Here is a 57,671-nt window from a genome sequence, read left to right on the forward strand (position 1 = left end):
AGTGATGCATCATCTGTTCCTAAATACCCTTCTTGCTGTGCCCGATCATGCACAGCAAGTAGATCCGCTCCGTAAAAGGCTTGAGGTGTTTGGATTTGCCATAATGTTTCACGTGGAACGGTTTCTTGGACGATTCCATCAACTACACGCTTGATCGTATCTTTAACTGGAACACCTAAAATAGCAGCTCTCGTTTCTTGTACTTTACGATGCAATAATTTCAGTTGTGTCAAGCTGACAAAAGGTCTTGCGCCATCATGGACCATCACAATATTTTCTAGATTAAAGACAGCCTGCAAACCACTATATACACTATATTGTCGCTCACAACCACCAGAAACAATCGTTACTGGGCATCTGTTGTTCTTGGCTTCTTTTTTAACCATCGCACGCAATAAATCTTGTTCACCTTCTTGTGTGACCAAGACAATATGTTTGCACGCCGGATCATTTAAGAAAGTATTCAGTGAATAAGAAATAACTGGCTTACCAATTAAATGTAGTAAAATCTTATTTCGTGTGGTACCCATCCTCTTACCATGGCCAGCCGCTAACAATATAACCTCATAATCCAGTGCTTCATTTCTTTTTTCAGTTTTTCTCATTAGCTTTAGTGTCTTCTTTACGGTCGTCAATCCCACGGCCTGAGTGAGCAGGTTTAGCAAAAATCATTCGACCGGCTGCTGTCTGTAAAGCACTCGTAACAACGACTTGAATATGTTCGTTCATGTAATGTTGTCCATCTTCGACTACGATCATCGTGCCATCATCTAAATACGCAACACCTTGCTGACGTTCTGTTCCAGCTTTTACAACCATTACGTTCATTGTTTCACCTGGAATTACAACAGGTTTTACGGCATTTGCTAAAGCATTGATGTTCAAAACGGGGACATTTTGGAATTCAGAAACTTTGTTTAAATTATAATCATTGGTTACAACTACACCATCCAACAATTTTGCCAACTTGATCAATTTACTGTCAACTTCTGAAATATCTTCAAAATCACCTTCATACATTTCAACTGAAATACCTTCTTCTTTTTGCAATGCATTTAAGATATCCAATCCACGGCGACCTCGAACACGTTTTAAGCTATCGCCCGAATCCGCAATATATTGCAGCTCATACAATACAAAATTCGGAATCAAAATAACGCCTTCCAAAAATCCAGTTTTGGCAATATCATAGATTCTGCCGTCAATGATCACACTTGTATCTAAAATTTTATACTTATGAAAATGATCTTCTACTCGACGCTCTAGAACTTCTCCTTCATTTTCAGTTGGTACTTTCTTTTGCCTAGGAGTAAAAATTTTGCGCCATTCATCAATTCGAGTTGTCCCCATACGAAATCCTAAGTAACCGAAAATGATCATGACAAGAATCGGCAAGACACTATTAACAAATGGGATATTCAAATTGTACATTGGAATCGAAATGATCACTCCAATGACCAAACCCAGAATAGCACCGATGCTGCCAAATAATAAATAAGTTAAGCTCATTTCGTTTAATGTTGCTTCTAATTTTTTTACACCTGAAACAATATACTTTGCTAACCCTAACGATAAAATAAAGAAAATAAGTGCACCAATCAAACTATTCGTAAAGTTATTGTTCAGCCATGTGTTATCTGCCTGATTCGCCATGTCCCAAGCCATCGGTAACAATGAGATACCTAAGCTTACGCCAACGACGACCATCAGCAATGTGACGACGCGTTTTTGCATAGATTTATCCTCCAATATGATCATACTTATTTAAAGATTAAAAGAAGAGATCGACCCTACTTTTTTGATGATCTCTTACTTCCATCTTATTTGAATACTTTTCTTAGTGTTTCTCCGATTGTGGCTACTCCAATAATCTCGATTCCCTCCGGCGGAGTCCAACCACCTAAATTATTTTTCGGTAAATAAATCTTTGTAAAACCTAGTTTCTGTGCTTCACGTACCCGTTGCTCGATACTGTTCACGCGACGAATCTCACCTGTTAAACCAATTTCTCCGATAAAACATTCCGTTGGTTTGGTCCCATTTTCTTTATAGCTTGAAGCAATACTGACAGCTACCGCTAAGTCAATGGCCGGTTCGTTGATTTTCACACCGCCAGCTGCTTTTAAATAAGCATCTTGATTTTGCAATAGTAGTCCGGCACGCTTTTCCAAGACTGCCATAATCAATGAAACACGGTTAAAATCTAATCCCGTTGTTGTGCGCTTTGCATTCCCAAACATTGTTGGCGTTATCAATGCTTGGACCTCAACTAAAATCGGACGTGTCCCCTCCATCGCCACAACGATCGCGGACCCTGTAGCATCCGCCAGTCGCTCTTCCAAAAATACTTGAGAAGGATTTGCGACTTCTTCTAATCCATGCTCCCGCATTTCAAAGATGCCAATCTCATTGGTCGAGCCGAAACGATTTTTCACTGCTCTTAATATTCTGAAGGTATGGTGCTTATCTCCTTCAAAATACAAGACAGTATCCACCATATGTTCGAGCATACGAGGACCTGCAATAGAACCTTCTTTTGTCACATGACCGACGATAAAGATCGCAATACCATTGGTTTTAGCGATTTTCAATAGTTCAGCCGTTGTCTCTCGTACTTGACTGACACTTCCGGCCACACTGGTTACGTCTGGTTGTGTCATCGTTTGAATAGAGTCAATGATTACATAATCAGGTTCTAATTTCTCGATTGCACGACTTATCTCATTCATATCCGTCTCAGCGTATAAATAGAATTCAGTATCGATCGAACTTAAACGCTCGGCACGCATTTTGATTTGTTCCGCACTTTCTTCACCTGAAACGTATAAAACTTTACCACCGATTTCAGCAAGTTGTTGTGATACTTGTAAAAGCAGTGTTGATTTACCAATTCCAGGATCGCCACCGATCAAAACTAATGATCCAGGAACGACACCGCCACCTAACACACGGTTTAGCTCCACTAATTTGGTTTTTACTCTTGGTTCTTTCTTAGGAACGACTTCGGCTAAACGCTGCGGCTGGGTCTTTTTACCAGTTAAACTAACTCTGGCACGTCGATCCTTCGTATCTTGAATAATTTCTTCTGTCATTGTGTTCCACTGCCCACAATTTGGACAACGACCTAAATATTTAGGGGAGATATATCCGCACGTTTGACACTCAAATTGAACTTTTGCTTTTTTTGCCATATGCTATCCCCTCGTTTTGATGTATTCTTTATTTTACCATAGTATAGGTCTCTTAGACTAAGACTTCCCTCTATAAAATACGCACTTCTTCACTACTATTTTTTTATTTTTTGCCTGAAGAGCCAAAACCACCTGTACGTTCATTTTCTACGTCATCAATATCCGCCAAAAGAAATGGTTTAAAAATTCCCTGACCGATTCTTTCACCCTTTTCGATGATCATCTCTTCATAGCCGAAATTCAAAAATTGAAACATTATATGGCCTTCATTACCTTCGTTATTATAATAATCGCGATCAATCACACCAACGCCATTTGCTAACATTAAAAAACGTTTTAATGGGTTTGATGAACGACTCACTAATTCTAAATATTCATTTTCAGCCATGTAAGCTTTGATTCCTGTTTTTACTAAAACAGGTTTTGGTGCTACACCTTGTGCTTGTAATTGCCAAATACTTGGAACCACTACTGTTTCTGCTGCTTCAAAATCGTAACCTGCAGCGCCAGTTGTAGCACGCTCAGGAAGCGAAATCCCTTGGTCTGTATACTTAGTGATAATTTCAAATCCTCGTTGTTTCATCAAAAATCTCCTCTACTTGTAAACTATTTCTATTTTAACATACTACACTGATTTCTATCCTATTTTTACAGTATCTTTACTATTATCTTCTGTTTTTTTAATGTTTACATATCATTTGAACTCATTTTATTTCCCTTTAAAACTTCATAAATGATAAATGAAAAAAATAACATCAATCCAACAATACTGATTATATGAACATGTTCTACTAACTGTAAAGCCATCGGGTTATGCGTCTTATGAGCTGTGATTTGTAGTACTGTTTTGGCTGGTAGTTGTGCTTGTTTAGTCAACAACCACAGAATACTCATCAATAATAACTGATGGCTCACGCTCCCTTTGGTTTGGGTGCTATACTTGGCAATGATTCGCTGATCTTGCGGTAAAATCTTCTCTTGATAGTACTGTTGATTCAAAAAAGTACCAGTGGCACTGATTAGACAACTTAGCAGAAAGATTCCAATTGGGAAAAGCGGTCGAAAAAATAGTAAAAATAACGCCAAGATAAATCCACCCAGATGAACAATTTTAGGATCAACTTTAGGGAATAGGCGATACAAACAATTAATCACAACTGCTGCACCAACAATTCCTAAAACATAAGGAACATATAAATTGGCTGTAAGACGATCGATTCCTAACCGTAATGATACATAAAACGTGCCAAAAAGCAGTAAAAAATTCATACACATTCCATTAGCAAATGTCATTAGATTTAACCATAATGGCAATCTCCATATTTTTCTTTGTTGATTCAAATACCACGCCGCAATCAAAAAAAGAGCAGAAAATCCGATAATACCTATATCCAAAAGCTGAGGCGCTAATAATAGACGCGCAGAGCGTATAAATAACAATAATACAAAGAAAAACAGAAATAAAAAGAACTCTTTGATCGATATCACTTGTTGGTCGACTTCATTAAAGTCGATTTCATAGTCAGGATAATGCGTAACCGTATGATAAGCTGCGATATACAACAAAGCATACTCGGCTAAAACTAAAGGGATCCGTAATTCTTTTGTCAGCATCAACGAAGCAATTAATCCACCTAATATCACTAGGATAAATAAGTATTTTCTACCAGTCAAAGCAGAATATCCCTGCTGTTTTTCATGATAATTAACGGTAGTATTTGCAGCTGGCAGCCAAGAGGCGCTCAGTCCTAGCAAGACTGCTGAAAAAAGATAAGTTGGAAAATAAAATTGCCCAAGCATACCGATCAAACAACCAGCACCTCCTATCAAAATTGAAATGATCAGAATATTAAAACTTGTTAATGCTAATTTGAAACTTTTTAACAGGAATATTCCTGTCATTCTAAATGTATAAAACAAGACAAACGGCAAAACCTTTTCCATCGTTTCACCATCACTTAAACTCAGAAATAAAAAGTACGGGATAAAAATAATGGTATTAGATAAAATAAACGGTGCCACTTGTAGACTGTTTCGAGCTAATTCTTTTAGTTTAGACATTGATTGATCTCCTTTGAAACGGTTTGATATGTATGTATTTTATCACGTTCGTTGGGAAAGAGGAATCGTTGGTTAGATATCCACTTTTGTTCTACAACCTAATTATTTCTCTGGATAACTTTGGCATACTTTTAAACATATTTTTTGTAGATACACAAATGAAAGCCTATAACCTTTTTCCTAATAAATTCTACTTTTCATTACATATTATTTTATCTGGCCTATTGGATGCGTCAAAAATTATCTTTTATGTACGCCTCATATCGAAAATGCTATTTCTCTTTATCTGTTATAGATGATTTTGTCCCTCATTTAAGCTAGTCGTATATATTTTTCAAATACAACTATTTTTGTATATAAAGAGGCTAGGACTTAACTCTACGAGCAATATCCTAGCCTTAATAAATTCGAATAAACGGTAGGCGCAGAAGCAAATTCTTCGGAAATGAGTTGAGATTCACAAAAATTTGAAGAATAATTTTCATGAATCCCCTCTTATTTCTCAGCGTTAGACGCTTTCGTCCCAACTTTTTAACTCTTTATAATAATATTAATTACAAAATTTATATAAGGTGAGTACCTAATTCTTTTATTTATATTAATTATACTACGAAAACATGATTACTTAATTGAATATCATTGTATGTGATTTCAGTCAATGTTTTATCCATGACTTTAGATGTAATAGCCAATCCTTCACCAGATTGGACGTAAACCGTTCGGTTAGTAACATCATAACCAGACCAGTAACGTGTGTAATCTGTGATTTGTTCTTCTTTCTTCGCATGTTCTAATCCACGTGGGATAATCAATGGCCTAAAAATTGCATATAAAGTATTTATACCTTTGTCTGTATCAAAAGTATCAATCATATTTTTATAAATGAAGCTACGTATAAAACGTGATGGAGAGGTATAATCTCCTGGAATACCTAATAATCCATAGCCTGTTCCATTTTCGATAGGTTGTAATGCTAATGTTTTATTGAATACTTTTTCAGATACCCCTACGTTTTCAAGTCCAATATAATTTCTGATGTTTACTGTGTGATAATTGTATTCTGGACTGTTTGTCATCACATCAATATAGTCATATAATTTAAACCCACCAGCGAGTACAGGTTCAAGAACGACACCATCACCTGTTTCATCAATAAACACATAATGCAGTGGAAATTGTAACTTAGTTCCTTGATATTCAAAAGGCTGGTCAATCAACATTAATTCTGTATATATTTCTCTAATTTCTTTTACACTTTTAAAATTTGTTAAAATATACATAAGAAATTCTTCCCCTATAACTGGAGTTTTTCTTTGTACTTTAATTTCGGCCATATTACTTCTCGTCGCTTCAACTAATACTTGACAATCTCCTGTCAAACCATGTTCATTGATACCATCGTATAGTATTGTAGTGTCTTTGGTAGATACTCCTAACACGGCGTATCTACTCTCCCATGGTTGTAATTGACTATCCAAAGTCACACCTTTTGGTATAGAAACTAATTTTACGTTAAGATCTATTCCTTGATCTTCACCAAACATAGACATATTCAAGTCCATAGTACGCCCAAAAAAGATATCTTTATTTTTTGCTGTTAATTTAATATTTGTACACATTCTAAACATCCTTTCTTATTTTAGCATAACATGATATAAATTTTTTTAGAGATTTATTATATATTAAATAAAATTGAAACTGTATTCTATTAAAAATTATAGTATTATTTACATAAGGATACAACCTTTCTAAACCATAAACTCATATGGCACTCTATAAATAACAATTATTTTTGCACAAAAGAAAGACTATTTATGCAAAATAGTCTTTCCAAAATCCGAAGAACATATGAACAGTTTGTCCTGACTTCATCTATTTTTAATTGAGAAAGTTGTCAATTTTGATTTCTATTAAAAAATCTCCGATAAGTTAATTAGCAAAACTATCTAATTTTCTTCTCTTACTTATCAAAAACTCTTTTTACTGATTTTCCAAATCAAATATTGAGTGATCCTTCTATTATATCGTACATATCACGAAGTATTTTTGTATATTAACTCAAAGCTACACCTTCCTGAACATTCCAAGCAGTCCGTGTTAGCAAATTTGAAACACTATATTCTATCATCATTTTTTTGTCAGGCACTGATGGTTTAACACAAATCTGAATATATTTCTAACCAATCAAGGTGTAAAACATCAATAAAAAAATGTTCAATTTAGCCTTAAAAATAACAGATTTACTCAGATTTTACCAATCCCTCTTAAAGAATCCGAATGATTTTCGAGAAAAGGATCAAATGATTCGCAAATAAGATGGAATTCACAAAATTTTTAAGAACAATTTTTGTGAATCCCATCTTATTTCTCGGAGTTAAACACTTCTGCCTCAACCTTATTTAAGCTTATTTTACTTTCATTTTTTATTGTATTTTTACTCTATTCCAACTATTACGCTTTAGACTGATACTTTTTCACTAATCTCTTGTTTCTTTAATTAGCGGCAGCTGTGTTATATAGCTGATACTGAATGGTACCTTTCAATGTAGTTCCAGCGTTCAATTGATGGTTCACATCAACAAATTGAATCGAGGCACTGGTAACAGGAGTTTGAATAGAACCAATATTGGATTCAAGTGTTTTCGCGTTAGGTGCTTGTGCTAAAATAACACCTGGAGCTCCAGTTCCTGCTAACTCTGTTTGATTCACTTTGAAACTAGAAACCGAAAAAACCTTTGGAGTTGCTTCAGTAGTCGTTAATTGATTATTAAGTAGCTTTGCTCGCACAGACCATTCTCGGTCTAATCGATCATTTTTTACCACTATATCTTGCCCAGTTGGTAAAATTTGAGATAATGTGTAGTTTTCCCGTTGAATACTCGTCGTGAACGAAAAAGCGGAAGGAACCGTACTTAATACTAGCTCAGTTTGAGTGGTATCTTTCGGATTCAATGTATCTACTGTTGTTTCCCAGATATATGTTCCTGGATTTGAACCATCGTATCCAGCCATAAATTGCGTAGTAGTCCCTACTGTGTTTCCATCTTTTTTTCGCCAATTTCCGTTGTAGGTTGCATTAGGCGTGATAGCTGGCAAAGAAACTGTATTCATTGGGTCTTTAAATGTTTCTGGTAACGTTAATTCCCTCAAGCTCGTCGTATTACTTAACATATTATTTTTTGTTGTTGCTTTCGAAAAATCAAAACTGCTTAAATTCAATGTTGTAAGGTCTTTATGTCCCCAAAACATCTCTGTAAAATTAGTTACTTTACTTGTCGAAAATTTACTGACATCAATACTTGATAGATGGTAAATTGCTGTAAACATCATCTGCATATTTGTAACTTTAGATGTATCAAACGATGATACATCTAAAGTAGTTAAAGGAGTTTTTGCGTAAAACCCTGCATAAGCAAACATATAGGCCATATTTATGGTATTTTCTGTATTTAAATGCGTCAATCCTTCAATTGCTTCTAAATACCATAGATTACTGTTTTCATTTGTTGGAACACTGTTTCCACAACTCCAACCAGGCGCTCCAAATAAATTCCTAGAATCTACTGGCGCAATTACTGTCTGTGTAAAAATAATTTTCTTGATTGAAGAACTTGCTATTTTAAATTTATCCGTTCGATTCCAAGGGGAGGTCGTATAATCGCCTAGCGTCCCACCGCCAGTAAATGTTAACGTTCCTGTAACACCATCAAAATCCCACGGAACATCTCCCCACACTTTTGTCGATTGCCATATATACGTACCCGGTTTCGTCCCATTATAAGTTTTCATATAATTCGACGAAGAACCTACATTTTCGCCAGTTACTTTATTTGCCCAATTACCCGAATAGGCAGAAGAAGCTGTTATATTTGGTAATTCAGAAGTATACCCTGTATCTCTAAAAGAAATCGGTAATGTAAGCTCATATACAGAAGTTAGTTCACTAAAAATACCAACAATATTTATCGCTTTCGAAAAATCAAAACTACTTAAATCAAGCGATGAAACCTTATTCATGGCCCAAAACATATTTTGAAAGTTAGTGACTTGACCTGTGTTGAAAGAAGAAACATTTATCATCTTTAGATTTTTCATTCCTCCAAGCATCATCTGCATATTCGTTACTTTACTAGTATTAAAAGAGGATACATCTAATGATGTCAATGGCCTATTCGAATAGTAACCCGCATAGGCAAACATATAAGCCATATTCGTAGCATTAGACGTATCCAAAAAATCTAAATGTTCAAAAGACTCCAAATAGAGTAACTTATTTTCAGGATTCGCTGGACCACTACCACTCCAGCCTAGACCACCAAACAAATATCCAGAATTGTTTGGTGCTAATGTCTTCTGGGTAAAAACGATTTTTTTAATTGCTGAACTTGAAATTTTCATACTATCCGTTCGATTCCACGGTGATGTTTTGTACTCGCCTAACGTTCCTCCAGAAGTAAAACTTAATACCCCTGTCCCATCATCAAACGCCCAATTAACATTTCCCCATGTAGCTGACTTTATCGCTCTTGATTGTGTTCGCTCTATACTTTGCTCTTTTACTGGTTCATCACTACTCGTTGATTCTTCTGTCTCCGTATTACTTTCCTCTGAGGATACGCTTATGATAGACTCTTGTTCTACTGTAGAATCCGTTGAATATTCTTTTGATAACTCAGTCGTATTTTCTTCTATTTCTTGTTCTGATGAAGTAATAGGTTCCGCAAATACAGAAAAAATATCAGTAGAAAAAATGATCTCAATACTTAGTAGTGTTATGATAATAACTCCCAAACATCGCAGTACTCTTTTTTTTGACATTGGCGACCCTCTCTTTAATTATTTATTCTTTTTCTGTGTCTTTAGATTGTTTTTCAGTGCTGTTTTTCTTCTTTTTCCAATAATAAAACCTAAGAAGAACGAATATCACAATAATTCCACCAACTATAAATATCCAAGGAAATGGTGCTTCTTTTCCTTGATCAATCGTCACCTGATTGATAGCGTTCGCTTCTTTTGTAGTGATTTCAAAATCTTTGTCAAAGATCCAGCGATTCTCTTTGGCATCTGATACTGTTAAGTGCAAAGTATAGTTTCCAGCTTCTAATCGCTGTTTCCCATATTCGATTGCAAATGGATAAATTGAATTAGGCGCTAACTCCATACCAGCATCGTATTTTTTCTTAAATACTTCTTTTGTCGTCTCCTTCTCAACTATTTTCGCCTCATAAACCAAATGACCAATAGCATCCATAGTTGGGTTTTTAACTGTTGCAACAATAGATGGTTGTCCAAATTTTGCTTCTGGCTGAACATCGATTAACTCTACCTTTCGCGAGACAGACACATCGGTTTCTGTCAGTTTTAAACCTAATATGTAACCATAACTATTGGTTATCTGTTGAGTAGTTTTGTCTGATTCTTGATGCTTATTCACTTGAATACCTGCCAACATTTGCCCGTCAAATTTCTTTTCTGGCATATGTATCATAATCGGCACATCTACAGAAGCATGCGCATCTACACTCACACTTTTTTCGTATGTTAGTAAGTCACTGATTGCAACGGGATAAGTGTTTTTTTCGACTTCTTTTGCATCTTGATAGTCAATAAATCCTTGCTCATTGGTATACGCTTGATTCACTTGCATATCAAACGTGCTCTTTTCATTTGAAGTATTATTGATTCGTACATTGATTGTTTGTTCTTGTCCCGGAAGCATTCGTAAATCAAAATAACTTCGATCAGTAGTTACCTGATTCTCTACTGGGATCATTTGAATGTTAAATCCAACTTCTCCTGATTCTGCAGCATTTACAGGATTTGCTATAAGCAGGGTAATAAATCCTAAAATCAAAAAACTTATATTTCGGTAGTAATTTATCATCGTTTTCTCTCCAATAAAAAACTACAGGAAAAAGAAAGTTTCCTGTTCCTGTAGTTCCATATTTTTTTAATTAATTAGCAGTGACTGTATTATATAATTGATAAGAGATTGTCCCAGTTAGAACATCACCTGCTTTTAATACATTGTTTTGATCTGTAAACCCAATAGAAGTCGTTGTAACCGGTGTATCGATTTGTCCTGTATTGTTTGCAGCAGTTGGTGTCGCATTAGATTTTGCAACGATTCCGGTCGCACCTGTCCCTACTAATACCGCATTATTTACTTTAAAATCTGTTACTGCAAACGTATCAGTCCCACGAACGATGTGATTATCTTTTACTGTAGCTTTAACAGACCACTTACGCGTTGAACGATCATTAAACACACTCACATTTTGATCAGTCAATGTACCATTGACTGCATATGCCTTATTTTGGACTACTGTTTCAAAGTTATATGCCGCTGGTACGGCTTCTAATGTCAATAATTTTTGATCTGGATCAGTCGGATCTAATGGATCTGTTTCTTCTGTATCATCACTGTCTTGAATCGTTACAGTTGCTGGCGTTTCTTTTGTTTGACCAACTACTGTTTCTGCTGATGCTGATGTTGCCGCGATTCCTCCAAAAACGATTGTTGTAAGTGCTGCAATTCCTAATAATTGTACGTATTTCATTTGTATCTTCCCCCGATAATATTTTTTTTATATAGTAAATATAGTTTCCTATACAAACTCACATTTTCCCCTTACGGTATTTCCGGTAAGGCAGTTAATTGAACCTGTTGAATCGCTTTATACGTCCCTGCTGTCGCTGTTTTTGGTATAACCAGCGACACTTTTTCCTTCGGTATGCGGTATTCATATGTTGTATGTGTCGTGTCTTCCACATGAACGACTGTTTGACTCGTCGTTTGAAGGACTGCTTTTTTAGCATTATATCCAGAAGAATCCAAAGTGGTTTTTTCTGATTGTAACTGTCCTTTATCAAGCGTTATTCGTTGGTCGGGTAATGCTGCTTTCTCACTTGTCAAGAGACTCAGCTGGACCCGTAATTCCCAAGGAGAACGCGCATTACTCCGTTGGTCTTTCACGCCAATGACCCAATCGTTTGTAGGGTGGATCACTTGCTCACTTTCTGTCACTTCTCTAGTTGAAAAAGTAGGAATAGTGACATTAGTTAACGCCAATGTTTTTTCTGCAATCGTAATTTGAATCGGGGTGCTTTTTTCTGCAGGTGATACTTCCTCTGCCTGCACACCAGTTGCTGCAAGTAAACTCAAACCTATGACAAATCCTACTCCAATGAAAGAGGACCATTTTTTGTTCATTAGTGTTCCTCCCTTTGTTTTTTCTTACGTAAAGCGACTAGACAAAGACTCCCTAACAGGAGAGCTCCTATCCCAACCAGTCCTATACTCGCTTGTTCATTGGTTGATGGAAAACGTCCTTTTGGTTTCGTACTTCCTGTAGAAGATCCTGTGGCTTCTTTGCTTAGGGTACTTTTCGTTTCTCCTGTAGATGTTTGCGTTCCTTTTTTAGGTATCAAGGTCAACGTTACTTCTTGTTCATTTATATCTCTGACTGTAGCTTCTTCTGCTTCACCAGTCATTCTTCCAACAGTGAACAAGCTTCCACAAAGAATCAATCCAACAATCCCTTGAATCCAACGCTTTTTCATTTAATCAACTCCTTTCTTTTTTATTCAGCAATTGCTGTATTGTATAATTGATATCGAATTACGCCACTTAACTGTGTATCTGCTTTTAATGTATGATCCTCATCTGAGAATAAAATTGAAGCAACTGAAACATCTTTTTGGATCGTTCCTACATTATTTTCCGTTGTTTTATCTGAAACTGATTGTGCCACAATACCCGTTGCTCCTGTTCCTAATAAAGGACTGTCATCTATCATAAATTGTATCAACGAATAGGTTGTTCGTTGTTTGTTAGTTGCAGTGAACTGATTATCTACAACATTGGCCTTAACAGACCACTCACGTTCCATTCGATCATTTTTCACATTAATTTGTTGGCCATTAGGTAAGTTATCTTTCAATATATACGTTCCTTGTTTTAGTTTACTTTTAAATGTAAAAGCACTTGGTACACTTTCTAACACTAACGCAGTCTGTGTTGGATCATTGGGATCTAGTGTATCTCCTGCCGACTCCCAAGTATAAGTTCCAGGATCAGAACCGTCGTAATTTTTTAAGAAATCATCACTTGAGCCGACAATTTCCCCGTTTTCTTTTTGCCAATTACCTGTATACACATCTGTCGGAACGATTGTTGGTAGTCCCGAAGTATTTGTTGGATCTTTAAATGTTTCACTCAGTGTTAAGCGACTGAGCAATGCATCTTGTGTAAATATATCTGTTATATCCTTTACTTGACGCATATCAAACGACGATAAATCTAAGGAGGTCAAACTGGTCATCATCATAAACATTTGTCCCATATCCATGACGTTACCGGTATCAAAGTGAGACACATCTATGGAAGATAGATTCGAATTCATTAAAAACATACTATTCATGTTGGTCACTTGACTGGTCTCAAATCCTGTAATATCCAATGTCTTTAATCCATCTGCTCCAGCAAACATTGCCTGCATATTTGTCACATTACTTGTATCAAATGACGACAAATCAAGTACCGTTAATGAGTGATTGATCAATGATAGATCGTTTCCGAATATTGGTATAAGCATAAACATAAATGACATATCTGTTACTTGACTTGTGTTAAACGAAGAAACATCTAGCAGACGCAATTCGGTCTGTCCAGCGAACATTCCAGACATATCTGTTACTTGACTTGTATCAAATGAGGATAACTCCAAAGTCTCAATTTTCCCCGAAACAACAGCAGATTGAAACATTCCAGACATATTCGTGACTTGACTTGTATCAAAATGAGACAAATTTAGTTCTTTTAAGCTATCTAAATGTGAAAACATACTATTCATATTTGTGACTTGACTCGTATTTAATAACGATAATCCTTCGATCGAAGTAACAGCACTTAAATTGCCAGGTTTATCCATATCATATACGTCAATAGAAAATAAATATGACGAATCAGCAGGGGCATTTACTGCCTGTGTAAAAATAATTTTCTTGATTGAAGAGCTCGAAATTTTCAACTTATCTTCTCGATTCCACGGAGAGGTTGTGTAGTCGCCTAGCGTTCCTCCACCAGTAAACGCCAAAATACCACTTGTGCTATCAAAGCTGTAAGGAACATCTCCCCATACTTGTTGATTATCTGTTTCCCAGACATAAGTTCCAGGGTTTGATCCATCATAGTTTTTTAAAAACTCACTAGTAGGGCCTACACTGATGCCATCTTTTTTCTTCCAGTTACCAATATATCCATTTGTAGTTGGTACATTGGGTAATACTGACTGATTATTGGGATCAGAGAATGTTGCGCTTAATGTCAATGAACTTAAACTCGTATCCCCATCAAACATTGCCGCAGTATCAAAGCTACTAACAAAAGAAAAAGAAGATAAATCTAAGGAAGTCAACTTACTCATCCCTTGAAACATCTGAGAAAATGAGGTTACTTGACTCGTATCAAATGATGATACATCTAAACTTGTCAGATTATTCAAGCCAGTAAATAGGCCTGCCATTGTAGTTACACCACTTGTATCAAATGATGATACATTCAAATAGGTCATCACATGATCTTTTCTTGTATCATTGCTTTGAAACATGTAATCCATATTCCACACTTGACTCGTATTGAAACTTTTTAAATCTAATGATTTTAATTTGTTTAAACCAAAAAACATAAAGTCCATCTCAAATACTAGGCTCGTATCAAATGATGATACATCCAATGTTTCCAATTGACTATCAGCAGTACCTACCGTAAACATATGACTCATCGAATAGACTTGACTTGTATCAAAATTAGACAAGTCTAAGGATTTCAATGCAGGCATCTCTGCAAACATTTCTCTCATACTATTGGATTGACTCGTATCAAATGACGATACATCCAGCTCTGTGATGCTAGAAACACCACTAAACATACTTCCCATATTGGTAACACGACTCGTATCTAAATGACTGACATCTAAACTAGTTAATTTGCCTAATAACCAAAACATTTGACCCATGTTTGTCACTTGACTCGTATCTAAATAGGAAAGATTCTCAAAACTCGTCAAGTTATTTAAATAACGACCTTGATACCCAAACAAACTAAAAGAATTTACAGGCGCAGTTATTTTTTCGGTAAAAACAATTTTAACAATGGCGTCGTTATTAAGTTCACCATTCACCCGCCAAGGTGACGTCGTAGATTCTCCTAACGTTCCTCCACCAGTAAACGTCAACGTTCCCGTCTCAGATTCAAAAAACCAGGGAACCGTTCCCCATGTGCCTGTAGTTGTTGCACGAGTAAGAGATTGTTGTTCTTTTTTCGTAGTCTTCGTGCCACTTTTTTCTGATTTTTCTATCGATGTATTAGTTTCTGATGAATAAAAATTAGAAAATTCAGACAATTCTTCCTTCTCTAACACAGCTGGTATTTTTTCTTCTTTTTGTGAAGAGTTTACCGTTTTTTCTGTCGAAGAGGTTCGTGTTTCTGCAACAGCAAATGATACTCCTGTAGTCAAAAACGAACTTCCTCCTATGATTAAAACCGCCAGAATACTAGCCATTTTGTATCTCCATCGTTTCATACTCCCCGCCTACTTCCTTTCATTTTTCTCCTTTAGACCCTTGGACTCTTCTTTTTTTACTGGTTGGCGCTTCTTTAACTCACGTCCTCTCTTTTTCCGAACTCGTTTTCGATAGATTCCCCAACCCACACCGCCACTAACTAAGACTACTAATAAGGAGAGAACAGCCCACAAACCATATGAAGGACCGCTTTCCATATTTGCTAAGTCATTCCATTGATCAATATCTTCTTGATTCAGAACAAATACCTTTGTAAAAGACCAAGATTCCTCTCCTGCTTTGGCTTTCATCGATAGTGAATACTCACCAGGTGAAAAACGGTACTCTTGTAAGGGAATAGCATAATCAAAACTAGATAATGGCGCCATACTTAAATGTTCCTGTTTATCTTTCAATAACACTTTAGAGGAAGAAGCTTTGGTGATCGTTGATTCAATCGATAATTCCTTTACAATCGTTGGCGTTGTATTTTGAACTTTTGCTAAAAATGCTCCTTCATAATTACGTTGTCCCGTACGCACATCTTTTAATTGTAATACAGGGGCTGGTTCTTCTTTCGTTTCTCTTAATCGTACTCCTACGATATAAAAAAATTCATTAGAAATTTGAATTTTTCCTGTTCGTTTTTGATCTACTTCTTTTTCCTGAGAAAATTTCAATCCCCCTAAAAGCGATCCTTCAAAAGGTTCTTCCGGGATCATAACGGGGATACGAACTAATTTTTGTTCTTTTTCTTTCAATGTAATTGTTGGCTGTCTCTTTACTAATGAGGGAAAAGGATTCTTGAGTGTATGATCCAGCACAGGAGAAGCTTGACTGTAATCAATCACGCCATTTTCATTGGTCGTTGCAACTGTTGGTTCTATAACTATACGCTTCGTTTCCTTTGTTTGATTACTTATTACAACCTCAAGAACTTGCTCCACTCCAGGTTCAACATGCAGATCAAAATAACTAACTGTATGGTCTAGTTGATTTTCAGGTAATTGTACATCTACTGTAAATCCTACGCCTTGAGCTGTAGCCGATAGACTCCCTCCAAGTAAAAATCCTAAAAGAAACCCGCTAATCAAGATACATCTCTTTTTTTGATAACGAAGAGAAAAAAGAAATTTCTTCCATTGGATTTTGTTCTTCATCGCTTTTTCTCGATCCTTCCTTACTATGTATCAAAAAGAAAAGTAATCGATAAACAGACTACTTTTCTTTTTTCTTAAGGGGCATCCACTAGGTACCACCCAATGGTCCCTTCATAAGTTCCTATTTCTTTTGCTTGTGCATCTAAATCAAATATCTTCACTGATAAGCTGGAGGTATTTTTATCACTGACAGAAACTTTTTTCACTGGTGTTTTTTCACTCATTTGTGTTTCTGTCAAGAGCGTTGATACTGTATCACCAAGAATAACTGGTGTACCGTTTTCTTGTGTAAATAGAAGTTTACCGTACATATTCAAGCCATCAGATTGCCGCTGCATATTTTTTTCCATTTTTGCTTGTAGCTGCCATTCTTTTGTTCGATTCGTATTCAGGATCTCAACTGGTACCACTGTTGCATTTGGCCAAAAGGTATTTTGACTAAAGAGTAAATTAGCCACATTTATACTGCCAAATGGAACATATGCCGGAACATCAACTAAGCTTGTTTGAGGAGTGTATTTATAGATTAGCGTAAAATCGTTCGCTGGCACGGTTGTATCTGTACTTCCATCTGAACGACTATACTCTCCTAGTCCTATTTCATCATATCCTGGATAAACTAACGTAATCGTTTGATTGTCGATAGCTTTCTGTATATTTGATTGAATATTACTACCCACAGTCATTTCTATTACATCTGCTGCTTTTAACGTACCATCTGTTGTCGCCTGGGAAAAAATTGCTTTTCCATCTTCCTTGTCTAAGTATTGAATTGTTGCTTTGACAAATGAACGTTCATACGTAATCGTCACTGAAACAGCTGTCTTACTGGCTATTAATGGAAAAGTTGCCGTTTCATTTGTTCCTGTAAGTACTGCTTTAGGATTCTTATAGCCTGTAATAGATGGAAGTGATGCGAGCAATTGGGTCCCTATCGTATAATTTGTTGTGCCAAAAGTTGTCGGTGCTTGGATTTGTGCGCCATCTTGATCTATATAGGCTACTTGAATCGGTTGCGGGATATCCTGAGTTGTGACCGAATCTCTTGTAGAACTATGCAAAAGTATCGTGATCTGTCCAGACTGATCCACTGGATCTGTGATAATAAAATTCAAGCCTTGTAAAAACGTTTGAATCGTTGAAATAGACTTCTCATTGTTCGAAGCAAAAATGTAAGAACGATAGGTATCCGTTTCTGCTCCGGTTTTAGAGGCTCCCCATCCGCTTGGAACGGCTAACGAAGCAAAATTTTGAATCGTTACATTTTTAGGTGTTCTGACTTCAATGGTTGTCGCAAAGCTTGCGACACCCGAAAGAAAATTCATAGTTGATAACTTTGCAGTATTTTGATTTCGGGTTACTTGGTACGTAAAAGTCGCTGGATCAATTGTGTATGTTACAGTGATATCTTGTGGTACATTTTTCACTTGTAATGGAAAGGCTACTTTCGTAGAGGTTCCAGTGACCGTAGCAACTGGATTAACGTAGCCAGGAATCATTTTCCCACTTTGATCCAATACATTCCCAATACGGTAAGGTGTTGTTCCAGTCGTTACATCATCCGCTAAAGTCTTGCCTTGGCTATCTTGATAATGAATCGTCAATGGTTGAGGAATAAAAGCATTTGAACTGATTTCCTTTAAATCGACCGCTGTATCATTTGAAGTAGAAACCGCAAACTTTACAAAATAACCATCCATTTCTGACCCATCTAACAAATTGGATCCAGTAACCGTCCGCGCTTCCCATATTGTTCCATTTAACGCAAGATATCCTGGACTTCCCGTTAAACCATTAAGGAAGTAGTAGGGTTGAGAATTTGAAAATCCGTTATATAATCCCGTTCCGGCTCCAACCTGAGCAGATGCAGAAGTATAGAAAATTCTGCCTGTATTTCCCCAGTACCAGTTGTTTGCTTGTGTACTTGATAATGAGTAGAAGGATGTATCCGTTAAAATTCGAGTCGGAACGCCACCTAGAGTAGAGATTTGTCTCGTTTTACTATTCTGGTTGTAAAGCCGGGTACCAGCTGTCCAACCAACTTGATTCGTTCCATTAGTATATTGTCGAGCAACAGAAGCCAATGTAGTCGTTTCTACTGCGCTCTGAATATCCGGCAGGCCACCCATTGTATTTTTATATACCTCTGATGCAGCTGTCGTTGAAGCATTTACAAAACTGATCCCTGCACTAGGAACAAATTTGTAGTAATTCGTAAAGCCAGCCGAAGTACTCCCCTTAATATAGGAACCATTGCCTATTTTAAGACCAATTACATTGGCTGTCTTAACCGTCCCAACATTAAATTCCATTGATTGTAATAAAGTAATCAAGGTCGGTAGATCAATACTGCCGTTTACTCGCATATTTAATGTATAGACTCGTTTTCCATTAGAATCAATAGTTGGTCCAGCTAGACTCCAACCAGAAGGCATCGTTAACGCTGTTCGGTTTGTTAAAGTTACGGACGTTGGCATAGAAATCTCAACCGTTTTAATATTACTGGTCAGTGATTTATCGATAGATAAATCAACGATTTTAGCCGTGTCGTTGGTACGCTCTAATTGAAATTGAATCGCATTGCCGTTTAACCTTTGACGTACATAAACACCATTCATTGAGCTAGTATACTTTCCAATCAAATCATTCGAATTAAATGCATTATTACCTAGAGGGTTTGTGACCGTTCCCTGCCCTACATCTACCCAGTTTCCTGAATAGGTTGTATTACTTGAAATACCTGGTAACGCCATTGTATTGAGACCTGTCCCTATCTGAAAACCTTTCCCAAGACTTAAAACATTGAATGCCGTAGTGGCAAACATATTATTGACGGTTGTAGACGAACTGATTGTAAAAGAAGAAAGATCTAAGATGGTTGTTTTTGAACTTCTAAACATATTTTCCATCGTCGTAACTTTAGAAGTATTGAAACTTTGTAAGTTCAAATAATCAATCCTACTGTAACTAAACATATTGTTCATAGCTGTAACATTCGACGTATTCCAATTTGATAGATTCAACGAGTTTATAGATGTAGAAGTAAACGTACTATTCATATTCGTTACTTTACTCGTATCCCACTTGGATAAGTTTAAAGTTCTTGTCGGTAAATTAACAGCGTTAAACAAACTAATCATACTAGTTACTTTTGACACATCCCAATCTTCTACGTTATAGGCATCTTCTGTAAAATTGGTCAGTCCTAACATACCACTCATATCCGTCATTCGAGAGGTATCTAATGTAGCTAAATCAACTCCCGTTACTCTTGTAGAAGAAGAAGATCCCAGTCTATAAAACATAAATTGTCCATCTGTTGTGCGACTTGTATCAAGATATTGCCATCCTTCAATTGCACTAAGGTTAGGTAAATCCTGATATGTTGTTCCTTGTCCGAACAATCGCCCAGGGTTTTCCGGAACATAAGTTTTTGCTGTAAAAATAATTTTTTTCACCGCATCTCCTGTAAAAGATTTTATTCCAGAGGATCCCCACGGTCGAGTATCCATACCATTATTCGAAGCTAAAGTCCCTCCACCAGTAAATGTTAATGTACCTGTCGTCGTATCAAACGACCAAGGAACAGTTCCCCAACGACCTGTATAAATAGCACGCGGGCTCGCCTTTTCTATTTCTTCTTTGTCACTCTCATTTGATTTAATCTCTATTGGTTCAGTAGCTTTTTCTTGTACTACCGTTTCTTCTGGCGTTGTTATTATCGGAGCTAATTCAAGTACATCTTTAGACTCTTCTGTACGTTCTATAGCAGCTGATGATTTTTCTGCTTTTATGGTGTGTTGTTGACTATTAACATAGCCTGCAACAAAGATACTTATTAGTGCAATAACACCAAATACACCAAGTAATTTCCCTCTATTCTTCATTAATAGTCACTCCAATTTTCATTTCTTTTAATAATCTTTTCATTCATAAACTGTTTTATATAGATTGTTACAATAACTTTCTCCAACTTTTTTATACGTTTAAACTATTTTGACTCTCTTTTATGGGGCAACAGTATCCGCTAAACTCCAGTGAACAGTACTTGTGAATTTTTTATTGTTTGCATTTGTTGTATCTTTAACTTTCAAACGGACAGATGATACTTCACGAGCTGCTGCTAATGTTGTTGCTTTGTGTGTATTAGCACCAGTTGCAAGATCTTCAGCTTTTACTGCTCCTGTAGAAGTATAATTCGCTACTGAAATTGCTCCTGTAGAAGCTCCTGCTGTTAAGGTTACAAATGAACCAGCAGCGGGACCAGCGTATGCTGGAGAAAGTTTATCATTTAATGCATATAATGAATTTGCATCCGTAATATTTGGTGTTACAACTTTTGTTGCATCTGAATTCACTACATCAATATCAAAACCTTGATACTCACCTAATTTGAACGATAATTCTGCATTTGCTAATTTATCCGCATCTGCAATTGTTCCGCCAGCAGCAGCTGCTGCTGTGGAAACAAAATCATCTAAAGTAGCTGATAATTGCCATTGTGTACCTGAATCCAAGTTTTCTTTGCGGTCATCAGAAACTGCAACATATTGTTTTTTACCAGCTGCAAGCACTTGATTATATGTAACAGCGTTCGTTACGCCAGTTACATCATTACTACCAAAATCAAAGTTGCTTGGTACATAAGCAATCGCTAAGTTCCCTTCAAATGGACCAGGCCCTGGTTTGTTTGTATCAAAGAAGCTAATTCCTGTATCTGTATCCATATTTGTTGCATTTTCTACTGCATGTGCATTTTGTCCAGCTACAAGAGCAGTTCCTAATGCTGCTGTGGCAGCAAAACCTAATAATACTTTTTTATTCATAATTTCCTCCTAATGTTCGGTTTTATTATTGGAGAAAGTTACTGTAACAATCTATATAAGTTGGGAGTAGATAATTATCTACCAAATTGAACAAGTTGATCTTTTACATTTAAAAAGAAATACACCATCATACTAAAGGAGCCAATTGAAAGAAACATCAACAACCAATTTGGTACCATCTTCCAAAAAGAATAGGACAACGCCCGTTTCAATTTTAAATCTTTGATCAAAAAGTAGATAAATAAGATCAACGCTAACATCCCAATGATTCCCATTGCTGCAATCCAAATATATACACTCATATCATCTTTCACCTTCTTCCATTTTTTGTTTTTTTGCAGATAAATAAACTGCTGCTAATAGGATTAGAAGCAACCATCCTAACAATAAAATAATAATAGGTTGCATGAGCTCACCTGTCATAGGCAATGTACCGCCTTTTTTTATTGTAGGATTTTCTGGTACTTTTGGTACTTCAGGTTTATTGGGCTTGACTGGCTTTGTTGGTCTATCACCAGTATAAAATTCAATCCCGCTTGGTGTTTCTATTATTTCTGCTTGTCCTTTTAGTGGCAGGAAAAATAAAAACAGACTAAATAGTATCACCATACTTCCTATTTTTTTTCTAACGTTTTTCATTCTTCGTTTTCCCCACCTTTGCTTTAGGCTTTCTTGCAGGTCGTTTTCCTTTTCGTTTCTTTTGTCCCATTTTTTTCCGGTATTCTCTTACCCATTTTTTTCCACGAACGCTTAAATAGATAGCAAGCAAAATCGTTCCTACACCTAATAGGATCGTCAGTACATAGGCCCATGTCGGTAACGTCAATTTGAATAATGTTTCTTCATTTATTTTTTTGGCTTGCTGACCAGAAATAGTAAATGGTTTCTCTAACTCCCAAGACTTATAGCGACTCTTCGCTTTTACTTTAGCAATGTAATCTCCTGCTGGCATTGGATCTAATCCCCAGTCCACAGAAAAATCAAATCGACTATTTGGAGCCATTGCTCCTTCTTTTAATTGTTGTGATTTCACAACTTTACCGTTTTTTGCTTCTACGATAGTTACATCAGCAGAAAAATCAGCAATCATTTTTGGCTCTGGATTTTGTAAAGTTAATTGAACAGTTTTTTTTGTTCGTTTCAATTCTGCCTTTGCATCAAGTAACTTCAATGATTGACTATCTGAGTATTCTCCTTCTGCTTCTGAGAGCATTAAACCTACACTATATGAATAAGAACTTTTCACCATTTCATCAGAATCTTCTTCTGTACCATCTGCACGCTCAAAATAAATTGTTCCTAATTTGATCCCTTCAAATTTTTCTACTGGTGGCTGTACTAAAATAGTGATTATTTTTTCTTCATCTTTTTTTAGCTCTACCTCTGATTCACTTATCTTTGTGATTTCTTCGATTGAACTCTTTAGCGTACTATCTTTGGGCAACCCCTCTTTATAGAGAATCGTTCCTGTTTCTGCCGTCGTTGCATTTGCTGTAAAAATATTAACTTTTACAGGAGTTTCTGATGTTCCTTTTAATTTGACCTTTAATTCCTGAGGTTTATTAGGTTCAACTTTCACATAAAAATAGGTTTGATTTTTATCTATTTGTGTTTCTGGCAACACTGTTTCTACGGAAAATCCTAATGGATCTTCTGCTGCTTCACTCGTTTTGCCACTAAATAAACAAAATACAGTAACTACTAAAGTGGCCAATAAACAGCCTTTTGATCTCTTTTTCATACAATTTCCTCTCTGAATACCAAATCTTTTTGGTTCTTGTTTTATAAGTATGTTTCCTTAGAATCTATCCATTGCTTTCTATTAGAGTAACCATTACTTATTCACTTTGTTTGATTTTATTTCTTAAGCGTTGTACCATATTCAGATAAGTAAATGAATGTTGGATTACACTACTTAACTATTACATTAACTCCAACTAAAATTGATAACTTCTTTCTATATAAATTAAAAGAACGAGTAACCATTTTTTTAAATAGAACGAATGTATGTTGGGCAATAATAATTATTAGTTGTTTATTTAGAATTTTCGTTCTATGTAGAAGATATTCACTCTGCTGTTTTTTCGGTTTACCATCTTTTTAAGTTGTTGTTTTATGATGCATGAATCAAATTTATTCTTAATTTTCTTTTGTCTGAAGCATGTACCCCTTTGAACGAACTGTCTTGATAGCATATTCATCACTATCTTTTATTTTTTTTCGCAAATGAAATATAATATTAGCTAAACGATAGAGTTCATTTTCATCTGCATTTGGCCATAATCGATTCAGTAAATTTTCATAAGAAAGTGATACATTTTTATGTTCATATAATAATGAAAAAATCTGAAATTCTTTTCTTGTTAATGGCTGCTCCATCCCATTGACTAAAATAGATTGATTTTTATCATTAATTATTTGATGATCGATGGACCTCTTTCGGGTTTTATTTGAATATTCTAAACGACTAAAGGTATTCTTAACTACTTGAACTAAATTAGATTCTCTTGATTTTGTCATTACAACATCGTTCGCTCCAAGACCCAGTAATACATCCTCTTCATAATCGAGTGGGATTGTTGAAAAAATCCAAACAAAAACGCTCGGTGTTTTTTGGCAGGTCAACAACCAATCAATAATAACGCTCATTTGTTTTTTTTCATCCATGGATAAAATCAATCCATCAATTTGTTCTAATTGTTCTTTTTTTTCTACTTTGATTAATTTATAGACTTCTGATTTAAATTTCTTTTCTAACGTTTGATACATTGCAGAGTCAATTCCCAATATTCCTAAAGTTAACATAAACAATCTTCTCTCCTTTCTATTTTTTAAATTTAAGGTGATAAATTTTTCTTTCACTATTTAAACAATTCTACAAATAGTTTTCTTAGAATTTTATATACTAAGTAGTTGACTGTACTCTCAACGAACACAAGTCTTTCAGCTGTTTATGTGACCATGAATGACGGCTTAAAAAACAATAAAAAAAAAGAACCCTCTGTTTCTCTTTAACAAAAGGGCAAACAAGTTCGTGTTTTATTGATAATATACTTTTAATAGAAAACGGTATCAAAAAAGAGCACACCGAAAAATCATAAATAAAAACGACTGTTTTTTTATTTACTCTCTCAACTGTATTTTTTTATTTTGCTTGATCCATCTGTGCAATCACTCGTTGTCGACTTTCAATCAACGAGTCTGTATAAACATCCAATGTCGTCTGGGTGGAACTATGTCCTAATAATTTGCTCACGGAAGCGACATCCCCGTTGGTCTCAATACATCGCGTCGCAAAGGTATGCCTCAATTGATGAAAATGCACGGAAATAATCCCACACTTCTTTCGAATTTTGTGGAAATAGTAGGTCAATAGTCTTGGCTCACACGGGGTACTTTTATTCGAACAGACATATCTACTTGTGGTCTTTCTCTTCCATTTTTTTAAGTATTTATACAACGTATGACTTATCGGGACTATTCTGTTGGAACAGGCCGTTTTTGAACGATCAAAAATCAATTGTGTGCGTTCTCCTCCTCCTATAATAGGCACACGTTGAAACGTTTGGTGGACATGAATCGTTCGGCGCTCTAAATCAATATCCTCCCAGCGTAATGCAGCGATTTCTCCAATACGAAGTCCTGCATTCAGCGCTAACAAAACGGGTAATCCTTTATACAGCGGTAGTGCTTTGACGTTTGTTTCTAATTTAGTTTGTTGAGCTCTGGTTAATGCTTTTGCATGGACTTTTTGCTTTTTGGGCAATCGAATTCGCTGACAGGGGGTTTGGATGATCCGTTCTTGTTCATAGGCCTCATTTAATGATTTTTTGATGATCTGATACAATACATGAATGGTGGTCGGCTTCAAACCCTGATATTGCCACTGATCGATCAGTTTTTGTAGCTGTTCGCTCGTTAGTTCATTTAACGAAATCAGTCCGATCGTTGGAAACGCATATTTTGTCAATTTATAAAGATACGTGCTGTAAGTAGCACTTTTTAGGCAATGTTGGTGTTGCGTCAACCACTGAAGAGCCCATTCCTCATAAGTACACGTACTTTCTCCACGGAGTTGAACAATGGTTTGGTACTTCAATTTATAAGAATATAAGCGATTTTTCACTTCAGTATATGTTTTTCCATAAAGATAGCCATATTTTAACTGGCCATTTTCTTTACGTCCTTTTTTATAACGGCCTTCCCAACGACCATCTTTTCGTTTATAGATATTTTCACCTTTACGTGCCATGTGATTCTTCCTTTCTTGACGGCTTATTTGACGGCATTAAAATAAGTAGAGTAAAGTCTTGATAATTAAGGATTTTTAACCTTTTTTATAAAATAATCGAAAAATCTATTGTATTTCTTGTTTTTTTTATCTATAATTAATAAAGAAATCACAATGATTTACTTAGTATATAAAATTCCAAGAGAGAAACTTCTGTCTCTTTACGCTTACTTGTATTTCTTTCTCAGCTAAAAAAACGCTATTTTATTTAAAATGGCTTATTTTTTTTTCTTTTAGAAAATTAACTTTGAAACTTTACGTATATTTATTTCATTGAAAAAACGTAAATAATGAAATTAAATTTTAATATAAAACGGATGTATTTTGTATATTTATACACAAACTTATATCCTTTTTATACTTTATTGAACCACATTCACCAATTGAAACACCTTTCCTTCAAGAATTATGATCGTACCATTTTCTATCATTACACTTTTTAATTAGTTATAAAAGAAGCCTATCCGTCATCTGACAGATAGGCTTCTTGTGATTATTAAGAATCACATAGACAATATGAAAATCTTTATTTCTATAAGAAAAATACTCAAAAACAACTGTTTTTGGGATAACTTATATATAAGAAAATCTGACACAATTTTTTGTGTCAGATTTATTCTTGTTCAACGATTAAGTTTTTGCACTACTTACAATCATAAGTCATGAGAACCACGTATTATGATTTTTACTGTCAAAATTTGCTCAATTAATACTTTTATATTTCTATTATTCGAATGAATCAAAATACTTTTCAGCTTTTTCTAATTCTTTATCGTCATATTTTTCATATTTTTTTTCGTCATGAAGTATTTTCTTTATTTCATGCATAGCTTTCTTTTCTGCAAACCATTTTCTCATTTCATGTTTTTTATCAACATCTTCATTTAATGTATCGATTTTATCTAGATCAGTATCAAGTTTTTCTACAGCTTTAACAATTTTTTCAAGAACTTTGTCTTCTTTTTTTTCGTAATCTGTCATGTTTAAACTACCTACCTTTCTTTTATTAAATTAATAATACTCCTTTTCTTTCATAAATAAAATAGTGTAAAATTTCTTTTTTTAATTTTGTTCGTAAATTTGTACAGTTATTTCTATCACTAAAAAACATACACTATTTGCTATATAACGTTTGGTTAATGAATATTTTTGAAAGAGCTACTCAAGAACGATAATTTTTTGGTATAAGTAAATAAGAGATTCTTAAAGAATAAAATAAGATAGAAAAGTCTCTATCTTACATCTATATTAAATACCAAAGTGAACTAAAATATAGTCTTTTTTTAGCGCACTATCACATAGAGTACACAGATTTTGTAGTTGGGCTAGCAAATATTCCTTTTCAATCTTAATACTATTAAATTTACCATTCTCAATATCGTAATCACTAGTTAATTCAATTTGGACAGGAGCATATTTAAATATTTGCAACCACCCTACAATGATTCCTTTTAAAGCAGTTATTCCTTCAAAATCTAGATACGTTCTTCCATAATAATCCAAACCGTTAGATTTTTGTTCAAAATTCTTTGAAAATGACGGAATCCATTTTAAAGTATCTATACCATATAATATGAAAGTATCATCTACATTAACCATATTTTTTCTTGTTTCCTTGTTAAATACAACATCTTCACTACTCTTAAACATTTCAAATTCGTGAGTTAAAGCCATATCTATACTCCTTCCTCGAGTTAAGTTTTTCCAAAGGAGATAATTGATCCATTGGGTGCTAAATCAATATATTTCCCATTTTTTCTGTATCTCAACACATCATGTGTAGCTCCTGGTACTGGAGAAGGCTTCACACCTTTTTTCACTGTTCTTGCAAATTCTTGCGCTTTCCTCATGTATTGCTCTATACTACTTGCGCCAACTTCATCACCATGTTTTTCAAAATGATCTTGTATATTATCGGCAGTATTATCAAACTTGCCATTTCCCCATTCTCCATTTTTGTTATTATACGATTTATCTTCAAAATGGTAGCCATCACCTAAACTACCCCAAGCGCTAGTAAACACACCTGCTCCATGACCTGATACTGCTAATCCACTTGCATTGATTGCACCTGCCCCTCCTGAAAAGACAGTGGACGCTGCGTGCTAAAGAAGCTAAATCTGCTACAAATTGACCTACTGCATAATTCTTTGTTCCTGAAAGTTCTGCACCAACTTTTCTTTCACCAAACCATTCATTCAATAAAGATTTTCCATTGTTATTGGCTAACTGATCAATAAATCCTGAACCAAAACCTTTAATCATATTAAAGTTCTGTGTTCTGATCGCTTCTTGTAAGATATTAGTTAATTCTGCATCATATTTACCATCAACATACACACCTAATACGTTGCCGTATTCATCAAATTTTGTTGTGATTTCTTGATTTGCAAGTTTGTATGCTTTTACTTTAGCGTCAATTTTTTCTGTCGGTCTTTCCAACGTATCGTGATTGGCTTTGCCCAATTCATGTCTAGTTTCTTGATATCAAACGTTCCTGAAGCGGCATTCCACGCTTTACAGTCCTTCACTTGGGCAACACCATTGTCTAATTCCTGTTGTGAAGAGTTGTATTCATCAAAGTAGCTTGCTGACTGCGCACTATATGCACGGAACTTTTCTAGCTTCTCTTGTCGTTTCTGCATGGCTTCATACACATTAATTGAGCGCTTTTCTAAATCTGGTCTAGGTGTTTTCGTATCTCGTATTAATTCGTCAATCGTGTGCAACAAGGCTTTGTAGTCGTCAATCTCAGCTAAGATTTTATCCTAATCCATATCTATTCCACTAACCGTTGCTTGATACTCACTTAAAAATTTTTTGTGAGCATTGGCTAACGCTTCACCTGTCATAAAATATAGATAATACTGATAACCAAAAAAAATCTGGAAAATCACTTGTTGGAAATCACAATGGAAAGTGGTGATACAGAATTAGTGACTATCGAGTGATTTGTAAAATTGAAGAAAATGAATTAATTGTTCTTGCATTAGAAGTAGGTCATAGAAGAAAGATACACTAGTTTTCAAATTAATAAAAACTATGCGTGAGATTGTCTCACTCATTTTTTAAAAAGCTAAACTATCAAAACTCAATAGTAATGAAAATCACTGAATAAACTAAAGAAATTAATACCACGATTGATTCGAAGAAATAAATCCTAAAAATAATCAAAAAAAGGAACGAAAAATGAGGGATTACTCAAATTCAATTCCTTAGAATTAACTTCACCAATTACATTTAACAAAAAATTTTTTTAAGCTATCAAGAATAACGTGTACGATTTTCAACGAATAATTCCATTCGTTTCTGTTTGGCTCATAGTGAGAATATCATCAGCTGAAAATTGATTAAAATCGCCAAAAATAGAATGTTTTAAGACACTTGCTGCTGTAGCAAAATCAATTGTCTCACTCGGTGTAAAATCAGCTAATAATCCATGTAAAATCCCTGCTGAAAAAGCATCTCCTGCACCTACTCTATCAACTACTGGATCAATACAATAAGTTTTAGATTCTGATATTTGTTGGTCCATCCACATTGTTCCTGTTAAAAAATGTTTATTCGATGATTCAACGAGTCTTGTCGTTGAATAAAGTACACTAAGATTAGGGTATTTTTTTTGTATGTTTTCATAATAATAGCTCATTTCTGAGTCAGTTCTATTTACGGCTTGATCAAAATTGGGTACATCGAAAAAATGAATAGCATCTAATTTACTTGCTGAACAATAATCAATTAGAGGAAGAACTTTTTTCAAGAATTCTTTAAATTGATTTTTATTCCAAATTTTAGAACGAAAATTAATATCGAAACTAACTTTACAACCTGCATCTTTAGCAAGCAAAATCAATTCTAACGTTAGTCGTTCCCATTCTTTTGATAACCCTGGAGTTATTCCTGAAATGTGAAATAAATTAACGTTTTGAAATATATCTTCATGCCATTCAAGTCTATTCATTTCAGAAAAACTTGAGAATTTTCTGTCATAAACCACTGAAGGTGATCGATTTCCTACGCCTGTTTCCAAGTAATAAGTACCTAATCTATTGCCGTCAAAGAGCAACTGATCCGTCTCAATTTCAAATGATTTTAAAAATTTTTCGACGCTTTTTCCTAGTCTATTATTAGGTACTTTACTTGCGAATTTGACCTGATGGTTAAAATTTGCTAACGAAGCCGCTACATTCGCTTCTCCACCACCAAAAGTAATAGCTAATGACTGACTATTAGAAATAAGTTTCCCATATTCCGTTGAAAGTCTCAGCATGATTTCACCTAATGTGATCACTTTAGCCATTTTTTCCACCCTTTATTTCATTAAAAGCATTTATATATCGTTCAGCAATTTCTGTGATTTTATTAAATTCATCTGTCTCAAGAGGTTTAAGTAAATGTCCACCAACTCCGACCATAACAGCACCTGCTTCAAACCAATCTCTGATATTTCCTAGGTCGACTCCGCCTGACGGCATAATATTCAATTGAGGCATAGGTGCTTTGAAGGATTTAATACAATCTGATCCAAAGACATTTCCAGGAAATAATTTAATGATATCTACACCACTTTTCAAGGCTTCTTGCATTTCGGTCATAGTCATACAACCAGGTAAATAAGGAATTTGATATAAATTACATAATTCTGCAATAGTTCGATCAAAACTGGGACTCACGATATATTCTGCTCCTGACATAATTGCCAATCTTGCAGTCGTAACATCAAGAACTGTTCCCGCTCCAATCACAGTTGTTTTATCAGCTTCATATTCTGTTACTAAATCTTTGATAATCAGTTCAGCATCTGGAACTGTAAAAGTAACTTCAATGCTTTTAATACCACCTGCAATAATGGCTTGGGCTGCTTTTTTAGCTTTATCTTTTGATTGACCTCGTAAAACAGCAATCACACCAGCTTGTTCCATTCTTGTTAAAATATCTACTTTTTTCATAAGTCACCCTTCTCCATTATTAAAAAAAATTAAATTTTCAACCGAATTACCCCTTGATCTTCACCAAAGAAATTAAATAACCTCATATAATCATTTTAATTAAAAGAATACTAAATCGATTTTGGTGCCTATTCGACTTGCTATATTTTTTATAAAGTTGTTGAATCCTCAGTAGAACTAAAAAATAAAACCAATATTTTGTTCTATATAGTAGTGATGATCCACAATTAGCTACTTTTTTCTAACGATTCCCATAAACCATTTAAGTAGCTTAATCCAATAGCACGGTCATATAACCCGTACCCTGGTCTACCTGTCTCTCCCCAAATCATTCGTCCATGATCAGGTCGTATATAGCCATCAAAACCATTATTATAAAGTGAGGCCATAATTTTATACATATCTAGAGAACCTTCAGATGATAAATGTGGTGCTTCATAAAAATCTTTTTCTTGTAAATGTTTAATATTTCTAACGTGTGCAAATGGAATACGGCCGCGTTTTGTAAACTCAGCTAAAATCTCATAAACATTATTAGCTGGATCTTCGGAGATACTACCTGTACATAAAGTGATTCCGTTAAAAGGACTATCTACAATGCTGCAAATCCAATCTAAATCCTCTCTATTTTTAACAATCCTAGGTAAGCCAAAAACAGAATACGGGGGATCATCTGGATGAATCGCCATTTTTATCCCTACTTCTTCACATGTTGGTATAATGGCCTTAATGAAATACTCAAAGTTATCACGTAACTTTTGGTTATCCACATCTTCATACAGTTTAAATAGTTCTTGCACATGTGTTAAACGCTCTGGCTCCCAACCTGGTAAGACATACTCTCCACTTTTTTCTTCGACTTCTTTAATAATATCTTCTGGATTTCGTTCAATTCCAACTCTTTCAAGCGCTAAAGTTGTTGAACCATCCGGAAGTTCATATTCTAAATTCGTTTTGATCCAATCAAAAACTGGCATGAAATTATAACAAATGACCTCAACACCAAATTCAGCTAAGTTTCTAATTGTCTCTTTATAATTTTCTATATAAATATCTCTTGATACTAAACCGATTTTTATATCCTCATGTACATTCACACTTTCAACAACTTTCAAAGCTAATCCAGCAGCTTTAATTTCTTCTTTTAACATTTTGATTCTTTCTTTGGGCCAAATTTCACCAGCTGGAATATCAAATAGCGTTCCAACAATCCCTTTACAACCAGGAATTTGACGAATATGTTCCAAAGAAATCTTATCAAATTCACTTCCATACCACCTAAATGCCATTTCCATCGTTTGCTCCTCCTTGACAACTAATTTATGAGGCTGGGACAAAAGGGCTTGCTTCTGCTCCCAACGTGTATTCAGTTATAAGGTGTGAAACAAAAGTGAATGTTCCCTTTGTCTCACACCCGCGTTTTTTAAAACCTGCTTTATGCCCTCTTTAAATACTAGCTGCATTTTTTCTTCAACCCGATTTTTTACAGTTTTATTCCCATTTTTTGATCTTGTAAACGATCACTGATTTTTAAGAATGGCAAGTAAATGAACACACCTAAAATGATTAGAACAATTTGAGCAATAACTATCCGCCAATCGCCACCAGTAGCAAGATAGCCACTCACAATAGGTGGGGTCATCCAAGGAACAAAGACTACAGTTTTACTAACTAACCCGAATAATGTCAGATAGTAACCAATAACGGAATACAAAGCCGGCATTAATACAAAGGGAATCATCAATGGAAGGTTAAAAACGATAGGAATACCAAAAATTAGCGGCTCATTGATGTTAAAAAGCCCGGGTCCAAAAGACAAACCAGCAATATTCCTTGTATATTTACTTTTAGAAAAAATAAATATAGCTATTAATAAACTGATCGTTCCGCCAGTGCCACCCATTTGTGGGAAACACGTTACAAATGGTTTTGTCAAAATGTGTGGTATCTCTTGACCGTTTTGAAAAGCAGACATGTTATCAGTAATGTTTGAAATTAGAAATGGATCTAAAATACTATTCATAACAACACCTTGATGAATACCCAAGCCAAACAAAAAGTTCCCAAAACTATATAAGAACACAAATCCAGGTAAACTTGTATTAACTTTTCTTAAAGGCTCCTGAATGATCATTACAATTAAAGTAATTAAATCTTTGCCTAAAATCATATAGGAAGCAAATGATATTAAACCAAAGACAGACACCGTTATCATAGTTGGTATCAGCGCACTAAAAGATTTACTAATTTGAGGTGGGACATTTTCACCTAAGTTGATCTCAAATAATCTAACTTTAGTTAAACGAATATAAAGAATTGTTGCAAAAATACCTACAATTATCCCTGCAAACATACTTTGCGTTCCAATATTGTTAAAAAGTACTACACTTTTCGTGGTTGCAGAAGTATCAGGGTTATTTATATCAGAAACAATTGTCGTAACAGGTAAGATCGCAAATAAGGAACTGATAGCAGTAACAACAGATGAATATGGATTGTTGAACTTTAAGTGTTTTGATAAAAAAAAGGCAATTGTAGGCGCAACTAGTAAGCCACTAATATTCAATGTAGCATTTCCAATCGCACCCGTGTAGGCTTGGGCCGTTACTAATTGTTCTCCTTTTAAAACCCACGGGAAGAGGACACTATTTAGCATCGTATTGATCCCGGCTAAAACGAAAATTGGCATCAATGTTGAGAAAGCATCTTTTAGAGCTTGCAAATAAATATTTTGACCTAATTTAAAGGCAATTGTTGTTATTTTTTGAATGAACTTATTCTCTTCCAAGTCATTCGTCTCCATTCTTTAAGTTAGCTGCATTAGAATGAAATGTTTCTTTAAACCAAGCGTAACTTTTTTTCGGGATCCGTTTCAAATCTTTCAAATCATGGTTATCACGATTCACATAAACTGTTCCATATCTTTTGCGCATATCGCCTAACGAACTAGGAAAATCAATCAGCCCCCAACCAAGATAACCTGGAATATCTACGCCATCAATGTCCCTGGCATCAAGTAAAGCTTTGATATGTTTCTCGTGATACTCAATTCGGTAGCTATCTTGAACTGGTCGAATACCGTCCCAAACCTCCATAACACCAATCCCATTTTCAATAGGAAAAATAGGCACATTGTATCGACTATATAATTTATTCATAACATTTCTAAAACCCAACGGATCAATCTCCCAATGCCATTCTGACTCATCCAAATAAGGATTCTTCACTCGTCCTTCAACCAAATAATAATTAGGTGCTTTATCAAAATCAATGAGTTTATGAGAGATAGTATTACTTGCATAATAACTAAAAGCTAAATAGTCGCATGATTGTTTTTTCATAGTTTCTAAATCACCAGGTAAAAGCCCTATATCGATCTGATGGTTTTTTAGGTAACGCATAACACTCTTAGAATATTCACCTCGTATAAATAAATCAGCTATATTATAGTTAGTAAATTCATCCCACTCCCTAGTAGCAAAAACATCTTTTGGATGAGACGTTTCTGGATAAACCTCAGTGTAAGAAAGCATTCCCGCAATGTAAGCATCTGTATTTTCGTGAATATAGTTTGCAACAAAACAATGAGCCATTGTTAAATTATGCATCACTTTAAATATTTCTTCAGTCGTTTGCTCCCCTTCCAAATAACCACTTTTAACAAAACATCTCTCGGGACGTAAGTACAAATTTTGTTCATTGAAAGAAATAAAATGTTTTACTTTAGGGCTGAACTCATCGATCACTCTTTTAGCATAATGTTCAAAAGCATCAACAACTTTACGATTAACAAATCCATTGTATTTTTCGGCCAAAGTTAGTGGAACATCAAAATGATGTAGACAAAGCATTGGTTCGATATTATTAGCAATCAAGTCGTCAATGAATCTGTGATAAAATGCAATCCCTGCTTCATTGAATGTACCATCACCTGCTGGATCAATCCTTGACCAAGATAACGAGAAACGATACATGTTCATTCCTAAATCCTGCATAATTTTAGAATCCTCTTCATATCTATGATAGGCATCAATGCCATCTTTCCAATCTGATATGTTTTCTGCAGGTTCTTTTATATCATAAATAGATAATCCTTTGCCGTCCAAATTCCAAGCACCCTCTGTTTGCATGGCAGAAGATGAGTTTCCCCAATAAAATTTTTTGAACATTAACTTTTATCCTCCGACTCTATATTATTTTCAACTTGTAATCGATTACAACGCTAGTTTATAATCAAAGTAGTTCTATGTAAAGCCTAGAAAAGAGGTATGTAAACTAATTAGTTTACATACTCAAAATAACTATATAGGAGGAATTTTACTATGACTCAATTTAAAAAAATTGCTGAAGATTTACGTCTTAAAATCAATAACAACCATTTTAAAGTCAACGAAAAACTACCTAAGCAATCTGAGCTGGCAATTTTCTATAACACCAGTAGAATGACTATAAGTAAAGCTCTTACTATTTTAAAATTAGAAAATTTAATTTATACAAAAAGAGGAATCGGAACTTTTGTTAAGGACTCTTACACCATTTATGATACTAAGTTTGTTGGGATCACGACGAAAGTCAAAACAACTCAGAAACCTCAGAGTAAAATTATTTCTTTTGAAGTCCGCTTCCCAAATGAAATAGAACAAGAAAAACTGCGATTATCAAAAAATGATCCTGTTTACGATATTATTCGTTTACGTATAAAAAAAGAAGAACCCTTATTGATCGAATATACGATCATGCCAGCTCAATTAATTACAGCTATAAATGAAGAAATTCTACTCTCATCAATCTATCAGCACATTCAAGGAACATTGAAATTGGAAATTGGGGCTGCCTCAAGGATCATTCGCGCGGATAAACCCGATGCTTACGACAAAAAGTATTTAGAATGTACAGAGTATGATCCTGTATTAGAGATAGACCAAGTAGTTTACCTTAAAACAGGAGAGCCTTTTGAATATTCTCAAACAAGGCGACGATATGACAAAGGGGATTGTACAATTGCAAGTTTTTGAACAAATACTTGCTCAACTTTTATTAATGAGGTCAGAACTGCGGCCATTTTTCTCATATGATATGGAAAATTCTATGAAAAAAATGACGAAACTTACTTTTTAATCTTTTTTTAATCTAACCTTTCTGTTATAATGGTTTTCACATTTACTATATAAATAGTCGATGAATGATCTTATCAAAGGAGAGATAACTGTATGAAAACTGTTTACAATTTTTCAGCTGGTCCCGCCGTTTTACCTAAAAGTGTTTTGGAAAAAGCACAATCCGAATTGGTGAATTACGAGAACAGCGGCATGTCCGTGATGGAGTTGAGTCACCGGTCCTCCCTTTTTGAAACGATCATTGAAAATGCTGAAACGTTACTTAGAGAATTGATGTCTATTCCTGATAATTATAAAGTGCTCTTTTTACAAGGGGGCGCAAGTATGCAATTTACGATGGTTCCTTTGAATTTAGCGCAAAATAAAAAAGCTTTATATGTAAACACTGGCTCTTGGGCGAAAAAAGCGATTAGCGAAGCAAAAAAACTGGATAATGTCGAAGTTGAAGTGATTGCCTCAAGCGAAGACAAGAACTTCACTTATATTCCTGAGATCCATAAAGAAGATATTCCACAAGATGCAGCTTACGTCCATATTACGACCAACAACACGATTGAAGGGACAACGATTTATGATTTACCAGACACTGGTAATGTACCGATCGTAGCGGATATGTCTTCTAATATTTTGTCAATCGATTATAATGTGGCTGATTTTGGATTGATTTATGCTGGTGCACAAAAAAATATCGGCCCTGCTGGGTTGACCGTTGTCATTGTTCGTGATGATTTGATTGGTCAAGCAGACATTCTTAGCGCTATGCTGGATTATGATATCCATGCTAAAAATGGTTCAATGTACAATACACCGCCGACCTACAGCATTTACATGGCAAAACTTGTCTTTGAATGGATCAAAGAACAAGGCGGCGTTCGTCAAATGGAAAAACAAAATAAAGAAAAAGCAGCCATTTTATATGATGAAATCGACTCATCTTCCCTATTTTCTTCACCCGTTAATCCGCAAGACCGTTCGATCAATAATATTCCTTTTATTACTGGAGACGACGACTTGGATAAAAAATTCAACCAAGAAGCCTTAGCCGAAGGATTTGAAAACTTAAAGGGGCACCGTTCTGTAGGTGGCATGCGTGCTAGTTTATACAATGCCTTTCCAAAAGCTGGTGTTGAAGCATTGGTGAATTTAATGAAAAAATTCGAAGCAGAAAATGGAGGAACAAAATAGATGTACGATATTAAAACATTCAATGCGATCGCCCCTGTAGGTTTAGCCCGTTTTAATGAGGAAAACTTTACGATCAATAAAACTGAAACACCTGCTGGTATCATCTTACGCAGTGAAAAACTCCACGGCTACAACTTCCCAGCTTCTGTTTTAGCCGTTGCTCGTGCAGGTGCTGGAACCAATAATGTACCCGTCAAACAGTGTACCGAAGACGGAATCGTGGTTTTCAATACACCCGGTGCAAATGCCAATGCTGTAAAAGAACTTGTTATCGCGTGCTTACTGTTGTCTGTCCGTCCAATTTTAAAGGGCTCTAATTGGGTTCAAACACTGACAGGTACAGATGCCGAAGAACAAGCCGAAGCGCAGAAAAAACAATTTGCGGGCACTGAATTAGAAGGAAAAAAACTTGGTGTGATCGGTCTTGGGGCAATTGGAGCAATGGTTGCTAATGATGCCTATCGTTTAGGCATGGAAGTGACAGGTTTCGATCCTTTTGTTTCTGTTGATACCGCTTGGAGTATTTCACGTCGTGTCAAACGGGCACAAAGCATGGAAGAAGTCCTAAAGACTTGTGATTTCATTACCGTTCACGTTCCTTTATCTGAAAATACGCATCATTTGATTGGCAAAGAGCAATTGGCACAAATGAAAAAAAATACCGTTTTACTTAACTTTGCTCGAGGTGAACTAGTCGAAACTGATGCTGTAGTCGAAGCAATCAATCAAGGGGAAATCAGCAACTTTGTGACCGATTTTGCGGATGAGCGTCTTTTACACAATGAAAAAATTCTAGTTCTTCCTCACTTAGGGGCATCAACAGAGGAAGCTGAGATAAATTGTGCTAAGATGGCTGCACGCACATTGAAAAAATTCCTGGAAACAGGCAATATTAAGCGCTCTGTCAATTTCCCAACAGTTGAAATGGCCTTCAATTCGCCATTTCGTTTCACGATCGTGCATAGAAATGTACCAAATATGTTAGGACAAATCTCAACTGGTATCGCTAATTTAAAGATCAATATCGATACCATGATCAATCGCAGTCGTGATGATTTCGCTTATACAATTGTTGATATTGCTGAAACAGATGAAGAAAAAATCAATGCTGCTGCTGAAAAAATCCAAGCTGCCGAAAATATCATCCGAGTAAGAACGATCAAAAATACTGAGGCGGTGAGTTATTAATGGTTACGATCCATCCATTTAAAGGAATTCGACCAGCAGCTGAGTTTAGCGAAAGCATCGCTACATTACCTTATGATGTTTTAAATTCTGCAGAAGCACGTGAACTTGGTAAAAACAATCCTTATTCTTACCTGCATATCGATAAAGCAGAAATTGATTTACCTGAAACTCTTTCGCCTTATGATGAGCAAGTTTACGCAAAAGCAGCCAACAATTTAGAAGCATTTTTACAAAAGCAATGGCTGATTCAAGATGATCGACCACTCTTATATCTCTACGAATTGACAATGAATGGCCGTGCTCAAACGGGCCTTGTGACTTGTACTTCGATTACCGATTATACAGACGGAAAAATCAAAAAACATGAATTTACTCGTCCAGAAAAAGAAGTTGATCGCATCCGTCATATTGACGCGTGTGATGCGAATACTAGCCCGATTTTTCTAACCTACAGAAGAAATGAACACGTCCAAACACTGACGGATGATTGGAAAAAATCGCATGATCCTGTCTATGATTTCACCAGTTTCCATGACGTTACGCACCGAGTTTGGCTTGTAGATAAACCGGAAATCATCGATCAACTAGTTGAAGCCTTTGCTCAAGATGTTCCAGCTTTATACATCGCAGATGGCCATCACCGCACTGAATCAGCAGTAAAAGTTGGACAAAAGAAAAAAGAAACCCAACCTAATGCAACTGAGTCAGCCGAATTCAACTACTTTTTATCCGTGATTTTTCCTAAAGAAGAATTGGAGATTTTGGATTATAATCGTGTTGTGAACGTTCCAATCGAAGCAGATTTCTTTGAGCGTTTAGAAAAGAATTTCACTGTCAAAAAAAACGACACAGGTAAACCCACTCACTCAAAAACGTTCGGTATGTATATAGATAAACAGTGGTATGCGTTGACTGCCAAAAAAGCCATTTTATCTGAAGATCCGGTCGCTGGTTTAGATGTTTCTTTGCTGCAAAACTACGTATTCGCCGATATTTTTGATATTCAAGATGTCCGCACCGATAAACGCATCGATTTTGTTGGAGGAATTCGCGGGATGACAGAATTAGAGCAGTTAGTAGATAGTGGAAAATGGTCAGCAGCATTCGCTATTTACCCGACAACAATGGATGATTTACTGACTGTTGCAGATGCTGGTAAAATCATGCCGCCAAAATCAACTTGGTTTGAACCAAAATTATTAAGCGGATTATTTGTACATGATTTAGAGACAAATGACGCATAAAGCTGTAAAATAGAAGAATAAAATCTAAGCTTGGACAAAAGCCAAATTTTTGTCCAAGCTTTCTTGCAAATAAACGGAAACGGCTATGTAGAAGCTAGATACTCCTATATACGCCTCTAATAAGCGAGGTCAACCATGCGAAAACAATTAAAAGAAGCAAAAAGAATCGTCATCAAAGTTGGGACTAGCTCCTTGATCTATCCCAATGGAAATATCAATCTAAGCGCCATCGATCAATTAGCATTTACTTTATCCGATTTACGCAACCAAGGTAAAGAAATCATCTTAGTGTCGTCTGGTGCGATCGGTGTTGGTTTAAATAAGTTAAACATGGATAAACGACCTCCGACTATTCCAGAACAACAAGCAGTGGCGGCAGTCGGGCAAGCGGAATTGATGAATATTTACAATCAACGCTTTTTAGCTTATAGCCAGCAAATTGCTCAATTATTATTGACCAGGGACGTGATCGAATATCCCGAAAGCCGTAAAAACGTAACAAATACGATGGAACAATTACTACAGATGGGCATTATTCCGGTCATCAATGAAAATGATACGGTCGCAATTGACGAATTGGATCATCTGACAAAATTCGGTGACAACGATCAATTATCAGCAATCGTGACCCAACTGATCCAAGCAGATGCTCTGATCATGTTATCTGATATCGACGGTTTTTTCTCAGCCAATCCGAATACTGATAAGGATGCCACACTCTTTTCTGAAATAAATGAAATCAACGACGAGCTTTTACAAGTAGCTGGTGGCAAAGGCAGTCGCTTTGGAACTGGAGGCATGTACAGCAAATTAAAAGCAGCAGAACGTGTATTAGAACATAATGGCGCTATGGTTTTAGCAAATGGACAGCAGCCAAAGATTATTTTTGATATTTTAAACGGTGAAATGGTCGGTACATTATTTATTTGAACTGGAGGGATATCCGATGACTGATTTAGTACAATTAGGCAAACAAGCCAAAGAAACAGCTTATCAATTAGGTTTAATGGATACAAAAACCAAAAATGATTTATTAGTACACATGGCGATCGAACTAGAAAAAAATACGACCAAAATCTTATTAGAGAACCAAAAAGATTTAGCCACAGCTAAAGAAAACGGCATTACTGAAACGATGCTAGATCGCTTACGCTTAACAGACGAGCGGATCAAAGATATGGCTGAAGGTATCCGCCAAGTCGCAACTTTACCTGATCCAATCGGTGAAGTCGATAAGATGTGGAAAAATGAAGATGGCTTGATGATCGGTAAACAACGCGTGCCCTTAGGCGTGATCGGAATCATCTACGAATCTCGCCCGAATGTCACAACAGATGCCGCTAGTCTTTGCTTTAAAACAGGTAATGCTGTGATTTTACGTGGAGGAAAAGAAGCATTTTATTCAAATCAAATCCTAGTTACTGTTTTACAACAAGCATTAGCAAAAAAAGGTGTTTCTCCTTTTGCTATTCAATTCGTTGACGATACATCTAGAGAAACTGCGCAACAGTTGATGAAATTAAATACCTATCTAGATGTTTTGATTCCTCGAGGCGGCGCTAATTTGATCAAAACGGTTCTAACAACTGCAACTGTTCCAGTGATCGAAACAGGAACTGGTAATTGCCATGTCTACATTGATAAAGATGCCCAATTAGAAATGGCGAAAAACATCATCGTCAACGCCAAATGCCAACGTCCTTCTGTTTGTAATTCTGCTGAAACGCTATTGATCCACCAAGAAGTGGCAGCCGACTTTCTTCCTGTCATCGAAAAAGCATTGGATGAATACAATGTAGAATTACGTGCTGATAAACGAGCACGTGGGATTTTTCAACAATCGATCCCAGCAACAGAAGAAGATTGGGAAACGGAATTTAATGACTATATTTTAGCTGTTAAAGTGGTTGATTCTTTAGAAGAAGCCATTCAACATATCAATTACTATAATACGAAACATTCTGAAAGTATTATCAGTGATAATTACTTTGCCACGCAACAATTTTTACAACAAGTAGATGCAGCCGCCGTTTATGCCAATGCTTCTACACGGTTCACAGATGGTTTTGCTTTTGGTTTTGGAGCAGAAATTGGTATCAGTACGCAAAAATTACATGCACGCGGACCGATGGGCTTAGAGGAATTGACCTCTACGAAATATATTGTTTACGGGGATGGACAATATCGAAAATAGATAAAAAACGTAACTCTTTTTCAGCTTAGTGAAAAGGAGTTTACGTTTTTTTCTTCTCTTATACTTTTTTGAAGTGCAATTTCTTAGTTTTAAATAGGTTCCTACTTTTGATTGGGATTAGTACGTGCTATTTTGTCTTTTCTTCCGAAGATAAAATAATACGCTCAATACTAAAAGAATTGCGCCCAAGATCGTACCACCGACTGAATAAATATAACCTGTTTTAGGTAGAATCCCTGATCTTTTTTCTGGTTGATCAGGCTTTTGAGGTATTTCAGGTGCTGGTACATCAACAAATTTAACCGTTTGATCTAAATCGTCAATGTCTTCATGCGTAATAACTTGTTTCCCATTTCGAGATAGTATTTCGTAAACGACTACTTCTTTTCCTGCAAGCTCACTCGCATCCAAGTCAAAGAGTACTTCCACTACTTCAGTTGAGTTGGTGGATATAAACGTAGTTTTCCCATGCACTTCTTCACCATTTACAAGAATAGGTTTTCCTGTTGACTTGTCCATCAATGTGCCGTCCATCGTATACTCTTTGCCTGGAATTAAATCAGAACAATCGACTGTATCAACAATTTTATTTTGTTTTTCTGGTGTAATTTCTTTATTCCCCGCTTGATCAGTAGCCGATGATTTCATCTTAGGGGTCAAGAATTTCACCGTTTGTGATGGATCGTTGATATCTGAATGGGTTGCAACTTCACGACCATCCGCATATAAGTTTTCAAATGCTACCACTTCTTTTCCTGCTAAGTCTTTGGCTTTGAAAGTAAACAGAACTTCGACTTCACCTGTTGATTTTTCAGCAGTGAACGTCGTTTCGGCTTCGACTTTTTTACCATCGATCAATAACGGCTTGTTTGTTGCTTTATCCATTAGGATTCCTTTGACTGTGTATTCACGGCCTGGCGTTAAGTTTTCATAATATACCGTGTCGACAAGAGTAATTTCTTCTTCTGGACTTGGCGTTTGTGTTTCTGTTTCTTGGTCGAATACTAACGTTGCTCCAAATTCTAAGTAAATCAATCGCTCAATTTTCGTACTCTCTTTCAATAAAATAAATACAAACGGGATCTGTCTATTTTGAATTGATCTAAGCAGTGCACAAATTTGCCCAATAGATTCTTCATTTTTTTCATCTGAAAAATCAAAAATAATCGCTTTAAAATTTAAAAATCGTTCTATTTCTATTTCGTTTCCAAAAGAAAAATATTTTTTTCCAAACAATTTATATACGGAGAATCCGAATTTCCCTCTTTCGTTACATACGCTTTATACTAAAAGGAAAGAGGCCTATTTCATCAATCAACCTGTTTGATTAGCAACTATTTTTTCTGAATATAAAAAATTCGTATAGTTATTATAGAGGAGCGTAAGATGGATATTACAGTTCGTGTTTTTTTAATTGATGATGAATTTGCTTACAGAAAACAACTTCAAAATATCATTCAATCGTTCACATTCTCCCAAAATAATCTGTCTTTACAGGTTATTGAAGTGGATGAACAAGATTCTTTTTATAGCACTCTTGATACTTTTCTAATCAATGATCATGATATTTTCATTATTGATATTGACCTAAAAACATATTACTCAGGTATTGATATTGCAAAAGAAATAAGAAAACAAAACGAAAATCGCTTCATTCTTTTTGTAACTAATTTAGACAACAAAGGTATTGAAATTATCAACGAACAGATCAACCTTAAAACATATCTTGTAAAAGGACTAAATATGGATTCTCGCATCCTAGAAGAGGTCTTTTACACCATTAAAAATGAGATTCTTCATCGCATTCAAGACAAAGAAAGCTATGCTTCTTTTAAAAAATTTGGACAAGTTATTTTTGTAAAATACCAGGAAATCCTTTATATCAAGTCGATGCCAGGCATCAGAAATACCATTATCATTCATACAGAAAATTCTGAACAAATCGTTGAAGGAACAATTAGCTCCTTGAGAGAAACCATAGATTCTTTCTATCTATATACCGAGCTAAAATCTTATATTATTAATCTAAATCGCATTGTAACGTTAGATCGTGCGACAGGTTTAATTATTTTTGATGATCATACTGAACTTGAAGTTGGAAAAAGAATTATTTATAAATTGAAAAAAGCGTTATAATTATGACAAGATTAGAGGTGAGTAACAATGAGCATATCTTTAGCAGCTATTCTGTTGGTAATCAATTATTTACAGATCTGTTGGTTCATAGGGTATAATAAATATTTCAATCTTCGTCAAATGACTCTTTTGACCATGTATCTTTTTTTTCAATTGATTGTCAGCCAACTATATGGCGGGATTCTTTCGTTACTTTTATTTATCCCTTTTATGATCATTGAATTTAGTTTCATTGCTTACTTCTCGAAAAGTTGGGCTTTAGGTGTCCTCTATTCCTTTATCCAGAATACTTTACTGATTTTCTCTTGGTTACTACTTGGGATATACTCAACATCTTAGCAATTAATCATTTCGTTACGCTGGAACAACTTGAACACTATAAATTAGTGGTTTTATTATTACAGCAGTTACTTCTCCTTTTTTTTATTTTCATAATTAAAAAAATTATAAGTAAGTATATTATTTTTAAAGCAGTCTCCCAGCTTCCTAAGAAATATGTCGTACAATCCATTTGTTGTTTTATATTGCTACTTTCATTAACTGTTGTGAGACAAGTCACTATTTTTGATTTAAAATTTTCTTATCTTATTTTTGTATTGTTAGCTTTTTCAGGAATTTTTGGTTATATCGCCTACATAACCGGTCGTGTCTATCTACAGAAAATTTTTCTTCTTTCTAAACAATTGAACCGAGAATCAGAAAAAATAATTTTGGCTAATGAATTTAGGCATGATTACCGCAATATACTTGGCAGTTTAAGTACTTATCTGGAACAAGGACAAGTGGATCAAGCCCGATCTTACCTTTTATCTATAACAGATTATTCTACCTCGTTTATTGAAGAGGACTATTATTCACAGATTTCTGCAATAAATATCACCCCTGTTCAAGGGATACTCATTAATTTTTTTGAAAATTGTTTAAAAAATGATATTTCTATTCGGTTTTCTTTAAATGAAGCTATTTCGTACTTTGATTTAACGATCCATTTACTTGACTTCGTCCGTTGTCTCTCTATTCTATTAGACAATGCCTTTGAAGCGTCTCTTGGTACAAAAAATCCACTTATTCAAATAACAATCAAAAACAGTGAATCCTCTCTTTATGTGGAGATTAAAAACACTTACGAAGGTAGAATTTCAGTTGAAAAAATTTTGAAGAATCACTTCACAACTAAAGACGGTCATCAAGGAAAAGGCCTACCAATCTTTATTAAATTATTAAAGCAATATCGAAGAACTTCTTATTCTTTTCATCGGGATGATCATTTTTTTATTGCAAGTTTTTCTATATACAAAACCGATAACTAATTTTTTAATGTGACTTGGCTTTAAAAATAATAGGTACGATCTTCATTTCAAAATAAATATAATCTAAATTGGGGGAGTTTTTATGAAACGTGATGGTCACACGCACACAGAATTTTGTCCACATGGCAAAGTTGAAGATACGGAGCTACTGATTAAGCGCGCTATCCGTCTTGGCTTTAAGGAGTACAGCATCACAGAACATGCGCCTTTACCTAAAGGCATAGAATCTGCCGCTGCAGGAAATCCCGACGCGTGGACAACTGCATCAATGGCTTTGAATGATGTGGATAACTATTTTAAAAAGATGAATGAGCTGCGAAAAAAGTATGCTTCTGACATTCTTATTCACATTGGTTTTGAACTGGATTATTTTTCAGAATTCGAAGGCTGGACACGGGATTTTTTAGCTGAATATGGTCCACAAACAGACGATGGAATTTTATCTGTTCATTTTCTTGAAGGGCAAGATGGATTGCGAGGAATTGATTATTCTTTTGAAGAGTATAAAACAGGTGTCGTTGATTATTTAGGTAGCTTTGAGAAGGCTCAGAAACGTTATTATCAAAAGGTTTTAGCTTCTTTGGAAGCAGATTTAGGACCATGGAAACCGACACGTTTAGGCCATATTTCTTTGTGCCAAAAATTCGAGCGCTACTTTGATGAATCAACTGATTATTCTTCTGAAAATTCAGCACTTGTCCACACCCTTTTGACACGTGTACAACAGGAAAAATACAGCTTAGATTTAAATGCCGCGGGATTTTATAAACAAGGTTATCAACAGAGTTATCCACAGGTGTGGATAACTGAAAAAGCTAGTGCGTTAGGGATTCCTTTTGTTTATGGATCAGACGCCCATTCCATCACCGATGTTGGACAAGGATATGAAAAACTCGATAAATGGCTTTAAAAAATCCTAAGATTCGTGAATTAAGTTGTCCACGAATCTTAGGATTTTTTTTCAATTTAGTGCTTCATACTGCGGTGTCTTAACCAAACTATAACTTTTTATCTGTCTATCATTGCTTGCCGTCTCATCAAGTTTAATCGTTTGAATCGTAAAATTATCATACATCTTAACGTACAATTGTTTTTTACTTAAATCATAAACACACGTGTATTGTGTATATTGACGATCCTCCCCTTTAGGCTCGTCTAATTTGACTACACCTTTAACGATATCGGATGTGGATAATATATGAAAAGCTTTATTGATGATCTCCTGCTCTCCAACAGGATCACTAAATTTCAAAAGATAAGCCGCTCGAACAAAACGTGAAGTTGCAGTATAATCTCCAGGAATGCCACGTAACCCAGATCCTTTTCCAGCTGATAAAATAGTCTTTTCCTGAAATTGCGCCTCTTTTGCATTTACATCGGATACTCCTGTGTAGTTTTCCAAATTTGTCAGATGCCAGTCAAATTTAGGACTGTTTGTCATCACACCAATGGGGTTCTCATAGACAACAAATCCTAATTTTACTGAAGGTTCAACTACAATAGTACGGCCACTCACATCTGTAAACATAAAATGTTGCGGTAATCCAGGAGCCTTTCCATTTGTCGAAAGATCCGCAATCGCTACATCTAAAATCTTCTTTTCAACTTCTTTTGTATCTTTGCAATTGGCTAATACCCAAAAAACAAATTGTTCCGCCATCAATGGTAATTTTTTCGCTTTTTTTATTTCTTCGACCGTTGAATAGTGATTGAATTCCGCAAAATATTGTGTGATTCCGCCAAGACCACATTCATTGACACCATCGACTACACCTTGAGCGACTGTCGTTTGATTTTCTTTGATTCCCATACCTAATACTGAATAAATTGTCTGCCATTTTTCGATCGTTTCGGTTATTTCAAACTTTTTAGGAATTTGAACACCGACGTAATCAAACTCAATATTGTATTCCTGTGTTCTTCCTAAATAATGGTTTCCTTCCAGCGATTCCACACTAATACCTGTACACATATTCATTCCCTACTTTCTATAATGATAGTATTCTATTCCTTATTATACGCTGATTATTATAAAAATATTCATCAGACTATTTTATTACCCTATTCCTCTATAAACTTTTCTATTTTCCTTAATTTTTTTCTTTCTTACAATCAATTTTTCAATGGATATGCTAAACTATATATATTCTATTTATTACGTTGCGAGGTTGATTATGAAGAAAAAAATACAGGCATTTATCAAAGAAAACTGGCCTTATATGACCGCCAGCTTTTTTATTCCTTTTTTTGTGATGGTCATTATTTATTTAAGTATTGGGATTTATCCTGGCAGTAGCCGCAGTGTGATGGCCAGTGATTCTTTTTCACAGTTTTCCAACTTTCATGCTAGTTTCAATAATGTACTTCATGGAAAACAAAGTATTTTTTATACGTGGAATGCGTCTTTGGGATTAAATTATCTTTCCTTGATTTCGTATTACCTTGGTGGACTGTTTACGCCGCTCGTCATCTTTTTTAAAAACCAAAATATTCCTGATGCGCTGTATTTGATTACCTTGCTGAAAATTGGTTCAGCTGGTTTGGCTTTTTGGGTGTTTGCGAAAAATACTTATAAGATACCCAAATGGGGCCATGTGATGTTGAGTGTACCCTATGCCTTGATGTCATTTGCTACAGCACATTCAGAAATCATTATGTGGTTAGATGCTTTTACTTATCTGCCACTTGTTATTTTGGGCATTCATCGTTTGATGGATGAACGAAAACCGACGTTATTATTTGTCAGTTATCTGCTATTATTTATCTCGAATTTTTACATGGGCTTTATGATTGGTGTCTTCTCTTTCCTATACTTTATCGCCCGAATGTTAACCAACTGGAAAGTCTATAAAAAGCGCATCATACCTTATGGGATCACTTCTCTTTTAGCGGGTGGTGCTTCAATGATTTTAGTATTGCCAGCGGTCCTTGATTTGCGGGCAAATGGTGAAACCTTATCTCAAGTAACTCAGCTTAAAACCGAAGCGACAGCTTTTTGGGACATCGTCATGAAAAATATGATTGGTGTTTATGATACGACAAAATATGGCTCGATTCCATTTATCTATGTTGGATTGCTTCCTTTGATTTTCTGTATCTTTTACTTTGTCACGAAGGAAATTCCACGGAAAAATAAATTATTATTTGGTAGTCTATTCATTATTTTGATCGCTAGTTTTTATATTACGCCATTAAATCTATTTTGGCATGGGATGCATGCACCAAATATGTTCTTGTTCCGTTACAGTTTCTTGTTTTCATTTTTAGTTGTTTTGTTAGCAGGTTACGGGTTGGAGAAATTTAAGACGGATGATTTAGGCTTGTTAGCCGGTTCTACGATCATGTTGATTGCGATTTTTGCATTAGCTGAAGGAACCAAAAGTACGACGAGTTATGACTATATTCCGATTTCAGCGTTTATTATAACCGTTTTATTTTTACTGCTGTACCTTGCTGGAATCATTTTTTATCAATTGAAGAAAATACCAATGCACTATTTGATTATATTATTACTATTACTTGTTTCAACTGAAGCTTTCATTAATACAAATGCGATGATCAAAGGGATTCTGGATGATTGGAATTATGCTTCACGTAGCCTCTATTCAGAACCATATCCATCGATCAAAAAATTAGTAGATAAAACGAAAGCCGAAAATGATTCCTTTTATCGCTTAGAAAATTTGAATCCCGTTTCTTCTAATGATAGTATCAATTACGGTTACAGCGGTGTCAGTATGTTTTCTTCTATCAGAAATCGTCATTCTTCCTCTTATTTAAACGACTTAGGTTTCCGTTCTAGAGGAACTGGTTTGAATATCCGCTACCCAAATAATACATTATTGATGGATTCACTAGTTGGGATCAAATACAATATTTCTGAAAACGATCCATTGAAATTTGGCTTTTTACCAACAGATAAAGCGAAAAAATACTCATTATATGAAAATAGCAATGCACTGCCTTTAGGCTTTTTAGCAGACGAAGATATCTATAAAGTCAAACAGCCAGCTAATGATAATTTAGGTAGTCAAACTGAATTATTCAATGCGTTATCTGGACAAAAAGAAAATTACTTCAAGTTTTATCAACCAACAATCGTTGATAAAAAGAATGTTACAGTCGAGCAAAATACAGGTTCCGTAACCTATAAAGAAATCCAAAACAACATTGCTAAAGATATCACTTGGACTGTCGATGTCCCTGCAAATACGCAAGCGTATCTTAGCCTGTTCCCAACTGATTTTGGACAATTGGAAAGTTCAAGTGCCACAATGTCCGTCAATGGAACGAGCCAAAAATCGCAAATCAATATCACTGGCCAATATTACAATATCGGTTATTATGACAAACCGACGAGTGTTACCTTTACCGTCAGCTTTTACGGTACGACTGCCGTTAGCTTTATGGAACCAAAAGTTGTTGGTTTAGATACACAAGCCTTTGAACGTTCCGTTCAGGCGATTCAAGATAAGGGAGCTGATTTAACCGCTAAAGGAAGAAAAGCGGTTGGAACGGTGAATGCAGAGAAAGATCAAGTTCTTTTAACTACGATTCCCTATGACAAAGGATGGAAAGCCTATGTAGATGGTAAAAAAGTACCGATTGAATCCTTTAAAAAAGCCTTTGTTAGTATTCCTGTAACGCAAGGTGAACACACGATTGAATTTGTTTATCTGCCAGAGGGATTTGTGCCAGGCGTGATTTTGTTTATCCTTTGTATCGGTGGTTTTGTGGTTTATGTTAGAGTGACGAATAAGCCTAAACTGGCGTTAGTAAAACCTACTGAACGGAAACGTAAAAAACGTTAGAAAGAATGGTTTGTGAAGAGGTTGGGATAGAAGCGTTCAACTCCGAGGAATAAGAGGAAATCGGCTTTTTCGAACTACAAAATAAAAAATCAAATTCTCCTAAATAGAAGAGTGAAGAACAGAACCAAAGATGGGTTTGTCAACTAAAGTGTGTAACTGACAAATTTAAGAACGAAAAAGAACATTAAACCATTCCTAAATAACCTTCGGTTAAAAGGGTATAAGAAAGAAACCTTACCAAAAAAGGAAAATTTGATGTTCTTTTTTGATGCAACAGTGACTAGGAAATATATAAGCTATAAGTGTTGATGCGCTCAGAAAACTGTTCATTCGCCATTAATTGATTTAAGACCATTGGCCAATTGGGAATAAAACCAGCTTTCCATTTCTTTTCTAATTCTTTTACTCGTAGATAAAGAAGCTTTAAAAGGGCGGTTTCATTTGGAAATGCGCCTTTTTTAGTTACTTTTCTAAAGCTAGAATGAATACTTTCAATGGCATTTGTTGTATACATAATTTTACGCACTGCGCTACCATAATCATAAAGTTGTTCCACATGAGAAAAATTACGTTTCCAAACCTCTACAGCACCTGAGTAGTGTGACCACCGTTTTTGAAAGGCATCAAAAGCACTCTGACAAGCTTTTAACGAAGGAGCACCATAAAACTTTTTCATTTCCCGAGAAAATTCCTTGTAGTCTTTATAAGGAACATACCGAAGCGCATTACGCACTAAATGGACGATACAGCGTTGAACGATCACCTTTGGAAAAATAGATTTTGCTCCATCTTCAAGACCAGAAACACCATCCATAGACATAAAGAAAATGTCCTGTACACCGCGAGATTTCAATTCATCAAAAATCTGCATCCAGCGGTTTTTACTCTCGGTTTCATTCAACCACAACCCTAAAATATCTTTTTTTCCTTTTAAATCATAGCCAAGAATTGTATAAACAGCGTATTCTTTGACTTCATAATTTTCTCTTAACGTCACATACATACAATCCACAAAAACAAAGGCATAACACTTCGCCAAAGGGCGATTTTGCCATTCCTCCAGTTCTGGAAGAACAGAATCGGTGATTGTAGAAATCATTTCGTGAGAAATGGAGAACCCATAAATATCATCAATGGTATGAGCGATGTCTCTTTGAGACATGCCTCTGGCATACATGGACAAAACCTTTGATTCGATAGCTGAAACATCCCGTTCACGTTTCTTAATAAGTTCTGGTTCAAACGTGGCTTCTCTGTCTCTAGGTACATCAATAGGGACTTCTCCAAAGCTTGTTTTTACTTTCTTAGAGCCGAATCCATTTCTTCGATTGTTCGTTTCTTTCTCCTGTTTTGAGTGAATATCGTAGCCTAAATGATGGGTCATTTCGCCTTGAAGCATTTGTTCAAATAAGGGACCAAAAATATCTTTTAGCGCTTCTTGCATGTCATCGACATTTTCAGGGTTGTAGTTTTCTAGAATAGTTTTCGCTAGTTCGACGGTTTTAGAATCTCTTTTCTGTCTTGCCATATTCTCGCATCCTTTCATTTTTATTTTATCTGAATTTTCTTTACACGAAAAGAAAAACTGTATAAGTAACTTATCTAGAATTAGCTACTTACACAGTTTATTTTACACTCTCCCAAAGATCGTTCTGTTCTTCACTCTTTTACACTTATCAATCACATTTTCCAATCGCTTCTAAAAACCAATTTCTAAACTGTTTCTCATCAAGATCCACACAAACTCGACAATTAGCTGCTTTGCCTAAATATCCCTCTAAATCAACTAAAGTAGCTCCTGCAGTCAATAGACCTTGCGTTTCAACTGCTACATAAGCCTCTTTTACTTCAAACATTTCAGGCTCTAACAAATAAGCAACCGCACAACCATCGTACATCTTCAATCCAGTCTCTAAACTACCGCCGCGGTAGTGTCTAAACAAATGATCGATCATATCACCCGTTCTATTCATTTTTTGGATCTGCTCACGCTCTTTAGGCAAAACCAAGGCTTTCTCACCCACATCTAAACCGACCATCGTCAGTTTAAGGTTACTCTCAAAAACAATCTTCGCAGCTTCTGGGTCTGCAGCAATATTGAATTCTGACAATACACCTGCATTCCCTCTACCTAAAGCTCCCCCCATGATCACTAGTTCTTCGATTCTTTCCACACATTCTGGATAGACTCTAAGTAATAGTGCAATGTTCGTCAACGGACCAATACCAACAATCGTCATTTTCTCTTTGGAATCCATCAATACTTTGTATATCTCAACTACCGCATGATTTTTTGTTAATAATTCATATTTAGATTCTGGAAATTCATAGCCATCCATCCCTGTACTTCCGTGAATATCGCTTGCGTTGATTGCTTCACGTAACAATGGACGATCAGCACCAATTGCTACAGGAATCTCTCTGTTCCAAAATGCGAGTAGTTTAAGCAGATTTTTTGTGACTTTATCTACGCCTACATTACCTGCAACTGTAGTAAATAGCTGAATCTCTATCCGTTCATCAAATAATGCAGCAGCGATTGCAACGGCGTCATCAATCCCAGGATCTGTATCCATGATGATTCTTCTTGGTTTTTTCAATTGATTATTCCTTTCTTTTCAACTTTAGCTATGTAAAAAGCGAAAAACAACAACGTATCTGTTTCTCGCCTTCTTCTATTTTAATAATCTAATTGCTTCAAACGTAATAAAAATGACTCTTTTGTCAGCTGCTTGATTGTATATAAGCGCTCGATTTGCTTGCGCATTTTTTGATCCTCTTTTGTCGCAGGTTCAAAAATCGCCATCAACTTACTGATTCCATATTCTACGAGCATCCCTGTCCCATTGCTCCCAACTGAAAAACCCAACATATCCGTATCACTTAATTGTCCTTTTTTGATTTCTGCGATGTCTGGGTTAAAGTTACCTTCAACGATGATTTCATCTGTTTTTTTATCTAACGCTACTGCTAATTCAGCTTTGTTTGTTACTATTATTTTTTCAATCTCCATCCCAAAAACCTCCCATTGTGCCTTTTATACTTATTATACGCCAACTATATTTTTTTACTAGTGGGACTTAAGGCTTAAAAACAAGAGGTTAAGACAGAAGTATTTAGGCCCTAAAAATAAGAAGGAATTGCTGCTGTTCCCACCGTTTATTCGTACTTAGGTGTCGTTCTTTTATGAGCCAGTCATTACCTCTTCCACTAAAGAAACGGCTCTTCCCTTGCCCCGTTCGATCAATAATGCCAACTGGATAAAAGCAAATAACACGTTACTTTGTTTAGAATAAGCAAAGTATCTTGCTTCCCAATTCGTTACATAGCTCTCTTTTTCTTTTCTCGTGTCTTTGAACCCATATACTTGATCGCCATACTTATAAAAAATATTGATAAAACGTTCATTTAAAAATGAGTATTTTGTTTCCCCAACCTTAGACAAAGGGGCTGTCCCTAAATCAACAGAAGCGTATCCTTGTTTTTGATACTCTGCAATAAAATGGGTCAATAAAAAGTCCATAATACGCTCTGGCGCTGAATCTGAATAACGTAATAAATCATAAGATATTTCTTTATTTTGAATGATTGGTTTTGCTGTAATAAAACCAACCACTTCATGCTGCGCATTTCGTACAATACCAAGATCACTTAATGCTATATACTCTTTATCAAAATAACCACCAACAAAATTTCGCTCTCGTTGCGATCCTAACCACTCTTGTGATACACGAGCCAACTCTTTTAATAACTCATTTGAAACGGGTTCACGATACAGTGTAAATTTGTACCCCAAATTGCTTAAATGCTTAAGCTCCATGCTATTTGTTGCTAAAGAAATCGGTAGTGATTCAACACAAGAAAAATCGATGATTCCTTCTTCTCCAATTTTCATAAAATTAAATCCTAAATCGTGTAATACCATTGTGTATCCTTCACTAACACGATAGAATGCGGCTTGATATCCTAATAAATCCGCAGCATCCATAAAAGCTAATGTGGCTTGTGCCCATTTTTCTTTATTGCCAATTGGATCGACTAAAATAAAACATTTATTCGCTTTGACTTGATACGCAAATAAAACAGTATCTTCTCCATTTTCTTGATAATAATAATAGAGATAATTTTTTAAATACAACAGATGACTTCCTTGCGTTCCTCCGTATTTCTCAATCAATGCTGTCAAACGGACTTCCTGATAAGATTCCCCTAAATGCTTTGATGTATCAGCTAAGTATTGATACAACGTAATCAAACCAATCATTGAAATCCCCAGACCAATCAAACCTGAAAACCAGACGTCGTCTGAAGGGAAAAGTAAAAACGTATTTGGTAGAGGACCGCTCTTACCTGGATGAGAGCTATAATATCCAGCAACGGCATAGATAATAAATAGGAAACTAAACAAAACCCCATCAACTGCGAGCGCTCCCCACGAATATACAAATTTTTCCCGATAAAACTCTTTTCTTGCTAAAAAAACAGCTGAGAGAATCACAAGATAAACCAATATCAACTGCCATGAAGACGTTCTAGAAATTGTATTCACAATCCCAAAGATCAATAACCCAATCGTTGGCCAATAGGCTTTTTTTACTTTCATCGAGATGCCTCTGGCTAACCCTAATAATAAAAAGCCGATCAGCATATTGAAGGTTTGGTCTAAAAAATCAAAAGAAAATGGCAAGAGAAATTTAAACAGTCGACTAACATTCGACAAGTTTGTGATTGTGGAAAGCAACACCATCATGATCCCAGCAAAATAAAGAGATGCCACTAAAATAAAATGTGCGATTTTTTGCGAGAATATTCGTGGTAAATTATCAAAGAATCGGTTGATTTTGATTCCCGTTTGATGAACAAATAAAATAATTCCAGTAATAAAAGGTAAAACATAATAAAATAATCGATAATAAATCAGCCAAACGACTGCTGTTGATTGCCCCACACCTAACTGTGACAAACCTAAGATCATCAACACATCAAAAGTACCCATACCTCCTGGCACCATTGTCAGCATCCCGATCAGCGTTGCGATCACAAACATTGGGTATACCGAGAACAGCGATACATCGACTTCCATCAATGCGCCCACACTTAAAAAGACAAACAGCGCACCTAACCACTGTCCAAGTGATGCTGCAAACAAGAGCCAAATACCTTTTGGGAAAAAGTCTTTAAATAAGGTATATTTCTTTAGTTGCGTAAACAACAATAAAGCTGGTGCAATGAAACTTCCAGCAAGTAGCCAAAGCCAGTATTCACGAAATAAACTATCCGGGCGAATAAAAAAAACATCAACAAATGCAATACACGATAAAATAGACAGACCGGAAATCATAAATAATGCCACTTTAGAAACTGTAGCAACAACTTTTTTACGTGGTGCATCTTTGCTGTAAAAATTAGCTCGTAAGGTTGCGCCAATGACACCACCAAATCCAGCAAGATTATTGATCGTATTCGTTACCCAAGCAGAAACAAACCACTCCCAGCGATTCATTTTCGGTTTTCCTTGCTCTTCAAGCACTTTTACCACGACTAAATCATATAAAAGCATTGGCAGTACACCCATTAATCCTGCTAAAACCATTCCAATGATAGCAAAACGACTCTGCTGCCCCATCGTATGGAAGACATCCTGCCAAGTCATTCCCTGAACAATGTGCGTTACTTGATTGGCTACAAAAATCAAAACAGAGCCAAGAAATATTAATTTTAATAGTAAACCGTGTTCTTTCATCCAGTGAAATAGCTGGTTGATTTTATGTTTCATCTGCTCACCACCTCTGTATATCTTAGAGAGTTTTCTTTTATATGTTAGCTTATAACTAATTATTTTTCCAGTTTCCTTCTTGAAATCTTTGTTTTATGCAAAAAAACAAGGGGCTAGGACATAACTCTACGAGTTATACCCTAGCCTTAAGGAACCCGAATAAACGGTGGGAGCAGAAACAACTCCGTACTCCTAATTTTTATACTCTTTGCCAATCCTATCTGCCACAATGATCGCGGCTTTTACTTGATCTACCGTAATCGGAAACGGCATTGAATGGATCGATTCTTCTGGAATACAAGATTTTTCAGCCACTTCCGTTAACTCAGCATCCGAAATTTCTTGCACACCTAAATCTGCCAAACAAACCGGTAAACCAATCGATAAAGCAAAATCCAATACTTCATATAATTCAGCTTTTGGGGCATTTTCCAAAACCAACTGACAAATCGTACTGAATGCTACTTTTTCACCATGTGTTGCACCATGAGCATCCTGTAAAACCGTCAATCCATCATGAATCGCATGAATTGCAGCCAAACCAGCACTTTCAAACCCTAAGCCTGAAAGTAAGATATTTGCTTCAATGATATTTTCCAGTGCAGGTGTCACCACATTATTCTCTGAGGCTTCTTTGGCTTTTAGACCGTCTTCTAAGATCGTTTCATAACATAATTTGGCAAGTGCTAATGCTGTATTGGTTCCTTTGGCTGGGGGACAAACGCCTTCACGTGCGCCACAAGGCAATTCAGCATTAACATTCGAATAAGAATTATGTGTCGCTCTTGCTTCAAAATAAGTGGATAACGCATCACCCATCCCGGAAACGAGGAAGCGCGTCGGTGCATGTGCAATCACTACCGTATCGATCAAGACCACACTTGGGCTTTGAACAAAGTAAGCATAATCATCAAACTGGCCATCTTCTGTATAAAGCACTGCTGAATGACTCGTTGGTGCATCTGTTGCAACGATCGTTGGTACAATGATCAGGTTATGACCTCCCGCGACGCATTTTGCCGTATCGATTGCTTTACCGCCGCCAAGACCGATCACACAATCACAATTATTTTTTTCTGCTACTTTTTGCAGACGTGCGACTTCTACACGCGATGCTTCCCCATGAAAATTACTTTCCACAAAAGAAATATCAAAATTTTTAGCTGTTTTATCCAATTTATCTTTTACTCGATTCACGTCGTCTGCATGAGCAATCAGTAAGGCTTTTTTCCCAAAAGTTGTAACAAAGTATCCTAAATTCAATAATTCATCTTCACCTTGAACATATTTTGTTGGACTAATAAACGCTTTTCTCATGATCACAAACTCCTATCCTCATCTTATTTTATCTTTAAAGAGACTAGTTGCTCCTGTATTGCTTCGATTGGTGTATCCACTTGTAATAATGCTGCCGCTGTATAAGCGCTCTCTACTAAAGCCGTATCAAACAGTAAAATTTCTTTTTCCGTCATATCGATAGCCATTTCCAAATTCATTTTAGCGCTACCTAGATCATAAAACGCGAGTAAAGTCTGAGCGGAATTTTTTTCAAAGGCATCCATTATTTTTTCAAATGACGTTCCGACCTCTCCTTGTTCTAATCCCGCAGCAACTGTTATCGGAACATCTTTTGCTACTTCTTTGATCAAGCGGTCGACGCCTTCAC

50 protein-coding genes (2 of these 50 running past the window's edge) are annotated in these 57,671 nt (G+C 35.7%); 12 read left to right on the top strand and 38 right to left on the bottom strand.

All coding sequences use genetic code 11. The annotated features are described in order from the left end of the window. The 25 genes from ispD to IGI43_RS10265 form a co-directional block, all read right to left on the bottom strand. Positions 1–605: the 5' portion of a 2-C-methyl-D-erythritol 4-phosphate cytidylyltransferase gene (gene ispD / locus IGI43_RS10145; protein ID WP_438757677.1), read on the bottom strand. It extends 121 nt beyond the left edge of the window; 605 of the gene's 726 nt are visible here — the first part of the coding sequence; it begins with the start codon at positions 603–605; its stop codon lies off the left edge, out of view. Continuing rightward, positions 592–1,734, bottom strand: a complete 1,143-nt coding sequence (locus IGI43_RS10150; protein WP_438757678.1) for a PIN/TRAM domain-containing protein — start codon at positions 1,732–1,734, stop codon at positions 592–594. The genes ispD and IGI43_RS10150 overlap by 14 nt, the downstream gene beginning before the upstream one ends. Before the next feature lie 86 nt (positions 1,735–1,820). Then, positions 1,821–3,191, bottom strand: coding sequence for a DNA repair protein RadA (gene radA, locus IGI43_RS10155; RefSeq protein ID WP_438757679.1), 1,371 nt, complete (start codon positions 3,189–3,191; stop codon positions 1,821–1,823). Between the two features lie 103 nt (positions 3,192–3,294). Then, entirely contained in the window at positions 3,295–3,774 is a 480-nt protein-coding gene (locus IGI43_RS10160; protein WP_438757680.1) for a dUTP diphosphatase, read from the bottom strand. A 104-nt stretch (positions 3,775–3,878) separates the two neighbouring features. Then, on the bottom strand, positions 3,879–5,252 hold the full coding sequence (locus IGI43_RS10165; protein WP_438757681.1) for a hypothetical protein: 1,374 nt from the start codon (positions 5,250–5,252) through the stop codon (positions 3,879–3,881). Positions 5,253–5,854: 602 nt separating this feature from the next. Continuing rightward, a complete protein-coding gene (locus tag IGI43_RS10170) occupies positions 5,855–6,871 on the bottom strand; it encodes a linear amide C-N hydrolase (protein ID WP_438757682.1) in 1,017 nt (338 codons plus the stop codon). A gap of 874 nt (positions 6,872–7,745) precedes the next feature. Further along, on the bottom strand, positions 7,746–10,070 hold the full coding sequence (locus IGI43_RS10175; protein WP_438757683.1) for a BspA family leucine-rich repeat surface protein: 2,325 nt from the start codon (positions 10,068–10,070) through the stop codon (positions 7,746–7,748). Between the two features lie 22 nt (positions 10,071–10,092). Further along, the gene (locus IGI43_RS10180) at positions 10,093–11,136 is read right to left on the bottom strand and encodes a DUF916 and DUF3324 domain-containing protein (RefSeq protein ID WP_438757684.1); all 1,044 of its coding nucleotides are present in this window, start codon (positions 11,134–11,136) and stop codon (positions 10,093–10,095) included. A 70-nt stretch (positions 11,137–11,206) separates the two neighbouring features. Beyond that, on the bottom strand, positions 11,207–11,812 hold the full coding sequence (locus IGI43_RS10185; protein WP_438757686.1) for a hypothetical protein: 606 nt from the start codon (positions 11,810–11,812) through the stop codon (positions 11,207–11,209). A 71-nt stretch (positions 11,813–11,883) separates the two neighbouring features. Continuing rightward, the gene (locus tag IGI43_RS10190) at positions 11,884–12,465 is read right to left on the bottom strand and encodes a hypothetical protein (RefSeq protein ID WP_438757687.1); all 582 of its coding nucleotides are present in this window, start codon (positions 12,463–12,465) and stop codon (positions 11,884–11,886) included. Continuing rightward, positions 12,465–12,815, bottom strand: a complete 351-nt coding sequence (locus tag IGI43_RS10195; RefSeq protein WP_438757688.1) for an LPXTG cell wall anchor domain-containing protein — start codon at positions 12,813–12,815, stop codon at positions 12,465–12,467. The genes IGI43_RS10190 and IGI43_RS10195 overlap by 1 nt, the downstream gene beginning before the upstream one ends. 20 nt (positions 12,816–12,835) lie before the next feature. Beyond that, positions 12,836–15,817 (bottom strand): BspA family leucine-rich repeat surface protein, encoded by a 2,982-nt coding sequence (locus tag IGI43_RS10200; protein ID WP_438757689.1) that lies wholly within the window; start codon positions 15,815–15,817, stop codon positions 12,836–12,838. A gap of 30 nt (positions 15,818–15,847) precedes the next feature. Next, on the bottom strand, positions 15,848–16,978 hold the full coding sequence (locus IGI43_RS10205) for a DUF916 and DUF3324 domain-containing protein (RefSeq protein WP_438757691.1): 1,131 nt from the start codon (positions 16,976–16,978) through the stop codon (positions 15,848–15,850). 74 nt (positions 16,979–17,052) lie between these two features. Next, entirely contained in the window at positions 17,053–20,865 is a 3,813-nt protein-coding gene (locus tag IGI43_RS10210) for a BspA family leucine-rich repeat surface protein (protein WP_438757692.1), read from the bottom strand. 120 nt (positions 20,866–20,985) lie between these two features. Continuing rightward, positions 20,986–21,804, bottom strand: a complete 819-nt coding sequence (locus IGI43_RS10215; protein ID WP_438757693.1) for a WxL domain-containing protein — start codon at positions 21,802–21,804, stop codon at positions 20,986–20,988. A gap of 74 nt (positions 21,805–21,878) precedes the next feature. Then, a complete protein-coding gene (locus IGI43_RS10220; protein ID WP_438757695.1) occupies positions 21,879–22,106 on the bottom strand; it encodes a hypothetical protein in 228 nt (75 codons plus the stop codon). Position 22,107: 1 nt separating this feature from the next. Then, the gene (locus IGI43_RS10225; protein WP_438757696.1) at positions 22,108–22,443 is read right to left on the bottom strand and encodes an LPXTG cell wall anchor domain-containing protein; all 336 of its coding nucleotides are present in this window, start codon (positions 22,441–22,443) and stop codon (positions 22,108–22,110) included. Further along, positions 22,430–23,545: a DUF916 and DUF3324 domain-containing protein gene (locus IGI43_RS10230; protein WP_438757697.1), complete on the bottom strand. Its 1,116-nt coding sequence runs from the start codon at positions 23,543–23,545 to the stop codon at positions 22,430–22,432. Before IGI43_RS10230 ends, IGI43_RS10225 begins: the two co-directional genes overlap by 14 nt. 398 nt (positions 23,546–23,943) lie before the next feature. Next, positions 23,944–24,609 (bottom strand): winged helix-turn-helix domain-containing protein, encoded by a 666-nt coding sequence (locus tag IGI43_RS10235; RefSeq protein ID WP_438757698.1) that lies wholly within the window; start codon positions 24,607–24,609, stop codon positions 23,944–23,946. 340 nt (positions 24,610–24,949) lie between these two features. Next, complete coding sequence (locus IGI43_RS10240; protein ID WP_438757699.1) at positions 24,950–26,056, bottom strand: tyrosine-type recombinase/integrase; 1,107 nt, start codon at positions 26,054–26,056, stop codon at positions 24,950–24,952. Positions 26,057–26,821: 765 nt separating this feature from the next. Further along, a complete protein-coding gene (locus IGI43_RS10245) occupies positions 26,822–27,076 on the bottom strand; it encodes a hypothetical protein (RefSeq protein ID WP_438757700.1) in 255 nt (84 codons plus the stop codon). Positions 27,077–27,343: 267 nt separating this feature from the next. Continuing rightward, on the bottom strand, positions 27,344–27,769 hold the full coding sequence (locus tag IGI43_RS10250; protein ID WP_438757701.1) for a hypothetical protein: 426 nt from the start codon (positions 27,767–27,769) through the stop codon (positions 27,344–27,346). A 20-nt stretch (positions 27,770–27,789) separates the two neighbouring features. Further along, on the bottom strand, positions 27,790–28,119 hold the full coding sequence (locus tag IGI43_RS10255; protein WP_438757702.1) for a hypothetical protein: 330 nt from the start codon (positions 28,117–28,119) through the stop codon (positions 27,790–27,792). Further along, positions 28,109–28,561: a hypothetical protein gene (locus IGI43_RS10260; protein WP_438757703.1), complete on the bottom strand. Its 453-nt coding sequence runs from the start codon at positions 28,559–28,561 to the stop codon at positions 28,109–28,111. The genes IGI43_RS10255 and IGI43_RS10260 overlap by 11 nt, the downstream gene beginning before the upstream one ends. Beyond that, positions 28,501–28,827, bottom strand: coding sequence for a hypothetical protein (locus IGI43_RS10265; RefSeq protein WP_438757704.1), 327 nt, complete (start codon positions 28,825–28,827; stop codon positions 28,501–28,503). Before IGI43_RS10265 ends, IGI43_RS10260 begins: the two co-directional genes overlap by 61 nt. Before the next feature lie 200 nt (positions 28,828–29,027). Between IGI43_RS10265 and IGI43_RS10270 the strand changes: the two genes are divergently transcribed. Then, positions 29,028–29,117 (top strand): type II toxin-antitoxin system RelE family toxin, encoded by a 90-nt coding sequence (locus tag IGI43_RS10270; RefSeq protein WP_438758847.1) that lies wholly within the window; start codon positions 29,028–29,030, stop codon positions 29,115–29,117. A gap of 264 nt (positions 29,118–29,381) precedes the next feature. On the opposite strand, the gene IGI43_RS10275 is transcribed toward IGI43_RS10270, so the two are convergent. From IGI43_RS10275 to IGI43_RS10295, 5 genes are all read right to left on the bottom strand, one after another. Beyond that, entirely contained in the window at positions 29,382–30,395 is a 1,014-nt protein-coding gene (locus tag IGI43_RS10275) for a sugar kinase (protein WP_438757705.1), read from the bottom strand. Then, positions 30,388–31,044 carry a bifunctional 2-keto-4-hydroxyglutarate aldolase/2-keto-3-deoxy-6-phosphogluconate aldolase gene (locus tag IGI43_RS10280; RefSeq protein WP_438757706.1) on the bottom strand — a complete coding sequence of 219 codons (657 nt, stop codon included), beginning with the start codon at positions 31,042–31,044 and terminating at the stop codon, positions 30,388–30,390. The genes IGI43_RS10275 and IGI43_RS10280 overlap by 8 nt, the downstream gene beginning before the upstream one ends. A 227-nt stretch (positions 31,045–31,271) precedes the next feature. Next, on the bottom strand, positions 31,272–32,339 hold the full coding sequence (gene uxuA, locus IGI43_RS10285; protein WP_438757707.1) for a mannonate dehydratase: 1,068 nt from the start codon (positions 32,337–32,339) through the stop codon (positions 31,272–31,274). A gap of 188 nt (positions 32,340–32,527) precedes the next feature. Then, on the bottom strand, positions 32,528–33,832 hold the full coding sequence (locus tag IGI43_RS10290; RefSeq protein WP_438757708.1) for a PTS sugar transporter subunit IIC: 1,305 nt from the start codon (positions 33,830–33,832) through the stop codon (positions 32,528–32,530). Position 33,833: 1 nt separating this feature from the next. Beyond that, positions 33,834–35,213 (bottom strand): glycoside hydrolase family 1 protein, encoded by a 1,380-nt coding sequence (locus tag IGI43_RS10295; protein ID WP_438757709.1) that lies wholly within the window; start codon positions 35,211–35,213, stop codon positions 33,834–33,836. Positions 35,214–35,366: 153 nt separating this feature from the next. Here IGI43_RS10295 and IGI43_RS10300 point away from each other — a divergent pair, with 153 nt between their 5' ends. The 6 genes from IGI43_RS10300 to IGI43_RS10325 all read left to right on the top strand — a co-directional run bounded on the left by IGI43_RS10300 (position 35,367) and on the right by IGI43_RS10325 (position 41,972). Continuing rightward, positions 35,367–36,059 (top strand): GntR family transcriptional regulator, encoded by a 693-nt coding sequence (locus IGI43_RS10300; RefSeq protein ID WP_438757710.1) that lies wholly within the window; start codon positions 35,367–35,369, stop codon positions 36,057–36,059. Positions 36,060–36,254: 195 nt separating this feature from the next. Next, on the top strand, positions 36,255–37,346 hold the full coding sequence (gene serC / locus IGI43_RS10305) for a 3-phosphoserine/phosphohydroxythreonine transaminase (protein WP_438757711.1): 1,092 nt from the start codon (positions 36,255–36,257) through the stop codon (positions 37,344–37,346). Then, entirely contained in the window at positions 37,347–38,534 is a 1,188-nt protein-coding gene (locus IGI43_RS10310) for a phosphoglycerate dehydrogenase (RefSeq protein ID WP_438757712.1), read from the top strand. After that, a complete protein-coding gene (locus IGI43_RS10315) occupies positions 38,534–39,778 on the top strand; it encodes a DUF1015 domain-containing protein (RefSeq protein WP_438757713.1) in 1,245 nt (414 codons plus the stop codon). Before IGI43_RS10310 ends, IGI43_RS10315 begins: the two co-directional genes overlap by 1 nt. Positions 39,779–39,913: 135 nt before the next feature. Continuing rightward, positions 39,914–40,708: a glutamate 5-kinase gene (gene proB, locus IGI43_RS10320; protein ID WP_438757714.1), complete on the top strand. Its 795-nt coding sequence runs from the start codon at positions 39,914–39,916 to the stop codon at positions 40,706–40,708. 16 nt (positions 40,709–40,724) lie between these two features. Next, positions 40,725–41,972 carry a glutamate-5-semialdehyde dehydrogenase gene (locus IGI43_RS10325; protein WP_438757715.1) on the top strand — a complete coding sequence of 416 codons (1,248 nt, stop codon included), beginning with the start codon at positions 40,725–40,727 and terminating at the stop codon, positions 41,970–41,972. Positions 41,973–42,089: 117 nt separating this feature from the next. Here the strand turns inward: IGI43_RS10325 and IGI43_RS10330 are convergent, their stop codons facing one another. After that, positions 42,090–43,208: a VaFE repeat-containing surface-anchored protein gene (locus IGI43_RS10330; protein WP_438757716.1), complete on the bottom strand. Its 1,119-nt coding sequence runs from the start codon at positions 43,206–43,208 to the stop codon at positions 42,090–42,092. A gap of 150 nt (positions 43,209–43,358) precedes the next feature. Between IGI43_RS10330 and IGI43_RS10335 the strand changes: the two genes are divergently transcribed. The 4 genes from IGI43_RS10335 (at position 43,359) to hisJ (ending at position 46,328) form a co-directional block, all read left to right on the top strand. Continuing rightward, positions 43,359–44,108 carry a LytR/AlgR family response regulator transcription factor gene (locus IGI43_RS10335; protein WP_438757717.1) on the top strand — a complete coding sequence of 250 codons (750 nt, stop codon included), beginning with the start codon at positions 43,359–43,361 and terminating at the stop codon, positions 44,106–44,108. A gap of 27 nt (positions 44,109–44,135) precedes the next feature. Next, a complete protein-coding gene (locus IGI43_RS10340) occupies positions 44,136–44,447 on the top strand; it encodes a hypothetical protein (protein ID WP_438757718.1) in 312 nt (103 codons plus the stop codon). Between the two features lie 47 nt (positions 44,448–44,494). Continuing rightward, positions 44,495–45,418, top strand: a complete 924-nt coding sequence (locus tag IGI43_RS10345; protein ID WP_438757719.1) for a sensor histidine kinase — start codon at positions 44,495–44,497, stop codon at positions 45,416–45,418. Positions 45,419–45,500: 82 nt separating this feature from the next. Further along, positions 45,501–46,328 carry a histidinol-phosphatase HisJ gene (gene hisJ, locus IGI43_RS10350; protein ID WP_438757720.1) on the top strand — a complete coding sequence of 276 codons (828 nt, stop codon included), beginning with the start codon at positions 45,501–45,503 and terminating at the stop codon, positions 46,326–46,328. Between the two features lie 51 nt (positions 46,329–46,379). Here the strand turns inward: hisJ and IGI43_RS10355 are convergent, their stop codons facing one another. After that, a complete protein-coding gene (locus IGI43_RS10355) occupies positions 46,380–47,390 on the bottom strand; it encodes a choloylglycine hydrolase family protein (RefSeq protein ID WP_438757721.1) in 1,011 nt (336 codons plus the stop codon). Between the two features lie 202 nt (positions 47,391–47,592). Between IGI43_RS10355 and IGI43_RS10360 the strand changes: the two genes are divergently transcribed. Continuing rightward, positions 47,593–50,229 (top strand): YfhO family protein, encoded by a 2,637-nt coding sequence (locus tag IGI43_RS10360; protein WP_438757722.1) that lies wholly within the window; start codon positions 47,593–47,595, stop codon positions 50,227–50,229. A gap of 280 nt (positions 50,230–50,509) precedes the next feature. On the opposite strand, the gene IGI43_RS10365 is transcribed toward IGI43_RS10360, so the two are convergent. From IGI43_RS10365 to dhaM, 6 genes are all read right to left on the bottom strand, one after another. Then, positions 50,510–51,757: an IS256 family transposase gene (locus IGI43_RS10365; RefSeq protein WP_438755885.1), complete on the bottom strand. Its 1,248-nt coding sequence runs from the start codon at positions 51,755–51,757 to the stop codon at positions 50,510–50,512. A gap of 148 nt (positions 51,758–51,905) precedes the next feature. After that, entirely contained in the window at positions 51,906–52,829 is a 924-nt protein-coding gene (gene rihC, locus IGI43_RS10370; protein WP_438757723.1) for a ribonucleoside hydrolase RihC, read from the bottom strand. Between the two features lie 80 nt (positions 52,830–52,909). Continuing rightward, a complete protein-coding gene (locus IGI43_RS10375; RefSeq protein WP_438757724.1) occupies positions 52,910–53,242 on the bottom strand; it encodes a hypothetical protein in 333 nt (110 codons plus the stop codon). 171 nt (positions 53,243–53,413) lie between these two features. Then, the gene (gene mprF, locus IGI43_RS10380; protein WP_438757725.1) at positions 53,414–56,005 is read right to left on the bottom strand and encodes a bifunctional lysylphosphatidylglycerol flippase/synthetase MprF; all 2,592 of its coding nucleotides are present in this window, start codon (positions 56,003–56,005) and stop codon (positions 53,414–53,416) included. 192 nt (positions 56,006–56,197) lie between these two features. Next, complete coding sequence (locus IGI43_RS10385; protein ID WP_438757726.1) at positions 56,198–57,322, bottom strand: glycerol dehydrogenase; 1,125 nt, start codon at positions 57,320–57,322, stop codon at positions 56,198–56,200. Positions 57,323–57,345: 23 nt separating this feature from the next. After that, a protein-coding gene (gene dhaM / locus IGI43_RS10390) for a dihydroxyacetone kinase phosphoryl donor subunit DhaM (protein WP_438757728.1) crosses the window boundary here: on the bottom strand, positions 57,346–57,671 show its 3' portion. Its footprint extends 43 nt past the window's final position; only the last 326 of its 369 coding nucleotides appear in the window; the start codon falls outside the window, past its right edge — the gene reads right to left on this strand; its stop codon occupies positions 57,346–57,348.

The sequence above is a fragment of the Enterococcus sp. AZ126 genome (assembly GCF_051714545.1).
Classification (GTDB): domain Bacteria; phylum Bacillota; class Bacilli; order Lactobacillales; family Enterococcaceae; genus Enterococcus_L.

What these genes read in the sequence shown, in the direction of transcription:
- IGI43_RS10375 (WP_438757724.1), bottom strand. Translation starts at nt 53,242, where the DNA reads ATGGAGATTGAAAAAATAATAGTAACAAACAAAGCTGAATTAGCAGTA.
- IGI43_RS10210 (WP_438757692.1), bottom strand. Translation starts at nt 20,865, where the DNA reads ATGAAGAATAGAGGGAAATTACTTGGTGTATTTGGTGTTATTGCACTA.
- uxuA (WP_438757707.1), bottom strand. Translation starts at nt 32,339, where the DNA reads ATGGAAATGGCATTTAGGTGGTATGGAAGTGAATTTGATAAGATTTCT.
- IGI43_RS10335 (WP_438757717.1), top strand. Translation starts at nt 43,359, where the DNA reads ATGGATATTACAGTTCGTGTTTTTTTAATTGATGATGAATTTGCTTAC.
- radA (WP_438757679.1), bottom strand. Translation starts at nt 3,191, where the DNA reads ATGGCAAAAAAAGCAAAAGTTCAATTTGAGTGTCAAACGTGCGGATAT.
- IGI43_RS10190 (WP_438757687.1), bottom strand. Translation starts at nt 12,465, where the DNA reads ATGAACAAAAAATGGTCCTCTTTCATTGGAGTAGGATTTGTCATAGGT.
- IGI43_RS10250 (WP_438757701.1), bottom strand. Translation starts at nt 27,769, where the DNA reads ATGGCTTTAACTCACGAATTTGAAATGTTTAAGAGTAGTGAAGATGTT.
- IGI43_RS10160 (WP_438757680.1), bottom strand. Translation starts at nt 3,774, where the DNA reads ATGAAACAACGAGGATTTGAAATTATCACTAAGTATACAGACCAAGGG.
- IGI43_RS10205 (WP_438757691.1), bottom strand. Translation starts at nt 16,978, where the DNA reads ATGAAGAACAAAATCCAATGGAAGAAATTTCTTTTTTCTCTTCGTTAT.
- IGI43_RS10235 (WP_438757698.1), bottom strand. Translation starts at nt 24,609, where the DNA reads ATGTTAACTTTAGGAATATTGGGAATTGACTCTGCAATGTATCAAACG.
- IGI43_RS10315 (WP_438757713.1), top strand. Translation starts at nt 38,534, where the DNA reads ATGGTTACGATCCATCCATTTAAAGGAATTCGACCAGCAGCTGAGTTT.
- IGI43_RS10220 (WP_438757695.1), bottom strand. Translation starts at nt 22,106, where the DNA reads ATGAGTGTATATATTTGGATTGCAGCAATGGGAATCATTGGGATGTTA.
- IGI43_RS10175 (WP_438757683.1), bottom strand. Translation starts at nt 10,070, where the DNA reads ATGTCAAAAAAAAGAGTACTGCGATGTTTGGGAGTTATTATCATAACA.
- IGI43_RS10340 (WP_438757718.1), top strand. Translation starts at nt 44,136, where the DNA reads ATGAGCATATCTTTAGCAGCTATTCTGTTGGTAATCAATTATTTACAG.
- IGI43_RS10215 (WP_438757693.1), bottom strand. Translation starts at nt 21,804, where the DNA reads ATGAATAAAAAAGTATTATTAGGTTTTGCTGCCACAGCAGCATTAGGA.
- mprF (WP_438757725.1), bottom strand. Translation starts at nt 56,005, where the DNA reads ATGAAACATAAAATCAACCAGCTATTTCACTGGATGAAAGAACACGGT.
- IGI43_RS10230 (WP_438757697.1), bottom strand. Translation starts at nt 23,545, where the DNA reads ATGAAAAAGAGATCAAAAGGCTGTTTATTGGCCACTTTAGTAGTTACT.
- IGI43_RS10240 (WP_438757699.1), bottom strand. Translation starts at nt 26,056, where the DNA reads ATGGCACGTAAAGGTGAAAATATCTATAAACGAAAAGATGGTCGTTGG.
- IGI43_RS10180 (WP_438757684.1), bottom strand. Translation starts at nt 11,136, where the DNA reads ATGATAAATTACTACCGAAATATAAGTTTTTTGATTTTAGGATTTATT.
- proB (WP_438757714.1), top strand. Translation starts at nt 39,914, where the DNA reads ATGCGAAAACAATTAAAAGAAGCAAAAAGAATCGTCATCAAAGTTGGG.
- IGI43_RS10245 (WP_438757700.1), bottom strand. Translation starts at nt 27,076, where the DNA reads ATGACAGATTACGAAAAAAAAGAAGACAAAGTTCTTGAAAAAATTGTT.
- IGI43_RS10365 (WP_438755885.1), bottom strand. Translation starts at nt 51,757, where the DNA reads ATGGCAAGACAGAAAAGAGATTCTAAAACCGTCGAACTAGCGAAAACT.
- serC (WP_438757711.1), top strand. Translation starts at nt 36,255, where the DNA reads ATGAAAACTGTTTACAATTTTTCAGCTGGTCCCGCCGTTTTACCTAAA.
- hisJ (WP_438757720.1), top strand. Translation starts at nt 45,501, where the DNA reads ATGAAACGTGATGGTCACACGCACACAGAATTTTGTCCACATGGCAAA.
- IGI43_RS10225 (WP_438757696.1), bottom strand. Translation starts at nt 22,443, where the DNA reads ATGAAAAACGTTAGAAAAAAAATAGGAAGTATGGTGATACTATTTAGT.
- IGI43_RS10360 (WP_438757722.1), top strand. Translation starts at nt 47,593, where the DNA reads ATGAAGAAAAAAATACAGGCATTTATCAAAGAAAACTGGCCTTATATG.
- IGI43_RS10310 (WP_438757712.1), top strand. Translation starts at nt 37,347, where the DNA reads ATGTACGATATTAAAACATTCAATGCGATCGCCCCTGTAGGTTTAGCC.
- IGI43_RS10275 (WP_438757705.1), bottom strand. Translation starts at nt 30,395, where the DNA reads ATGGCTAAAGTGATCACATTAGGTGAAATCATGCTGAGACTTTCAACG.
- IGI43_RS10355 (WP_438757721.1), bottom strand. Translation starts at nt 47,390, where the DNA reads ATGTGTACAGGTATTAGTGTGGAATCGCTGGAAGGAAACCATTATTTA.
- IGI43_RS10185 (WP_438757686.1), bottom strand. Translation starts at nt 11,812, where the DNA reads ATGAAATACGTACAATTATTAGGAATTGCAGCACTTACAACAATCGTT.
- IGI43_RS10200 (WP_438757689.1), bottom strand. Translation starts at nt 15,817, where the DNA reads ATGGCTAGTATTCTGGCGGTTTTAATCATAGGAGGAAGTTCGTTTTTG.
- IGI43_RS10325 (WP_438757715.1), top strand. Translation starts at nt 40,725, where the DNA reads ATGACTGATTTAGTACAATTAGGCAAACAAGCCAAAGAAACAGCTTAT.
- IGI43_RS10300 (WP_438757710.1), top strand. Translation starts at nt 35,367, where the DNA reads ATGACTCAATTTAAAAAAATTGCTGAAGATTTACGTCTTAAAATCAAT.
- IGI43_RS10165 (WP_438757681.1), bottom strand. Translation starts at nt 5,252, where the DNA reads ATGTCTAAACTAAAAGAATTAGCTCGAAACAGTCTACAAGTGGCACCG.
- IGI43_RS10280 (WP_438757706.1), bottom strand. Translation starts at nt 31,044, where the DNA reads ATGAAAAAAGTAGATATTTTAACAAGAATGGAACAAGCTGGTGTGATT.
- IGI43_RS10195 (WP_438757688.1), bottom strand. Translation starts at nt 12,815, where the DNA reads ATGAAAAAGCGTTGGATTCAAGGGATTGTTGGATTGATTCTTTGTGGA.
- IGI43_RS10170 (WP_438757682.1), bottom strand. Translation starts at nt 6,871, where the DNA reads ATGTGTACAAATATTAAATTAACAGCAAAAAATAAAGATATCTTTTTT.
- IGI43_RS10295 (WP_438757709.1), bottom strand. Translation starts at nt 35,213, where the DNA reads ATGTTCAAAAAATTTTATTGGGGAAACTCATCTTCTGCCATGCAAACA.
- IGI43_RS10150 (WP_438757678.1), bottom strand. Translation starts at nt 1,734, where the DNA reads ATGCAAAAACGCGTCGTCACATTGCTGATGGTCGTCGTTGGCGTAAGC.
- IGI43_RS10385 (WP_438757726.1), bottom strand. Translation starts at nt 57,322, where the DNA reads ATGAGAAAAGCGTTTATTAGTCCAACAAAATATGTTCAAGGTGAAGAT.